The organism is Pseudomonas sp. GW822-FHT04C11 (assembly GCF_058800905.1).
On record NZ_JBXAMS010000020.1, the window covers coordinates 1 to 57,671 of the forward strand.

At 59.4% G+C, this 57,671-nt stretch carries 48 protein-coding genes (1 of these 48 running past the window's edge); 30 read left to right on the forward strand and 18 right to left on the reverse strand.

From position 1 onward, the window contains the following. Positions 1-62 precede the first annotated feature (62 nt). From AC1RJ3_RS25655 to AC1RJ3_RS25665, 3 genes are read left to right on the forward strand one after another with little or no spacing between them, the layout of a single operon-like run. A complete protein-coding gene (locus tag AC1RJ3_RS25655) occupies positions 63-437 on the forward strand; it encodes a septal ring lytic transglycosylase RlpA family protein (protein WP_103315770.1) in 375 nt (124 codons plus the stop codon). A gap of 50 nt (positions 438-487) precedes the next feature. Next, positions 488-1,558, forward strand: a complete 1,071-nt coding sequence (locus tag AC1RJ3_RS25660; protein ID WP_493081237.1) for a calcium/sodium antiporter — start codon at positions 488-490, stop codon at positions 1,556-1,558. Continuing rightward, positions 1,555-1,947, forward strand: a complete 393-nt coding sequence (locus AC1RJ3_RS25665; protein ID WP_493081239.1) for a carboxymuconolactone decarboxylase family protein — start codon at positions 1,555-1,557, stop codon at positions 1,945-1,947. The genes AC1RJ3_RS25660 and AC1RJ3_RS25665 overlap by 4 nt, the downstream gene beginning before the upstream one ends. Before the next feature lie 120 nt (positions 1,948-2,067). On the opposite strand, the gene AC1RJ3_RS25670 is transcribed toward AC1RJ3_RS25665, so the two are convergent. The 5 genes from AC1RJ3_RS25670 to kdgD form a co-directional block, all read right to left on the reverse strand. Continuing rightward, on the reverse strand, positions 2,068-3,009 hold the full coding sequence (locus AC1RJ3_RS25670) for an AEC family transporter (RefSeq protein ID WP_103315772.1): 942 nt from the start codon (positions 3,007-3,009) through the stop codon (positions 2,068-2,070). Between the two features lie 177 nt (positions 3,010-3,186). Then, a complete protein-coding gene (gene garD / locus AC1RJ3_RS25675) occupies positions 3,187-4,740 on the reverse strand; it encodes a galactarate dehydratase (protein ID WP_493081241.1) in 1,554 nt (517 codons plus the stop codon). Positions 4,741-4,751: 11 nt separating this feature from the next. Then, complete coding sequence (locus tag AC1RJ3_RS25680; protein WP_493081243.1) at positions 4,752-6,113, reverse strand: MFS transporter; 1,362 nt, start codon at positions 6,111-6,113, stop codon at positions 4,752-4,754. 103 nt (positions 6,114-6,216) lie between these two features. Beyond that, positions 6,217-7,662, reverse strand: a complete 1,446-nt coding sequence (locus AC1RJ3_RS25685; protein WP_493081245.1) for an aldehyde dehydrogenase family protein — start codon at positions 7,660-7,662, stop codon at positions 6,217-6,219. A 74-nt stretch (positions 7,663-7,736) separates the two neighbouring features. Continuing rightward, a complete protein-coding gene (gene kdgD, locus AC1RJ3_RS25690; RefSeq protein WP_216742395.1) occupies positions 7,737-8,648 on the reverse strand; it encodes a 5-dehydro-4-deoxyglucarate dehydratase in 912 nt (303 codons plus the stop codon). Between the two features lie 236 nt (positions 8,649-8,884). Here kdgD and AC1RJ3_RS25695 point away from each other — a divergent pair, with 236 nt between their 5' ends. The 3 genes from AC1RJ3_RS25695 to AC1RJ3_RS25705 all read left to right on the forward strand — a co-directional run bounded on the left by AC1RJ3_RS25695 (position 8,885) and on the right by AC1RJ3_RS25705 (position 11,406). After that, positions 8,885-10,504, forward strand: a complete 1,620-nt coding sequence (locus AC1RJ3_RS25695) for a phospholipase (protein ID WP_493081247.1) — start codon at positions 8,885-8,887, stop codon at positions 10,502-10,504. A gap of 14 nt (positions 10,505-10,518) precedes the next feature. Then, positions 10,519-10,710, forward strand: a complete 192-nt coding sequence (locus AC1RJ3_RS25700; protein WP_054594017.1) for a hypothetical protein — start codon at positions 10,519-10,521, stop codon at positions 10,708-10,710. A gap of 345 nt (positions 10,711-11,055) precedes the next feature. After that, complete coding sequence (locus AC1RJ3_RS25705) at positions 11,056-11,406, forward strand: hypothetical protein (protein WP_493081249.1); 351 nt, start codon at positions 11,056-11,058, stop codon at positions 11,404-11,406. An 11-nt stretch (positions 11,407-11,417) separates the two neighbouring features. Here AC1RJ3_RS25705 and AC1RJ3_RS25710 read toward each other — a convergent pair whose 3' ends face one another. The 4 genes from AC1RJ3_RS25710 to AC1RJ3_RS25725 all read right to left on the reverse strand — a co-directional run bounded on the left by AC1RJ3_RS25710 (position 11,418) and on the right by AC1RJ3_RS25725 (position 15,978). Next, positions 11,418-12,164, reverse strand: coding sequence for a FadR/GntR family transcriptional regulator (locus tag AC1RJ3_RS25710; RefSeq protein WP_054598177.1), 747 nt, complete (start codon positions 12,162-12,164; stop codon positions 11,418-11,420). A gap of 174 nt (positions 12,165-12,338) precedes the next feature. Further along, positions 12,339-14,066 carry an ABC transporter ATP-binding protein/permease gene (locus AC1RJ3_RS25715; RefSeq protein ID WP_493081251.1) on the reverse strand — a complete coding sequence of 576 codons (1,728 nt, stop codon included), beginning with the start codon at positions 14,064-14,066 and terminating at the stop codon, positions 12,339-12,341. 96 nt (positions 14,067-14,162) lie between these two features. Continuing rightward, positions 14,163-14,723 carry a response regulator transcription factor gene (locus AC1RJ3_RS25720; protein ID WP_054594020.1) on the reverse strand — a complete coding sequence of 187 codons (561 nt, stop codon included), beginning with the start codon at positions 14,721-14,723 and terminating at the stop codon, positions 14,163-14,165. Next, positions 14,716-15,978 (reverse strand): ATP-binding protein, encoded by a 1,263-nt coding sequence (locus tag AC1RJ3_RS25725; protein WP_347927996.1) that lies wholly within the window; start codon positions 15,976-15,978, stop codon positions 14,716-14,718. The genes AC1RJ3_RS25720 and AC1RJ3_RS25725 overlap by 8 nt, the downstream gene beginning before the upstream one ends. A 379-nt stretch (positions 15,979-16,357) precedes the next feature. Between AC1RJ3_RS25725 and AC1RJ3_RS25730 the strand changes: the two genes are divergently transcribed. After that, positions 16,358-17,074 carry an SIMPL domain-containing protein gene (locus AC1RJ3_RS25730; RefSeq protein WP_347927997.1) on the forward strand — a complete coding sequence of 239 codons (717 nt, stop codon included), beginning with the start codon at positions 16,358-16,360 and terminating at the stop codon, positions 17,072-17,074. Between the two features lie 46 nt (positions 17,075-17,120). Here the strand turns inward: AC1RJ3_RS25730 and AC1RJ3_RS25735 are convergent, their stop codons facing one another. Next, complete coding sequence (locus tag AC1RJ3_RS25735; protein WP_347927998.1) at positions 17,121-17,507, reverse strand: DUF6124 family protein; 387 nt, start codon at positions 17,505-17,507, stop codon at positions 17,121-17,123. A 470-nt stretch (positions 17,508-17,977) separates the two neighbouring features. On the opposite strand from AC1RJ3_RS25735, the gene AC1RJ3_RS25740 reads away from it, so the two are divergent. The 13 genes from AC1RJ3_RS25740 to AC1RJ3_RS25800 all read left to right on the forward strand — a co-directional run bounded on the left by AC1RJ3_RS25740 (position 17,978) and on the right by AC1RJ3_RS25800 (position 33,632). After that, a complete protein-coding gene (locus AC1RJ3_RS25740) occupies positions 17,978-19,318 on the forward strand; it encodes a hypothetical protein (RefSeq protein WP_493081254.1) in 1,341 nt (446 codons plus the stop codon). Then, positions 19,315-19,686 (forward strand): hypothetical protein, encoded by a 372-nt coding sequence (locus AC1RJ3_RS25745; protein ID WP_347928002.1) that lies wholly within the window; start codon positions 19,315-19,317, stop codon positions 19,684-19,686. Before AC1RJ3_RS25740 ends, AC1RJ3_RS25745 begins: the two co-directional genes overlap by 4 nt. A 47-nt stretch (positions 19,687-19,733) precedes the next feature. Next, complete coding sequence (locus AC1RJ3_RS25750; protein WP_493081256.1) at positions 19,734-20,111, forward strand: hypothetical protein; 378 nt, start codon at positions 19,734-19,736, stop codon at positions 20,109-20,111. After that, a complete protein-coding gene (locus tag AC1RJ3_RS25755) occupies positions 20,108-20,902 on the forward strand; it encodes a hypothetical protein (RefSeq protein WP_493081258.1) in 795 nt (264 codons plus the stop codon). The genes AC1RJ3_RS25750 and AC1RJ3_RS25755 overlap by 4 nt, the downstream gene beginning before the upstream one ends. Before the next feature lie 143 nt (positions 20,903-21,045). After that, positions 21,046-22,647 carry an ABC transporter substrate-binding protein gene (locus tag AC1RJ3_RS25760; protein WP_493081260.1) on the forward strand — a complete coding sequence of 534 codons (1,602 nt, stop codon included), beginning with the start codon at positions 21,046-21,048 and terminating at the stop codon, positions 22,645-22,647. Between the two features lie 258 nt (positions 22,648-22,905). Further along, on the forward strand, positions 22,906-24,531 hold the full coding sequence (locus AC1RJ3_RS25765; protein ID WP_054594027.1) for an ABC transporter substrate-binding protein: 1,626 nt from the start codon (positions 22,906-22,908) through the stop codon (positions 24,529-24,531). A gap of 303 nt (positions 24,532-24,834) precedes the next feature. Then, positions 24,835-26,436 carry an ABC transporter substrate-binding protein gene (locus AC1RJ3_RS25770; RefSeq protein WP_054594028.1) on the forward strand — a complete coding sequence of 534 codons (1,602 nt, stop codon included), beginning with the start codon at positions 24,835-24,837 and terminating at the stop codon, positions 26,434-26,436. Between the two features lie 170 nt (positions 26,437-26,606). After that, positions 26,607-28,001 carry an OprD family porin gene (locus tag AC1RJ3_RS25775; RefSeq protein WP_054594029.1) on the forward strand — a complete coding sequence of 465 codons (1,395 nt, stop codon included), beginning with the start codon at positions 26,607-26,609 and terminating at the stop codon, positions 27,999-28,001. A 78-nt stretch (positions 28,002-28,079) separates the two neighbouring features. Then, on the forward strand, positions 28,080-29,675 hold the full coding sequence (locus AC1RJ3_RS25780) for an ABC transporter substrate-binding protein (protein WP_493081263.1): 1,596 nt from the start codon (positions 28,080-28,082) through the stop codon (positions 29,673-29,675). A gap of 74 nt (positions 29,676-29,749) precedes the next feature. Then, positions 29,750-30,760 carry an ABC transporter permease subunit gene (locus AC1RJ3_RS25785; RefSeq protein ID WP_054594031.1) on the forward strand — a complete coding sequence of 337 codons (1,011 nt, stop codon included), beginning with the start codon at positions 29,750-29,752 and terminating at the stop codon, positions 30,758-30,760. A 10-nt stretch (positions 30,761-30,770) separates the two neighbouring features. Further along, entirely contained in the window at positions 30,771-31,682 is a 912-nt protein-coding gene (locus AC1RJ3_RS25790) for an ABC transporter permease subunit (RefSeq protein ID WP_054594032.1), read from the forward strand. Between the two features lie 10 nt (positions 31,683-31,692). Further along, positions 31,693-32,661: an ABC transporter ATP-binding protein gene (locus AC1RJ3_RS25795; RefSeq protein ID WP_054594033.1), complete on the forward strand. Its 969-nt coding sequence runs from the start codon at positions 31,693-31,695 to the stop codon at positions 32,659-32,661. Beyond that, positions 32,661-33,632 (forward strand): peptide ABC transporter ATP-binding protein, encoded by a 972-nt coding sequence (locus tag AC1RJ3_RS25800; RefSeq protein WP_054594034.1) that lies wholly within the window; start codon positions 32,661-32,663, stop codon positions 33,630-33,632. Before AC1RJ3_RS25795 ends, AC1RJ3_RS25800 begins: the two co-directional genes overlap by 1 nt. Before the next feature lie 120 nt (positions 33,633-33,752). Here the strand turns inward: AC1RJ3_RS25800 and AC1RJ3_RS25805 are convergent, their stop codons facing one another. Together AC1RJ3_RS25805 and AC1RJ3_RS25810 are read right to left on the reverse strand one after the other, a co-directional pair. Beyond that, a complete protein-coding gene (locus AC1RJ3_RS25805) occupies positions 33,753-33,995 on the reverse strand; it encodes a hypothetical protein (protein WP_371919124.1) in 243 nt (80 codons plus the stop codon). A gap of 327 nt (positions 33,996-34,322) precedes the next feature. Beyond that, positions 34,323-35,906, reverse strand: a complete 1,584-nt coding sequence (locus tag AC1RJ3_RS25810; protein ID WP_103315796.1) for a peptide chain release factor 3 — start codon at positions 35,904-35,906, stop codon at positions 34,323-34,325. Positions 35,907-36,391: 485 nt separating this feature from the next. Between AC1RJ3_RS25810 and AC1RJ3_RS25815 the strand changes: the two genes are divergently transcribed. From AC1RJ3_RS25815 to AC1RJ3_RS25835, 5 genes are all read left to right on the forward strand, one after another. Further along, complete coding sequence (locus AC1RJ3_RS25815) at positions 36,392-37,108, forward strand: ABC transporter permease (RefSeq protein WP_493081267.1); 717 nt, start codon at positions 36,392-36,394, stop codon at positions 37,106-37,108. 24 nt (positions 37,109-37,132) lie between these two features. Further along, positions 37,133-38,026 (forward strand): glycine betaine ABC transporter substrate-binding protein, encoded by an 894-nt coding sequence (locus AC1RJ3_RS25820; protein ID WP_054594038.1) that lies wholly within the window; start codon positions 37,133-37,135, stop codon positions 38,024-38,026. Between the two features lie 12 nt (positions 38,027-38,038). Further along, positions 38,039-38,692: an ABC transporter permease gene (locus AC1RJ3_RS25825; RefSeq protein ID WP_054594039.1), complete on the forward strand. Its 654-nt coding sequence runs from the start codon at positions 38,039-38,041 to the stop codon at positions 38,690-38,692. Further along, positions 38,689-39,846 carry an osmoprotectant ABC transporter ATP-binding protein OsmV gene (locus tag AC1RJ3_RS25830; protein WP_347928011.1) on the forward strand — a complete coding sequence of 386 codons (1,158 nt, stop codon included), beginning with the start codon at positions 38,689-38,691 and terminating at the stop codon, positions 39,844-39,846. Before AC1RJ3_RS25825 ends, AC1RJ3_RS25830 begins: the two co-directional genes overlap by 4 nt. Positions 39,847-40,299: 453 nt before the next feature. After that, on the forward strand, positions 40,300-41,463 hold the full coding sequence (locus AC1RJ3_RS25835) for a type III PLP-dependent enzyme (RefSeq protein WP_427542685.1): 1,164 nt from the start codon (positions 40,300-40,302) through the stop codon (positions 41,461-41,463). Between the two features lie 79 nt (positions 41,464-41,542). Here AC1RJ3_RS25835 and AC1RJ3_RS25840 read toward each other — a convergent pair whose 3' ends face one another. Next, complete coding sequence (locus AC1RJ3_RS25840) at positions 41,543-42,301, reverse strand: tetratricopeptide repeat protein (RefSeq protein WP_493081272.1); 759 nt, start codon at positions 42,299-42,301, stop codon at positions 41,543-41,545. A 2-nt stretch (positions 42,302-42,303) separates the two neighbouring features. After that, on the reverse strand, positions 42,304-42,984 hold the full coding sequence (locus tag AC1RJ3_RS25845) for a Fe2+-dependent dioxygenase (protein WP_054594043.1): 681 nt from the start codon (positions 42,982-42,984) through the stop codon (positions 42,304-42,306). Between the two features lie 206 nt (positions 42,985-43,190). On the opposite strand from AC1RJ3_RS25845, the gene AC1RJ3_RS25850 reads away from it, so the two are divergent. The 3 genes from AC1RJ3_RS25850 to AC1RJ3_RS25860 all read left to right on the forward strand — a co-directional run bounded on the left by AC1RJ3_RS25850 (position 43,191) and on the right by AC1RJ3_RS25860 (position 48,796). Continuing rightward, the gene (locus tag AC1RJ3_RS25850; RefSeq protein ID WP_347928013.1) at positions 43,191-45,521 is read left to right on the forward strand and encodes a TonB-dependent receptor; all 2,331 of its coding nucleotides are present in this window, start codon (positions 43,191-43,193) and stop codon (positions 45,519-45,521) included. A gap of 146 nt (positions 45,522-45,667) precedes the next feature. After that, positions 45,668-48,199, forward strand: coding sequence for a PepSY domain-containing protein (locus AC1RJ3_RS25855; protein WP_493081275.1), 2,532 nt, complete (start codon positions 45,668-45,670; stop codon positions 48,197-48,199). Positions 48,200-48,430: 231 nt separating this feature from the next. Continuing rightward, positions 48,431-48,796, forward strand: coding sequence for an endonuclease domain-containing protein (locus AC1RJ3_RS25860; protein WP_347928016.1), 366 nt, complete (start codon positions 48,431-48,433; stop codon positions 48,794-48,796). Between the two features lie 206 nt (positions 48,797-49,002). Here the strand turns inward: AC1RJ3_RS25860 and AC1RJ3_RS25865 are convergent, their stop codons facing one another. From AC1RJ3_RS25865 to ptsP, 4 genes are all read right to left on the reverse strand, one after another. Beyond that, positions 49,003-50,544 (reverse strand): alkaline phosphatase D family protein, encoded by a 1,542-nt coding sequence (locus AC1RJ3_RS25865; protein WP_493081277.1) that lies wholly within the window; start codon positions 50,542-50,544, stop codon positions 49,003-49,005. Between the two features lie 163 nt (positions 50,545-50,707). Next, on the reverse strand, positions 50,708-52,447 hold the full coding sequence (locus AC1RJ3_RS25870; protein WP_493081279.1) for a PTS fructose-like transporter subunit IIB: 1,740 nt from the start codon (positions 52,445-52,447) through the stop codon (positions 50,708-50,710). 11 nt (positions 52,448-52,458) lie between these two features. Beyond that, positions 52,459-53,400 carry a 1-phosphofructokinase gene (gene pfkB, locus AC1RJ3_RS25875; protein ID WP_054594048.1) on the reverse strand — a complete coding sequence of 314 codons (942 nt, stop codon included), beginning with the start codon at positions 53,398-53,400 and terminating at the stop codon, positions 52,459-52,461. After that, positions 53,400-56,261, reverse strand: coding sequence for a phosphoenolpyruvate--protein phosphotransferase (gene ptsP / locus AC1RJ3_RS25880; RefSeq protein ID WP_493081281.1), 2,862 nt, complete (start codon positions 56,259-56,261; stop codon positions 53,400-53,402). Before ptsP ends, pfkB begins: the two co-directional genes overlap by 1 nt. Positions 56,262-56,568: 307 nt before the next feature. Here ptsP and cra point away from each other — a divergent pair, with 307 nt between their 5' ends. Both cra and AC1RJ3_RS25890 read left to right on the forward strand, forming a co-directional pair. Further along, positions 56,569-57,564, forward strand: a complete 996-nt coding sequence (gene cra, locus AC1RJ3_RS25885; protein ID WP_103318625.1) for a catabolite repressor/activator — start codon at positions 56,569-56,571, stop codon at positions 57,562-57,564. Between the two features lie 3 nt (positions 57,565-57,567). Further along, positions 57,568-57,671 carry the 5' end (the start) of a TatD family hydrolase gene (locus tag AC1RJ3_RS25890; protein WP_493081283.1) on the forward strand. It continues 673 nt past the right edge of the window, so 104 of the gene's 777 nt are visible here — the first part of the coding sequence; it begins with the start codon at positions 57,568-57,570; its stop codon lies off the right edge, out of view.

The window sequence follows — 57,671 nt, forward strand, 5'->3', positions numbered from 1 at the left end:
GAGGGGGCTTGCCCCCTCGCCACAACAAGCCTGCTCCCACATTTGTTTTGGGGACACCGTTTATGAAACGTCTACTTGGCGCGTGCGCCCTGCTCTCTCTGCTGGCCGGTTGCGCCAGCACGGATGTCATCGATCCACACGGCTACGACAAGACCGGCGTGGCCTCGTACTACGGCGCCAAACACCAGGGTAAACGCACCGCCAGTGGCGAGCGTTTCAACGCCAATTCCCTGACCGCTGCCCATCGCCAATTACCCTTTGGCACCCGGGTGAAGGTCACTAACCTCAACAACGATAAATCTTGTGTCGTACGTATCAACGATCGCGGACCACACACCCGTGGGCGCCTGATCGATCTGTCTCGCGAAGCGGCCCAGCGGTTGGGCATGCTGGGTAGTGGCACTGCGCAAGTTCGCGTGCAATCCCTCGACAACTGACAGACGGAGCCCAGGCCATTTTCGGACTTGCCGATTTACCACTGCTCAGCGTGCTGCAACTGTTCAGTGGCCTGGTACTGCTGATCGCCGGCGCCGAGTTACTGGTCCGCGCCGCCGTGCGCCTGGCCGCACGCTTGAAGGTGCGACCGCTGATCATCGGCCTGAGCGTCGTAGCCCTGGGCAGCAGCGCACCGCAAATGGCAATCAGCCTGCAAGCGACGCTGATGCAAAACACCGACATCGCCGTCGGTAGCGTGATTGGCAGCAACATCTTCAACATCCTGGTCACCCTCGGACTCTCGGCGCTGATCATCCCGTTGCGGGTCTCCCGGCAATTGGTGCGCCTGGATATCCCGGTGATGATCGGCGCCAGCCTGCTGGTGTTCGCTCTTGCCTGGAATGAACGACTGACACCGCTCGACGGCACGATTCTGTTAGCCGCGCTGGTGCTGTACCTCGGGTTGTTGCTGCATCAGTCACGGCACTCGGTGCGCCCGCACACCACTCCGGCAGACAGCAACAACGCATCCGGCGCGCCGTGGTTGAGCAGCCTGTTGCTGATGCTCTCGGGGCTGGCGTTGCTGGTGTTTGCCGGGCATCTGTTGCTCAGCGCAGCGGTCGAGGTGGCGACCGACCTCGGCCTGTCAGAACGCATTATCGGTTTGACCATCATTGCCGTCAGCACGTCGCTGCCGGAACTGGCCACCTCGCTGATCGCCGCCCTGCGTGGTCAGCGCGACATCGCAGTGGGCAACGTGATCGGCAGCAATCTGTTCAACCTGCTGGGCGTGCTGGGCGTCACCGCCCTGGTCGCGCCGACGCCGCTGTCGGTCTCGCCCAACGCACTGGACTTCGACTTGCCGGTGCTGCTGGCGGTCAGCGTGCTGTGTTTACCTATGTTCTATTCAGGCTATCGAATCACCCGCGCCGAAGGCCTGCTGTTTCTGGCCTTGTACCTGGCGTATGGACTGCATGTCGTGTCGTTTACCACGGGCATGCCACTGGCCGGCAAGCTTGAACACCTGATGCTGTTTTTCGTCCTGCCGGCGCTGGTGGCGTTTTCGCTGTTTACGTCACTGCGCGCCTGGCACCGCCAACACCACAAGAGGGAATCGCCATGACCGACAAACCCGGCTCCAGCCAACCGACCGGCATTGAAGTACGGCGCCAGGTCATGGGCGACGCCTTCGTCGACCGTTCCATGGACAATGCCACCGAGCTGACCCGACCGTTTCAGGAGTTCGTCAACGAACACGCCTGGGGCGCGGTATGGAACCGCGGTGGTCTGGAATTGAAGACCCGCAGCCTGATCACCCTCGCGGCCCTGACCTCACTCAAGTGCCCGCAAGAACTCAAAGGCCACGTGCGTGGCGCGCTGAACAACGGCTGCACGGTCGACGAGATCCGCGAAACGCTGATGCACTGCGCGGTCTACGCCGGCGTGCCAGCAGCGATGGAAGCGTTTCGGGCAGCGCAGGAAGTGATCGACGCGTATCAGCAATCGGAATAAATAGTCGGAGATCGCCATCGCGGGCAAGAACTAGGCGTCCCCCCGCTCCTACAGAGTTCACATCCCGTAGGAGCAAGGCTTGCCCGCGATTGGGCCTGAAGGGCAATAAGGATCTATCGGCTAAATCCACCCGCCCCACTGCAACACAAAGATCCCGAGGTTGGTGGTGACCGCCGCCATCAACGTGGTGATGACGATGATCGCCGCCGCCAGTTCATGGTTGCCATTGGCCGCCCGGGCCATGACAAAACTGGCGGCGGCCGTCGGACTGCCGAAGTACAGGAACAAAATCCCCAACTCGGGACCACGAAAACCCCAGAGCCAGGCCCCCAGCGTGGCCAAAATCGGCAAGCCGATCATCTTCACCAGACTTGAACTCAACGCCAGGTCACCGCTCTTGCGCAACGCCGCCAGCGACAGCGTGCCGCCAATGCAGATCAACGCCAGCGGCAAGGTCATCTGCGCCAGGTAGTTGCCGGACGTTTCCAGCCAGCCAGGCAAGCCGATTTTGAAATAGGCGAACGGTGCAGCGGATATCACACTGATGATCAGCGGATTGCTGAGCACGCTTTTGCAGATGCTCCAGGGATCGGACTTGATCACCGGGCTGTACACCGCCAGCACGATGGTCGACAGCGTGTTGTAAAACAGGATCACCAGCGCGGCAAGAATCGCCCCGAGGGAAATTCCGTAGTCGCCGTACATGCTCGCCGCCAGCGCCAGGCCGATGACTCCGTTATTGCCGCGAAACGCACCCTGGGTGTAGATCCCGCGATCCTCGCGCGGGCAACGCCAGATCGCCCAGCCCCAGGCAATGGCGAAACACGCCAGGGTCGCCAGGGCGAAATAGATCAGCAGCGCCGGCTTCAAGGCCGCGTGCAGGTCGGCGTGCACAATCCCGAGAAACAGCAGTGCCGGCATGGTGACGTTGAACACCAATGCCGAGGCGGTGTGGATAAAGTCGTCGTTGATCCAGTTGATGCGCTTGAGCAGAACGCCCAAAAACAACATGGCAAAGACTGGCGCGGTGATGGTCAGCGTTTCGAGAAAGATTGCCAGCATGCCGGGTGAACCTTGAGGGGCGTCGTTAGGGGGCTAATGATAAGCCACTGAAGACGCTGGCGTCTGGTAGACCGCCATCGCGGGCAAGCCTTGCTCCTACAATATTTTTGCCGGGCACAAAACGACGCTACAAAACTTGTAGGAGCAAGGCTTGCCCGCGATTGAGGTGACTCGGTCTCAGGTGATGGGCGCCGGGTTGAACAAGGTAATGTCGTTGTGCAGTTTGTGCTGCTCCGCCCAGGTCTGCTTCCTGCCACTGGCCACGTCCAGATAGAAGTGGAACAACTCCCAGCCCAATTCCTCGATGGATGCGCGCCCCGTGGCAATCCGCCCCGCATCAATGTCGATCAGATCCGGCCAACGCTGGGCCAGCTCGGTTCGGGTCGAGACCTTGACCACCGGCGCCATCGCCAGGCCATAAGGCGTGCCGCGCCCGGTGGTGAACACGTGCAGGTTCATCCCGGCCGCCAGTTGCAAGGTGCCGCAGACAAAATCACTGGCTGGGGTTGCGCAGAAAATCAGCCCTTTGCGCTTGAACCGTTCGCCCGGGCCGAGCACGCCGTTGATCGCGCTGTTGCCGGATTTGACGATCGAGCCCAGGGATTTCTCGACAATGTTCGACAACCCGCCCTTCTTGTTACCCGGCGTGGTGTTGGCGCTGCGATCCGCTTCGCCCTTGGCCAGGTAACGGTCGTACCAGTCCATTTCGCGCACCAGCTCTTGTGCGACTTCCTTGGTTTCTGCCCGCGAAGTCAGCAGATAGATCGCGTCGCGCACTTCAGTGACTTCGGAAAACATCACCGTCGCCCCGGCCCTTAGCAACAAGTCCGAGGCATAACCCAGCGCCGGGTTGGCGGTGATCCCGGAAAACGCATCACTGCCACCGCACTGCATGCCGAGGATCAACTCGGACGCCGGTACGGTTTCGCGGCGACGCAGGTCGAGTTTCTTCAGACGGACTTCGGCCAGCGCCATGATCTGCTCGATCATCTCGCCAAAACCGTGACTGGAGTCCTGCAAGCGATACAACCACGGCTCGCTGAGGTCCACCGAGCTGTCGTTCTCGTGCATCACCTGCCCGGCCTGCAACTTCTCGCAGCCCAGACTGATCACCAACGCTTCGCCGCCCAGGTTCGGGTTGCGTGCCAGGTTGCGCACGGTGCGAATCGGGATGTAGGCGTCGGTGGCGGTAATCGCCACGCCGCAGCCGTAACTATGGGTCAATGCGATCACATCATCGACGTGCGGGTACTTGGGCAGCAACTCGTCCTTGATGCGCTTGACCGCATGGTCGAGCACCCCGGTGACGCATTGCACGGTAGTGGTGATCCCGAGAATGTTGCGCGTACCGACGGTGCCGTCAGCATTGCGATAACCCTCGAAGGTGAAGCCTTCCAGCGGCGCTTGTGCGGCCGGCACCTCGGTGGACAGCGGCAGGCTGTCCAGCGGCGGTGCGGTGGGCATGCGCAGTTGATCTTCCTTGACCCAACTGCCACGCGGGATCGGCTGCAAGGCGTAACCGATGGTCTGGCCGTAACGGATCACCTGGCCGCCCTCGGGGATATCCTCCAGCGTCACCTTGTGGCTCTGCGGCACGAACTCCACGGTCACCAAGCCGTCCGGGAATTCAGTGCCGGCCGGTACGCCCTGGTCATTGACCACGATCACCACGTTGTCGCGCTCGTGCAGCCGGATGTAGCGCGGCGAGTCGGAATGTTCAATCAACTGCATGACGCCGCTCCTCAGGAATGCGCTTGAGACAATTTGTTAGTCAGTTGGGAGCCATTGGCGGGTGGCTCTTTGAGTACCACGCGCTTGATCGGGCCGACGATCACCAGATAGCTGAACACCGCGACCAGCGCGTTGCAGCCGACAAACACCAGCGCCCATTTGAAGGAGCCGGTGGTACTGATGATGTAGCCAATCACGATCGGTGTAGTGATCGACGCGATATTGCCGAACATGTTGAACAGCCCGCCACTCAAGCCTGCGATCTGTTTTGGCGAGGTATCGGAAACCACCGCCCAACCCAATGCGCCCACACCTTTGCCGAAGAAGGCCAGGGCCATGAAGCCCACGACGATCCACTCAATGTTCACGTAGTTGCAGGCCACAATGCTGGTCGACAGCAACAGCCCACCGATGATCGGCGCCTTGCGGGCGAAGGTCAGCGAGTGGCCCTTGCGCAGCAGATAGTCGGAAATGAGTCCGCCCAGCACCCCACCGATAAACCCGCAGATCGCCGGCAGTGAGGCAATGAAACCGGCTTTGAGAATGGTCATGCCGCGCTCCTGCACCAGGTACACCGGGAACCAGGTCAGGAAGAAATAGGTGATGCCATTGATGCAGTACTGGCCCAGGTACACGCCAAGCATCATGCGGTTGCTCAGCAGTTGGCGCACGTAATCCCACTTCGGCCCGTCGCTGCGCTTGCCCCGGTCCTGATCCATGTCGACCAGGCCGCCGTTGTCGGCGATGTGTTTGAACTCGGCGTCATTGATCATCGGGTGCTGGCGCGGGCTGTGGATAATTTTCAACCAGATCAGCGAGAACACGATGCCGATCCCGCCCATCACCATAAACACGTGCTGCCAGCCAAAGCTGTAGACGATCCAGCCCATCAGCGGCGCGAAGATCACCGTGGCGAAGTATTGCGCGGAGTTGAAGATCGCCGAGGCGGTCCCGCGTTCGGCGGTTGGAAACCAGGCCGCAACGATGCGTGCATTACCGGGGAAGGATGGCGCTTCGGCCAGGCCCACCAGAAAGCGCAACATGAACAGCGCGACGATGGCGGTGGAGACACCAAACTCACCGACATAGCCTTGCAGCACGGTGAACAGCGACCAGGTGAAGATGCTCAGCGCATAGACTTTTTTCGAACCGAAGCGGTCGAGCAGCCAGCCGCCGGGGATCTGACCGGCGACGTAGGCCCAACCGAATGCAGAGAATATGTAGCCGAGGGTGACGGCGTCGATGCCCAGGTCTTTTTGCAGGCTGGAGCCGGCAATGGCGATGGTGGCACGGTCGGCGTAGTTGATCGTGGTCACCAGAAACAGCATGAGCAGGATTAAATAGCGGACGTGGGTCGGCTTGGTCGCTTGCATGTAGATGTACTCCCACTAATTATTTTTTTTGCGGGTAATCGTTTTGTTTTTTGCTTTCTGTGGGAGCGAGCAAGCTCGCTTCCACAGAGAGCGGTGTTGCGTGTTACGAACCGATATAGGAAGTCTTCACCACGGTGTAGAACTCCTGCGCGTAGCGACCTTGCTCCCGCGATCCATAGGATGAACCTTTTCGGCCACCAAAAGGCACGTGGTAATCCACGCCGGCAGTCGGCAGATTGACCATCACCATCCCGGCCTGGGAGTGGCGCTTGAAGTGGTTGGCATACTTCAACGAGGTGGTGGCGATACCCGCCGACAAACCGAACTCGGTGTCGTTGGCCATCGCCAGCGCCGCGTCGTAATCGGCCACCCGAACGATGTTCGCCACCGGGCCGAAGATCTCTTCGCGGCTGATACGCATCGCCGCCTCACTGTCGGCAAACAGCGTTGGCGCCAGGTAATAGCCTTCGGTGTCACAGGTCACCAGGCCACCACCGCTGACCAGTCGCGCACCTTCGGACTGGCCAATGTCGATGTACTTCAAGTCCTGTTCCAGTTGTGCTTGCGAGACCACCGGGCCGATATCGGTGCCGCTCTTCAAGGCATGCCCGACCTTGATCGACCTCATCCGCTCAGCCATGGCCTCGACGAATTTGTCGTGAATCCCGGCGGTGACGATCAAGCGGCTCGAGGCCGTGCAACGCTGGCCAGTGGAATAAAACGCGCTCTGCACCGACAGTTCGACAGCTTGCTTGAGGTCGGCATCGTCGAGAATGATCTGCGGGTTCTTGCCGCCCATTTCCAACTGCACCTTGGCCTGACGCGACACACAGTTGACCGCGATCTGCCGGCCTACGCCCACCGAGCCGGTGAAGCTGATGCCATCGACTCTCGGGCTGTTGACCATGGCATCGCCAATCACTCGACCGCTGCCCATCACCAGGTTGAACACCCCGACCGGGAAACCGGCACGGGAAATGATTTCAGCCAGCGCCCAGGCGCAACCGGGCACCAGTTCTGCCGGCTTGAGCACCACGCAGTTGCCGTAGGCCAAGGCCGGGGCGATTTTCCACGCCGGGATCGCAATCGGGAAGTTCCACGGCGTGATCAAACCCACCACGCCAAGGGCTTCGCGGGTGACTTCGACGTTGACGCCAGGACGCACCGACGGCAGGTAATCGCCGGACAAGCGCAGGCACTCACCCGCAAAGAACTTGAAGATGTTGCCGGCACGAGACACCTCGCCGATGGCTTCGGGCAGGGTCTTGCCCTCCTCCCGCGCCAGCAAGGTGCCGAGTTCTTCGCGACGCGCGAGGATTTCGCTGCCGACTTTATCCAGCGCATCGCTACGGGCCTGAATGCCAGAGATCGACCAGGCCGGGAATGCAGCACGAGCGGCGTCGATGGCGGCGTTCACCTGAGCCAGGTCAGCCTTGGCGTATTCGCCAATGACATCGGTCAACTCGGACGGGTTGATATTGGTCGAGTACTCGGCACCCGCGACCCATTGGCCGCCAATGAAGTTGTCGAATCGTTTTACGTCTGCCACAGCGCTTTCCCCTTAACAGAAGTTCTTACACAAAAAGCCGCCGATTGCTCAGCGGCCCTGGTTGATTCAGCGGGTTATTGCGCGCCTTGCTTGTCCATCAACGCCGCGAGCATTTCGAACTCTTCCGGCGTCAGGTCAGTCAGCGGGGTACGTACGGGACCGGCATCGTAGCCGGCGATTTTCGCGCCCGCTTTGACGATGCTCACCGCGTAACCGGCCTTGCGGTTACGGATGTCCAGGTAAGGCAGGAAGAAGTCATCGATCAGTTTGCCGACGGTAGCGTGATCGTCGCGGGCGATGGCGTGGTAGAAATCCATCGCCATTTTCGGCAGGAAGTTGAACACCGCCGAGGAATAGACCGGAACGCCCAGCGCCTTATAAGCCGCGGCATAGACTTCGGCAGTCGGCAGACCACCCAGGTAGCTGAAGCGATCACCGAGACGGCGACGGATCGACACCATCAACTCGATATCACCCAGACCATCCTTGTAGCCGATCAGGTTCGGGCAGCGTTCAGCCAGGCGTTCCAGCAGCGGCGCGGTCAGGCGGCAGACGTTACGGTTGTAGACGATTACACCGATCTTGACCGATTTGCACACGGCTTCAACGTGAGCGGCAACGCCGTCCTGACTGGCTTCAGTCAAGTAGTGCGGCAGCAGCAGCAAGCCTTTGGCGCCCAGGCGCTCGGCTTCTTGAGCGTATTCGATGGCCTGACGGGTAGAACCACCGACACCGGCCAGAATCGGCACGCTGCTGGCGCAGGTGTCTACAGCCGTCTTGATCACATCGGAATATTCGCTGGCCGCCAGGGAGAAGAACTCACCGGTGCCGCCTGCGGCGAACAAGGCCGAAGCGCCGTATGGGGCCAGCCATTCGAGACGTTTGATATAGCCCGCGCGATGGAAATCGCCCTGAGCATTGAAATCGGTAACCGGGAAGGACAGCAAACCGGAGGAGAGGATGGACTTCAGTTCTTGTGGATTCATTATTCGAACACCCTGGACGCACGTTGTGATGAGAAAACCTGCTCAGCTCTCGCCGAAGTTGTAAGTCATCGTACAACTTAAAATACGACCGTCAACTGCATTTCATCGCCAGATGGAAAATCCGGGTAAGAAAAAGCACTTCCTTGACGTAGGAGATTTTGCAGCTATGCTCGACAACAACTGTATATACATACAGCTATTAGAGACGCAACCTACGACATATCAAGGAGCTAGAAATGTCAGGTCTACACACCCAATCGCAGGAAAACCTCAATCATGACGACCGGATCATTGCCGATCTGGATCAGCTGTTCAGCGAACGTGGCATTGCCATTTCCGGTGACGGCGATCACCTGATACTGCTGACTCACAGTCAACACAGCCCCAAACATCACACACCAGGTCTGGCTGGAAAATCGCTGAACACCGAGCCTGCACCTCGCTTCGAAGGCGGCGAACACACCGCCATCGGCGATGCCACCCTGCTGCGCTTCGTCAAGGACGCACCGGCCATTGCGGCCTGGCAAGTGCCATTGCACCTGCCCAATGGACTGGCACTGAGCTACGGCCAAATCGTTTCGCTAGGCGGTGATTTCTACGGCATTCCCGACCAGCCAATCTGCGATGGCGCGACCCCGGTTGATCGCATCCAGCGTTTTACTGCCGCGTTCAACTCACTGGCCGTACTGCCGGCGTCACGAGCAGAAGCCGGGTTGATTCTCGGCGTGATGCAGAAGGAAATCGCTGCCGCCAATCAGGCGATCAGGGACGGCAAACAACCCCACGAGGCCTACGACGCACTCGGTGATACGTTGTCCGAAGAGTGGAACAAAATCACCGGCGGCGGCAGTTTCGTTTCAGCACTGTTCCCCTTGGGGCGCTATCTGAAACTGGCGGCGAACAACGCCGACCACTTCGGTGAATGGGCGTTGCTGGCGTACATCGCCGGGCACACCGCCGCCCTGCAACAGGCCGTTCTGGCCCACAACAGTGGCGATGAAAAGCAGTTGGAACTGGCCTACGCAATGAACGCATTTGCCGACCATTACCTGACCGACCTGTTCTCTGCCGGCCATCTGCGAATCCCGCGCAGACAACTGGCAGCAGCGGTTACGCCGAGTGATCTGGGTTCGCTGATCACCCGTTTCATGCACGACGAAGACAGCAAATACGGCCTCAACGTGAACAACGCCAACGGTGATCAGTGGCATGCCTACGGCGACAAACGCTACTTCGACTCGGTCGACAGCGCCAACCGCAAACAGGTCAAACTCGCGGTTCAGCGCTCGGCCGACGAAGTCTTCGGGACCTTCCTCAGCGGTTCACTGCCCGCGCCTTCCAGCTACGTTGCGCTGAAGTATCTGCCTGACCTCAACGCCGTGAAAAAACCGGCGGGCAACTTCTCCGGGTTATTTGTTCTGGATGGCAACAAGGTGCTGCGTCGCAGCGACGTCAACAACCTCAACGACAGCAGCAAGATCGACAACTGGTGGGGCTGGAGCACCTACTTGCTGCTCAAGGACTACACACCGAACAAACCGGCCGGCTACCTGGAATCCCCAGCCACAGCGCCGACGATCCAGGCTGACGGCTGGCAGAGCCAAACGCCCGGCGAACCCAACTGGTTGCCAGGCAATGCCGTGCGTTACGCCTTCAGCTACACCAACGGCTTGAATGAGTCCTACATCGGCCCTTGGTCGAATTACGCGGAGTTGAGCGAACGCTTTCAGCCAACGCTGAACGTGCCGGGCAACGGCGCCTCACGCAACATTTTCCGCCAGTTTCGCGGCGGCTCACCCGAGCTGATCGGCTCGATCGACGCGCACACCAGCACCTTCATTGACCGTAACGCCTGATAAGGAAATCACCGATGACTATCAACCTGACACTCGAACTGGCCTCGGGCCAATCCCTCAACGGCGCACCGCTGGAACTGCTGGCCAATGGCGTGCCGGTTGCCCGGGCGACTGTGGATGACAAGGGCCACGTGGCGTTTGATGCCAAGCCCGGAGCCGGGACACTGGCGGTGAGGGTGGATCGTTCGATCCTCAAGACTGGCTGAAGTTATAGCGAGATGGCTGCCGGCCCTTTCGCAAGCAGCGAACGTCGCCCGGCCCTTCCCATATTTGATCGTTGTCGTACACAGCATCTGAGTACGACTTCAATCCAGTGTGAGAAGGGCCGGGCGACGTTCGTTTGCTCGTGAATGCAGTCTGCCGGACGACACCCTTCTTGCAGCTGGACCTCTGAAGACCGACCACTCGTCGAACCTGTAATTTCTGACAGTAGGCGGACTTGAGCGGCTGTGACCTAAATAGCTCCGGAGTTAACAGACCGGCTCCTTCAGCACAGCGTTCAAAGCGGCGCTTATCAAACGGTTTGAAATATCGCTAAAGGGATTTTGATCATGACTGCACAGCAGAAGGTTCTGCCCGCTCCCACCCTTGAAGAAGCGGTCGACGATATTCTTTACGTCCACAAACTAAAAGACGCAGCCCATGGCGTGGTTCCGCCGAACACCGGCATGAAGGTAGGCGCAATCGTCACGTTTAAGGTTCAGCCATCTCATAGCAATGCATGGAGTAGTGAGCGGCACGTCGTAACTGATTCAAGCAAACCCATCACTTTCGCAATTCCGAAGCACGTGTTTGAAAAGAACCTGTTCCCCGACGCCACGGCAAAACTTCATTACAGCGTCGAAGATCAGCCCGGCAATGTGGTCGTATCCCCAGTCTTGACCATCAAAGTCGAAAAATAACCCGTCCCGCCTCAGCGCTGCGCTTCTGCCTCTTCATGGGCATGGCGCAGTCGTTCGCGGCTGTTGGTCAGGTGTAGGCGCATGGCCGCTCGGGCCGCGTCCGAATCCTGGCGGGCGATGGCGTCGTAGATTTCTTCGTGCTCACGCGCCAGGCGATTCATGTAGTGCTGCTGGTCATCGTGGGCCAGCCGCGCAGAATTGAGCCGGGTACGCGGAATGATGCTGGTGCCCAGGTGGGTCATGATGTCGGTGAAGTAGCGGTTGCCGGTGGCCAGGGCAATCTGCAAATGGAACTGGAAGTCCGATGCCACCGCATCGCCGGCGTGGGCCGCGCTTTCGTTGAGGGCATCCAGAGCTGCGCGCATCAAGGCCAACTGTTCGGGGCTGCGGCGTTGCGCGGCCAAACCTGCGGACTCCACTTCCAGGCTTATGCGCAACTCCAGGATCGCCAGCACATCGCGCAACGTCACCACGGTCGCCGGATCGATGCGAAAGCCGCTTGGGCTCGGCGTGTCGAGCACAAACGTGCCGATGCCATGACGGGTTTCAACCTGCCCCGCCGCCTGCAAACGCGATATCGCTTCACGCACCACGGTGCGGCTGACGCCATGGGCCTCCATGATCGCCGACTCGGTGGGCAACTTGTCGCCACGCTTGAGCATGCCGTCGCGAATCTGCTCGGACAGCACCGTAACCAATTCCTGCGCGAGGCTGCGGCGCTTGCGCGGAAGACGGGGGGCGTCGATCGGGTTTTCCATGGTGAACATCAGTCTCAGGCAAACGGTGGTGAACGCATCATAGCGCAGCGCAGTTGTACGATCACTGCCGGTGAACTTCGCCCCGTAGAAGCAAGGCTTGCCCGCGATGAACGATGATGCGGTTTATCAGAGAGACCGCATCAAGACCATCGCGGGCAAGCCTTGCTCCTACACTTACGCGGTAACGGTCTGCTCCAGCAGATGCCCGCTGTCGATCCGCACATGCCGTGGATGGAAACGTTTCAGGCTGCTGCGATGGCCGACGCTGACGATGCTCAGGCCTGGCAAGTGATCGATCAGTGCCTGATACAGCGACGCTTCATCTTCTTCGTCCATCGCCGAAGTCGCTTCATCCATGTACAGCCATTGCGGCGCGTAGAGCAGCGCTCGGGCAAACGCCAGACGTTGCTGCTCACCCGGTGAGAGCATTCGCTGCCAGTGATTGGCTTCGTCGAGACGGGAAACCAGATGCGGCAAACGGCAGGTTTCCAGCACACGCGCGTAGTGCTCGTGCGTGTAGGTGTCGCCGGCCTGTGGATAACTCAGGGCGTCACGCAGGCTGCCAATCGGCAGATACGGCTTTTGCGGGAGGAACAGATAGCGCGCAGCCGGCAGTCGGATATTGCCGTGGCCTGCAGGCCAAAGGTGCCCCATCGCCCGCAGCAAGGTGGATTTGCCACTGCCGGAACGACCGCTGAGCATGACGCGCTCGCCCGCCTCTACCGTCATGTCGGCATTGGTCAGCAAGTGACGACCGTCGGCCAGGTCCAGCCCCAGGTTGTGGATTTTCAGTTCCGAGCCCTGATTCTGCACGTCGATGGCCGGCTGGCGCTCTTCGTTTTCGCTCATGGCCTGACGGAAACTCAGCAAACGGTCGCAGGTGGCGCGCCACGAGGCGAGTTCCTGGTATGCACTGATGAACCAGCTGAAACTCTCCTGCACGTTGCCGAAGGCCGAACTGATTTGCATCAGTTCACCGAGTTCGATCTTGCCGGCAAAGTAGCGCGGCGCGGCGACCATGAACGGGAAGATAATCGCGATCTGGCTGTAGCCGGAGGTAAAGAAGGTCAGGCGCTTGGACACTTTCATGATGTCCCAGAAGTTGTGCCAGACCCTGCCAAACCGTGTGCTCAAGCGCTGATGTTCGTTCGGTTCGCCGTTGTACAGGGCGATACTCTCGGCGTTTTCACGCACCCGGACCATGGAAAAACGCAGGTCGGCTTCGAAGCGTTGTTGTTGGTTATTCAGACCGATCAAGCGGCGACCGATCAAATGCGTCAGCCAGCTGCCAACCGCCGCATAGACCAGCACGCACCAGAACATGTAGCCAGGAATGGTAAAGCCAAACACCTCGATACTGCCCGACACGCCCCACAGGATGATCGAGAACGATACCAGGTTGACGACATTGCGGATCAGGCCCAGCCCCAAAGCCAGGGTGTTCGACGTGAAGTTGTTAAGGTCTTCGGAAATCCGCTGGTCCGGGTTATCGGTGTAACCGCCCTGCTCCAGCTGGTAATAATTCTTGTCGCCGAGCCAACGGGCGAAGTGCTTCTCGGTGAGCCAGGCCCGCCAGCGAATGGTCAGCATCTGGGTCAGGTAAAGCCGGTACACCGCACCGACAATCGCCACCGCGGCAATTGCGCTGAAATACAGAATCAACTGCCAGAACGCCGCTTCGTCCTTCTTTTGCAGGGCGTTGTAGAAGTCCTTGTACCAGGTGTTGAACCACACCGAGATCCCCACGCTGATCAGCGACAGCACGATCACCGCGATCAGCAGTGCCCAGGCCGTACCCTTCTCTTCACTGCGCCAGTACGGCGTGATCATCTGCCAGATACGGCGAAAAAACTGCCCGCGCACACTGTCGTTGACCGCGGAATATTCAGCGTTCTGATTCATGGTTCAGACTCGATAAAGAAAAGAACAGGCACGAGCCGATCATAGATGATCGGCTCGGGTTGTCGCGAGGCCTGGCGATAACCGTTCAGCGCCGGTTCAGCGACGAACGGGACGCTTCTGCAGTTTGCGCTGCAGGGTGCGCCGGTGCATGCCCAGGGCGCGGGCAGTGGCGGAGATGTTGCCTTCATGCTCGGTCAGCACGCGCTGGATGTGCTCCCATTGCAGGCGGTCCACCGACATCGGGTTTTCCGGCACCAGGGTATCAAGGTCGGCGTGTTCTGAGAGCAAAGCGGCCAGCACGTCATCGGCGTCGGCCGGTTTGCACAGGTAGTTGCAGGCACCGCGTTTGATCGCCTCGACGGCAGTAGCAATGCTCGAGTAACCGGTGAGGATCACCACGCGCATTTCCGGGTCGAGTTCGAGCAGCTTGGGCAGCAGCACCAGGCCCGAATCGCCATCCATTTTCAGGTCCAGCGCGGCAAAATCAGGCAGATCGGCCTGAGCGATGGTCAGGCCTTCTTCGGCAGAGCCTGCGGTGCTGACCCGAAAGCCACGGCGGCTCATGGCGCGGGCCATGACACGGGTGAATGTTGCGTCGTCGTCTACCAGCAACAAATGCGGCAGCTCTTCGCCTTCGACTTGGATCTCGTCACTCATGTTCGTCTCCTCGGGCGACACGGGGCAGGCGCAGCTCGGTGAGCGTACCGCCTTCCTCATGACTGTAGAGTTTCACTGAGCCGCCAGCGCGTGTCACGCTGGCCTTGCTCAAAAACAGGCCCAGGCCGAAACCTTTGCCCTTGGTGGTAAAAAACGGTTTGCCGATCTGTTCGGCAATCGCCAGCGGCACACCGGCGCCATGGTCGCGAATACTGATGGTCAGCTCGACGGAATCCCAGTTCAGCGTCACTTCCAGCCCTTCGGGGCAGGCATCGGCGGCGTTGTTCAGTAAGTTCAGCAAGGCTTGGGTCAAGTCTGGCGGCGGCGCCAGACGCGGCTCATCGCCAAGTCCCAGGCGCCGCAAGCGGTAGGTTGCTTCGGGACGCATCAGGTGCCAGCGGTTAAGCGCTTCATCGAGCCAGACGCTGACGCCCTGCACCTCCACCGCCAGCCGACGATTGGCTTCGGCGGCGCGAACCAGCTGTTGCAAAGTCTCCTTACACAGCTTCACCTGATCCTGAAGCACCCTCAAGTCATCTTGCAGCAACGGGTCGTGATGATCCTGCTGCATTTCCTTGAGCAGCACGCTCATGGTCGCCAGCGGCGTGCCCAATTCGTGAGCGGCGCCAGCGGCCTGGGTCGCCACGGCCAGCAATTGTTGATCGCGCAGACCTTCTTCCCGGCGAATCGCCCGCAGTTCTTCCTGGCGGCGCAACTCTTCGGCCATCCGCGCAGCAAAGAAGGTAATCACCGCAGCGGCCAAGGCAAAACTCAGCCACATGCCGTAGATCTGCATCTTTTCCCGGTACATCGGGAATGTTTCCAGCGGGTAAAACTGCGCCAGTAACAAGGTGTACATCGCCAGCGCGATGCCCGAGAGAATCACCGAATAACGCCACGGCAGCGTCACGGCGGCGATGGTCAGCGGCACCAGGTAATAGGAAACGAACGGGTTGGTCGAACCACCGGAGAAATACAGCAGCGCACTGTGGATAAATAGGTCGCAGGCCAGTTGCACGGCGTATTCGAGCTCGGTGACCGGCCACGAAGTGCGCAAGCGGATCGCGGTAAAGGCACACAACAGCATCGAGCAACCGAGGGTCGCCGCCAGTTGAAACCACGGCAGCGGCAACAGGTTGAACCAGTAGGCGAGCCCCACCGAACCGGCCTGAGCGGCCAGCACCAGGGTGCGGATGAACGTCAGTCGCCAGAGGTTCTGGCGAGTCGCGGAAAGCAGTTGTACGGGGGCGAGCATGAGCTCTCCTGATGAGCGCTCCAGGCGGATCGCGTCGAGTATAACCAAGCGAGGGCCCCGACAGGCAAAAGTGCGGCAAAGCGCCACAGGACATTGAAGATCCATTGTGGTGAGTGGGCTTGCCCCCGATGGACTGCGAAGCAGGCCCAAAACCTGTCGACTGGGTATATCTGGGGAACCGCGTACACAGGATTACGACTGCTTCGCAGCCGAGCGGGAGCAAGCTCCCTCGCCACAAAAGCTCTTCTGCCAAGGGGAACGGTAGGCGGTCAGATCTGTATAGAAGTTGTAATCGGGTGAACCCGACAATAAAAGCTACAGTCTGATGGTTTCACGCAGGCTTGGACCCTTACCCCTGCGCACCGCCCAAGGAGACTTCATGAACACATTGCGCCGCAGCGCCGCCCTTCTCGCCCTCAGTGTCGGCACCGTTGCCAGCCTGCCGGCATTGGCCGCCGACGAACTTCACTACAACCAGATTTCCCTGCGCGCCGAAGTCAGTCAGGAAGTGGCCCGCGACCTGATGATCGTGACCCTCTACACCGAAGAACAAAACACCGACCCGGCGAAACTCGCCGCCGACGTCAGTACCACCATGAACAAGGCGCTGGCCCAGGCCAAACAGGTCAAGGACATCACCCTGCGCCAGGGCAGCCGTCACAGCTACCCGATCTACGACACCAAGGGCCAGAAGATCACTGGCTGGCGTGAACGTGCCGAACTGCGCCTGGAAAGCTCGAACTTCGCGGCGCTGTCCAAGCTCACCGGCGAACTGCTGACCGACCTGAAAATGGGCGGCATGGACTTCGCCATCGCCACCCCGACCCGCAAGGCCAGCGAAGATGCGCTGCTCAAGGAAGCCGTCACCGCCTTCAAGGCCCGCGCCCAACTGGCCACCGATGCACTGGGCGGCAAGGGTTACAAAATCGTCAACCTGAACCTCAACAGCAACGGTTATCCACAGCCTTACCTGCGTGCGCCGATGATGATGAAAGCCGCGGGCATGGACTCGGCACCGGTGACCCCGGATGTCGAAGCCGGCACCAGCCAGGTCAACATGACCGCCGATGGCTCGATTGAAGTGTTGATGCCTTGAAGTTGAGGTGGGTCAGCCAGCCTTCCGCTGACTGACCCACTGCGCCCTACTTGACCTGGTACTCCGCTGGCTCCGACACATCGAAATCATCCAGTGCCCTGTCCACCAGCAACTGCACGCCATCCACCAGCCGACAAATCGCCAGCGCCACATGGCGCCGCGAACCTTCGATCTCGAACGCCAGGTCGGCGGCCATGACTTTCACCGACGCCAGGTCTTCCGAGGCATTGGCCAACAGGCTTTCAGTGCCCACCTCAGGGGCGACACTGAATAACCGGTCGGAACGCAAATCGCTGAAGCGCAGTTTGGCGAGCGTCGGTTTCAGGTAGTGATCCAGTGCCCGGTGGGCAGCGTCGTGGAGCTTTTTGGAATCGAGGGATTCGTACGGGGAAACGTCGTCGGGTGCGGGGGGATCGGGGATTAACTTGTCCATGTGAATACTCCACTCATTTTGGGAGCCATCTCTTGCCGATCTCACTCGGCGAAGGGGTGGCAGCTGTGTGCGGTGTGAGATTACCGGGAGTAGAACCGGCCAGACCGAAGTCTGCCCGCACACAGTCGCCATAAAGCATTGCGAACAGCGGATAAGCTGGCGGCAATTATGGTAGTACTGGCACTCGATTCATACTCTTTGCCGGGATCTCACACCCGTTCGCTGAGTTTTCAGCGACAGCAAAAGGTTAGGCGCAGCCCCAAACCCAGCGCAACCGCCACAACTCGTCGGAACAATCGCCCTCATGCCTTCGGCTGACAGCGCTTTTTGTAGGAGTCGCTGGTGTTGTAAACGTTAATGTCGGCATGCCAACGAATCGGATCATCCCTACATCCGTCACCGAATCGCCCGGCATCATTTTCTGAGTCCACTCGCCACAGTCGCCCGTTTCCACGGAACGGGACACGGGCGTGACCAAACTCATCCCCAAAAGCCAACTCGCCGGCCAGCGCGGCCAGGTGCTCGACAGCAGCCAGGCGGCCTACGACCTGCGCCAGGCCCTGAGTTCTCCAGACAATCTGCAAGGCTTCGACGACCTGCTGAGCTCCGTCGGCGCCCATCGCTCCAACTACATGCAGGCGGTCCATCAGAAAAAACTCATCGACGCTGTCAGCAGCGGAGACTGGGTGATGGTGGCACCACGCGTCGCCCCCGATAACGGCGGCGCCTCGTGGAACGCCTTCAAGCCCAAACCCGAACCGCCACCAGCACAGCACCTGGTCGAGGACCACGCATTCACCCTGCCGCAGCCGGCCGAGTCCGGGTTTCACATCATCCAGCGGCCTATGAGTCTCGAAACACTGGAACGCTCGCTGTACGAAAACCCGCCCAGCGATGCCTTGCGCAAAGTGTTCCGCTCGCTCAACCGCCATCTCGGCGAACAGGTGAAGCCCGGGCAAATGGTGATCTTCAGCGATTCCAGGCATTACATGTGTCGCCGGGAGGAGGCGCAATTGATGATCGCTGCAGATAAGGTCAACGAAGCGCTCAAGGACCTGAGCGATGAAGAAGCTTCGTTCATGGTTGAGCATCATGAAGTGATAGAACCGTTTTTAGGTGTCGCCTCAGGAGCGCTGGGTGTAGCGTCCTTCATGGTTGGCCAGCATCTGGAAACGTTGCGAAACACCCTCACCGAGCTTGAGCGTTTACATCAGGAACAGTACCGGCAATACGGCCACCTGAAATCCCCCGGCTTTTTTGCGCAGCGTAAGCGACTCATGGCGAAACTGGATGCCAGTTTGGGACCTTTGATGCGTAAGGCTACGGGCATCCCGGATCACCCCAAACTCAAACGTGCGTTAGGACTATCCACTCGTCGAACGGTTCATCATTGGAGCAAAGCTGGCGCACCGACTCAGTTGCCAGGTTATGCCACTCATATCGAGGGTGTTGCGCGAGCCTCGAAGTACATGAAAGCGGGTGGTTATGTGGCGATTGGTTTGGGTGCTAGTGCTGCGGCGATGAAAATTCATGAAACGTGTCGTACAGGAAGAGAGGACCAGTGCAGGCAGGTTCGGTTTGTGGAAGGTGGGAAACTTGCTGGCAATATTGCGGGTGGCGCTCTCGCGAGTGCTATTGCTCCCGCTGTAGCCAAGGGGACATGTTTAGCCATTGGCGTTGGTACAGGTGGGGTCGGCGGCGTTGGCTGTATGTTGCTGGTAAGTGGGTTTCTCGCAGCAGGACTAGGGGATCTTGGCGCAGCGAGTGGCGAGCGTTTGGGTGAAGCTATGTATGAGAGGACCGAACCATGACACTTGATCTGCTGATAGTTTTTTCCGCAGGGCCACTTTTTATATTGACAATACTCAACTATGCATTCTGCGCTTATGTAGCCACTCACAAACTTGAGGAAATGGAGAGCCACTTCGAGCATTCCATATTTGTCTCCCGCTATCACAGCAATTCCTACCGCTCAATCATCCGCCGAGTCGGCTGTTTGGGAACAGTTTGGGCGGTGCTTGTATTCAAACATCTGCGAAATCTCGACCCTGGCTCAATCGAAGGGGTTAACCACTTCCCCAAGCATTTGCGAGCTTGGGTCATTATTCCTGGCCACATCAACGCGTTTTGCACGATCTGGCTGGTGGCAATCGGGGCATGGAGCAGGTTTATACTGTAGTCACTACTCAAAACTTGTTTTGCGATGAATGATATAAGGTTTGAATTATGGAACTTAACCAAATAGTAGACCTATCTGGCTTTCCGCTTTTCGCACTGTTTTTTCTGAACTACACATTTATGGTGTATGTCGCGACCTACAAGCTCAAAGAGATGCAAAGTCACTTTAAATACTCCCGCTTTGCCGCAGCTCACCGAGGTGACGCCAGTACTCCAATCATCCTAAGAACCGGAAATCTAGTGTTGATATGGTCACTATTGGTGTTCAAATTTTTCCGCAAAATGGACCCAGACTCAATCGAGGAAGTAAAGCGCTTCCCAAGAAGCCTGCGGCCCTGGGTCATTATTCCTGGTCACATCAATGCGTGTTGCATCGCCTGGGGAGTTGGAGTTTCAGTTTGGATCAACATTAAGGGCTACTTGTGATAGCTCTGCCCATTGATCACATTCAACTCACTTTATGGACAATTGTTTTTCTTCTGATTTTTCTCAGCCAGGCAATCATATTGTTTGCCGCCTGCTTCAAGCTCGATCACATTGAAAAACACTTCATCGCGTCTCATCTCGTGAGCATCAATCGAAACAGTGTAGGCAACGGTCTGTTTGGACGGATGAACAGACTAAGACTGATAGGCGCGTTAACAGGCAGTTTCTATCAGCATCAGATGTTGGACCCCTATGCATTTATGGAAGCTGAAATCCTGCCAAGGCGTCTAAGAAAATGGGCAGAGATTCCAAAAAACCTGATACGCATTGCGATGACCAGCGCTGGACTCCTCTTGCTCTGGGACGGCTTGCTGTATATGCGCACAACAATTGCCAGCCCAATGGGCGAGCTGAAATTGCTCTACACAGCCATATTGAGTGCCTTTCTTGCCTTGACTCTGATGATTTTATTGCTGCGGGTATACATCAGCTTTTTCAAACTGGAAGAACTTGAATCACACCTCAGCAACTCCTACTTCGTAGGCCGCAATCTCCGAGTAATGGGTAATGGGGTGTACGGCCGTAGCTACCGCCTGAGCCACCTCTCGATAATGCTGCACGCGCAAGATTCATTTCTGCTGAGAAGCGACCCGCACTCTATCGATGACATCAAGCGCTTTCCCCCGCACCTACGACGTTGGGTCGTTATTTCCCATCGAATGGTTGCCTATTCATTCTTCGGCTTTTTTGCCCTATGGGGATGGGGGAAGTACTCCGGACTGCTGGGCTGAGCCGCGGACCACACACGTCTAAGGCCAACAACCCGCCGTGTATGCCATAACAGAGGGGTCACCCTAACAAACGGATATTTCCGCGGCCCCCGTCAACAACGCTACTCTCCAGAAAAAGCCGCCGCCAAACCCTCGGGGACTCCATGGATAGAACCACCGTCAAACCGCTCCTGCTTGCCCTCACCCTCGCCACCATCGCCCCATTCGCCCAGGCCGCGACGACCCTGGTCTACTGCTCCGAAGCCAGTCCTGCCGGGTTCGACCCGAGCCAGTACACCAGCGGCACGGATTTTGATGCCTCGGCGGAAACAGTCTTCAACCGCCTGACGCAGTTCAAACGCGGTGGCACCGAAGTCGAGCCAGGGTTGGCAACAAGTTGGGAGGTCGCCAAAGACGGCCTGACCTACACCTTCCACCTGCGTGACGGGGTGAAGTTTCATACCACCGACTACTTCACGCCGAGCCGCGATTTCAATGCGGACGATGTGCTGTTCACCTTCCAGCGCTTGCTCGACCCCGCCAACCCATTTCGCAAGGCCTACCCCGCCGAGTCGCCGTACTTCACCGACATGGGCCTGAACACCACGATCAAGAGTGTCGACAAGGTCGACGAACACACCGTGCGCTTCAGCCTGAACAACATCGACGCCGCGTTTGTGCAGAACCTGGCGATGAGCTTCGCGTCGATCCAGTCCGCCGAGTACGCCGAGCAGTTACTCAAGGAAGGCAAAGCCGCCGACCTCAACCAGAAGCCAGTTGGCACCGGGCCCTTTGTGTTCAAGCGTTATCAGAAGGACTCGCAGATCCGCTACAGCGCCAACCGCGCCTACTGGAAACCCGAGGATGTGAAACTCGACAACCTGATTTTCTCGATCACCCCGGACGCCGCCGTGCGCCTGCAAAAGCTCAAGACCGGCGAGTGCCAGGTCAGCGGTTATCCGCGACCGGCCGACATCGAGGTGATGGAGCAGGACCCGAATCTGCGGGTGCTCAAGCAAGCCGGTTTCAACCTTGGCTTCCTGGCCTACAACGTATCCCACCCGCCACTGGATCAACTCAAGGTTCGCCAGGCGCTGGACATGGCCATCGATAAGCCGGCGATCATCAAGGCCGTCTATCAAAGTGCCGGGCAGTTGGCGCAGAACGCCCTGCCGCCAGCGCAATGGTCGTATGACCCGACCATCAAGGACGCGCCCTACGACCCGACCAAGGCAAAGGCGCTACTAAAAGAAGCAGGGGTTGCACCCGGTACCACTATCAATTTATGGGCAATGACCGTGCAGCGGGCGTCCAACCCGAACGCGCGAATGTCGGCACAGATGATTCAGCAGGACTGGGCCAAGGTCGGCATCACGGCCAACATTGTCAGCTATGAATGGGGCGAGTACATCAAGCGCGCCAAGAACGGCGAGCACGACGCGATGATCTACGGCTGGACCGGCGACAACGGTGACCCGGACAACTGGCTCGGCGTGCTCTACAGCTGCGCCGCCGTAAAAGGTAGCAACTACGCCAAGTGGTGCGACCCGGCGTACGACAAGCTGGTTCAGCAGGCCAAGGTCTCCACTGACCGTGACGAGCGGGTCAAGCTCTATCAACAGGCACAAAAAATCCTTAAGCAACAAGTGCCTATCACACCGATCGCCAACTCGACGGTTTTTCAACCTCTGCGCAAGGAAGTTTCCGACTTCAAGATCAGCCCGTTCGGCCTCACACCCTTTTATGGCGTGGGTATAAATAAGTAACACCACGCTCCGGCCGGGTGCGCCAGGCGCCCTGGCCGCACCTCAATGGTGCGTCGTTTGCACCGAGAAATACGACCGCAAACGGTCAAATGCGTCAACTTTTATACATATGCGACATTTAGGTACGTTCGTGCCACTGTTTAAGGCTTGTAGCTCCCCGGCATCTTGCATTGGGTATGGGCCCTGCATAAGTATCGGCAGGTCGACTCACGAGGTCGTCCTCTAATTCCAAAAATGACAACAAATCATGAGGCCACCATGCTTAAACACGCGGTCATTCCGTTTTTAGTCGGCGCAAGCTTATTAGCTAGCGCACCTTTCGCCCAAGCGGCGACTAACCTGGTGTTTTGCTCCGAAGGGAGCCCGGCCGGTTTTGATCCTGGTCAGTACACCACCGGAACCGACTTCGACGCCTCAGCAGAAACCATGTTCAACCGTTTGAGCCAGTTCGAACGTGGCGGCACCGCCGTTGTTCCTGGCCTGGCCACCAGCTGGGACATTTCCCCCGATGGCCTGACTTACACCTTCCATCTGCGCGATGGGGTGAAGTTCCACACCACGCCGTATTTCACGCCGACCCGTAACTTCAACGCCGACGACGTGCTGTTCACCTTCAATCGTATGATTAACAAGGATGACCCGTTCCGTAAGGCGTACCCGACCGAATTCCCGTACTTCACCGACATGGGGATGGACACCAACATCACCAAGATCGATAAAGTCGACGATCACACCGTCAAGTTCACCCTCAAGGAAGTTGATGCCGCGTTCATCCAGAACATGGCCATGAGCTTCGCTTCGATCCAGTCCGCCGAGTACGCCGCCCAGCTGCTCAAGGAAGGCAAAGCCGCCGACATCAACCAGAAGCCGGTCGGCACTGGTCCGTTCGTGTTCAAGAGCTACCAGAAAGACTCCAACATCCGCTACACCGGGAACAAGGACTACTGGAAGCCTGACGACGTCAAGATCGACAACCTGATCTTCGCCATCACCACCGACCCGTCGGTACGTATTCAGAAGCTGAAAAAGAACGAGTGCCAGATCACCCTGTTCCCACGCCCGGCTGACCTGAAGGCGCTGAAAGAAGACAAGACCCTGAAGGTGCCTGACCAGGCTGGTTTCAACCTGGGTTACATCGCCTACAACGTGATGGACAAGATCAAGGGCAGCGATCAGCCGAACCCGATGGCTCAACTGAAAGTGCGTCAGGCACTGGACATGGCCGTCAACAAGCAGCAGATCATCGACTCGGTTTACCAGGGTGCGGGTCAACTGGCGGTCAACGCCATGCCGCCAACCCAGTGGTCCTACGACACCACCATCAAGGATGCGCCATACAACCCTGAGAAAGCCAAACAGCTGCTCAAGGAAGCCGGCATCAAGGAAGGCACCGAGATCAACCTGTGGGCGATGCCGGTGCAGCGTCCTTACAACCCGAACGCCAAGCTGATGGCTGAAATGCTGCAGTCCGACTGGGCCAAGATCGGTATCAAGGCCAAGATCGTGACCTATGAGTGGGGCGAGTACATCAAGCGCTCCAAAGGCGGCGAAAACGGCGCGATGCTGATTGGCTGGAGCGGCGACAACGGTGACCCGGACAACTGGCTGAACGTGCTGTTCGGCTGCGATTCACTGCAGGGCAACAACTTCTCAAAATGGTGTGACAAGAAGTTTGACGGCATCGTGAAAGAAGCCAAGCGCACCACCGATCAGGCCAAGCGCACCGAACTGTACAAACAGGCGCAACACGTCCTCAAAGACGCCGTTCCAATGACACCTATCGCTCACTCGACGGTGTTCCAACCCATGCGCGACAACGTGCAGGACTTCAAGATCAGCCCGTTTGGCTTGAACTCCTTCTACGGAGTCAGCGTCAGCAAATAAGGTTTTGCAACGGTGACGTCCCTGACGTCGCCGTTGCCTTATCTGCCAAGACAGCTGGAATTCGCCTACTTCCCAAACCACTGCGGACCACTGCAGCGGGCTTAGGACGTGTCGCCTTTTCCTACCTGTTTTTCAGGCCTTACGCATTTACCGCCTGACCTTCGACTCATACCGTCGGGGTACGGCCGTTTTTTCGCTGCGGCTGGCAACTGCTGACCCCCATGGCTTTGGATCAGTGATGTCTGCACGTCCCAGGACGGGACGACGACTCACTGTTTAACACCTAAAAAGAGAGGGAGCGTTATGCGCCATACCTTGGTTTTATCCGCATTACTGGGCACCGGTCTGTTGGCCGCCACGTCAATCAGCCAGGCCGCCAATAACAGCCTGGTGTTTTGCTCTGAAGGCAGCCCGGCGGGCTTCGACACCGCGCAGTACACCACTGCGACCGACAATGACGCCGCCGAACCGTTGTACAACCGGCTGGCCGAGTTCGAAAAAGGCTCCACCAATGTCGTACCGGGCCTGGCCACACGTTGGGATATTTCCGAGGATGGTCTCAAGTACACGTTCCACCTGCGCGAAGGGGTGAAATTTCACACCACCCAGTACTTCACACCGAGCCGCGACTTCAACGCCGACGATGTGTTGTTCACCTTTAATCGCATGCTCGATACCGAGCATCCATTCCGCAAGGCTTACCCGACCGAGTTTCCGTACTTCAACGGGATGAGCCTGAACAAGAACATCGCCAAGGTCGAGAAGACCGGGCCGTTGACCGTGGTCATGACCCTGAACTCGGTAGACGCCGCGTTCATTCAGAACATCGCCATGAGTTTTGCCGCGATTCTTTCCGCCGAATACGCCGACCAGTTGCTCGCGTCCGGCAAGCCGAGCGACATCAACCAGAAGCCGGTCGGCACCGGGCCGTTCGTGTTCAAGAGCTACCAGAAAGACTCCAACATCCGTTACACCGGCAACAAGCAGTACTGGGACCCGAGCCGGGTCAAGCTCGACCAGCTGATTTTCGCCATCAACACCGATGCGTCGGTGCGCGTGCAGAAGCTCAGGAAAAACGAGTGCCAGATCACCCTGCACCCACGTCCGGCCGATGTCGACGCGCTGAAAAACGACCCCAAGCTGCAACTGATCGAGAAGCCCGGTTTCAACCTTGGCTACATCGCCTACAACGTGCAGCACAAACCCTTCGACCAGCTCGAAGTACGCCAGGCATTGGACATGGCGGTGAACAAGCAGGGGATTCTCAAGGCGGTGTACCAGGGCGCCGGCCAACTGGCGGTCAACGCCATGCCACCGACCCAGTGGTCCTACGACGAAACCATCAAAGACGCCGCCTACAACCCGGAAAAAGCCAAGGAATTGCTCAAGGCTGCCGGGGTCAAGGAAGGCACCGAGATCACACTCTGGGCCATGCCGGTACAGCGTCCGTACAACCCGAACGCCAAGCTGATGGCTGAGATGCTGCAGTCGGACTGGGCGAAAATCGGCCTGAAAGTAAAGATCGTCAGCTACGAATGGGGCGAGTACATCAAGCGCACCAAGAATGGCGAACACGACATCAGCCTGATCGGTTGGACCGGCGACAACGGGGACCCGGACAACTGGCTGGGCACCCTCTACAGCTGCGACGCAATTGGCGGCAACAACTACTCCATGTGGTGTGACCCGCAATACGACAAGCTGATCAAGCAAGCCAAGATTGTCACCGACCGTGAGCAACGCACGGTGCTCTACAAACAGGCTCAGCAATTGCTCAAGCAGCAAGTGCCGATCACGCCTGTCGCCCACTCGACGGTCAACCAGCCGTTGAGCGCCAAAGTCGAAGGATTCAAGGTCAGCCCCTTCGGCCGTAACGTCTTCTCGGGTGTCAGCATCGACCAATAACTGATTAGCCAAAAACCTGAGGGCGATTTTCGCCCTCACGCAAAGGTGTTGCCTGAATTCGGCGAACACGCCAAATGCAAACGTTTGCGATACGTGAATGAGTTCAAAACCAAATAGCCGGATCACCAAAAAAGACCGGCATTAAAAAAAGAAAGAAAGGAGCTTCACCCATGAAACTGAGCAGCACCGCGATATTGGCCTTGGCCATCAGCAGCGTCACGGCTACCGCCTACGCTGAACCTGCAAGCCAGGATTTCGTTCCAACCGGCCTGAGCACCACCAATGCCCAGGCTGATACCAAGGGTTTTATCGAAGGTCAGAGCCTGTCGGGATCCACCCGCAACTGGTACGCAAACGAATTGAAGCGTCGTGATGACCGCTTCAAATATCAAAAAGATGGCGTACTCACCACGACTCCACGTCGTACAAACTGGGTTCAAGGCACGATTCTCAATTACACCTCGGGCTTTACCCAAGGCACGGTCGGTATCAGTACCGAGATCGCCGCGTATAACGCGATTGCTCTGGATCGCAGCCGTCACGACGTTGCCGCTGGCAGCGGTGGCGCAAGTGCAAACAACCGCACCCTGAGTGACAACAATGGCGATCCGGTAGATCAGTGGAGCAAGCTCGGCCTGGCGAACGTCAAGGCACGTATTTCCAACACCACCCTGACCGCCGGCCGTCAGAACTTCAGCACCCCGATTGTCGATGTCATCGGCAACCGTCCACTGCCTTCAAGCTTTGAAGGTGTGTCGATCCACAGCGAAGAGTTCAATAACCTGTCGTTCGATCTCGGCACGTTCGACCGCGTATCGCCACGGACCGAACAAAGCCTGTCGAAATTCCGCTCCGAATATAACAACAACAACGCCGAAACCGATCACGTGAACACCGCCGGTCTGAACTATCAGCCGTTTAAAAGCCTGAAGACCAGCCTGTACGTCGCGAATGTCGAAGACTTCTGGAATCAGTACTACTTCGGCGCCACCCACGAACTGGGCGATAGCTCGGTGCTGGGCCTGACCACCGGCCTGAACTACTACAAGACCCTCGACACCGGCAAAAAGGAAATGGGGAAAATCGACAACGATGCCTACTCCCTGTCGTTCGGCCTGACCCACCAGGCCCACAGCCTGACATTCTCCTGGCAGCAAATTGTCGGTGACGAGTACTTCGACTACCTGCACGAAACCAACGGCATCTACCTGGCTAACTCCCTGCTGTCGGACTTCAACGGTCCGAACGAGAAATCCTTCCAGATCGCCTACGGCCTGAACATGGCTGAATACGGCGTGCCCGGTTTGAAGTTCAACATCTACCAGGCTCGCGGCTGGGGCATCGACGGTACGCACTACACCGGGACTGCCTATGACGTGAAAAACCTGGATGGCGAACACCACTATGAATACGGCATCGGTACTTCCTACGCCGTACAAAGTGGCCCGCTGAAAGCCACCACCGTTCGCGCGACCTACACCACTCACCGTGCAAGCGCGAACCAGGGCGACGGCAACATCAACGAGTTCCGTCTCGTGACCACCATCCCGTTCAACATTCTGTAAAAGCGCTGCCAAACGGTTGACTCACGATGAGTCGGCCGTCTGGTTTTTTCCTGTTCAACCGATTGCAGAGGGCTCTTGATGAAAATGCTACCCCTACGTGCGGCCATCGCCGCCACGCTGCTGAGTGTCGCTATTGGCGCCTCGGCCAAACCCTTGGTGGTCTGTACCGAAGCCAGCCCGGAAGGCTTCGATATGGTCCAGTACACGACTGCAGTCACAGCCGATGCGGTGGCCGAAACCATCTTCAACCGTCTGGCGGACTTCAAGCCCGGCACCACTGAAGTGATTCCGGCACTGGCCGACTCCTGGGACATCAGCGAGGACGGTCTGACCTACACGTTCCACTTGCGCAAAGGCGTCAAGTTCCACACCACCGAATACTTCAAGCCAACCCGCGACATGAATGCCGACGACGTGGTCTGGAGTTTCCAGCGTCAGCTGGACCCGAACCACCCGTGGCACACCAAGTCGAGCGTGGGCTTCCCGTACTTTGAAAGCATGGGCTTCAAAGAGCTGCTCAAGAGTGTCGAGAAGGTTGACGACAATACGGTCAAATTCACCCTGACCCGCCGTGAAGCGCCGTTCCTGGCGGACATCGCCATGGCCTTCTCCTCGATCTACCCTGCCGAGTACGCCGATCAGTTGCTCAAGGCCGGCAAAACCGGTGACCTGAACAACAAACCGGTCGGTACCGGCCCGTTCATCTTCCAGCGTTATGCCAAGGATGCGCAGGTTCGCTTCAAGGCCAACCCGGAGTACTTCCGTGGCAAGCCACCGGCTGAAGCGCTGATCCTGGCCATCGCCACCGACAACAACGTGCGCCTGCAAAAGCTCAAGGCCAACGAGTGCCAGATCGCGCTGTATCCCAAGCCCGATGACATCCCGAGCATCAAGAAAGACGCCAACCTGAGCGTCGATGAACTCGACGCGATGACTGTTTCGTACATCGCCATGAACACCACCCACAAGTACATGAGCGACGTGCGGGTCCGCAAAGCCATCGATATCGCGTTCGACAAGGAAGCCTACGTCAACGCACTGTTCGGCAAAGGCAATGCCTCGGTGGCAGTGAACCCGTACCCACCGACCCTGCTGGGTTACAACAAGACCCTGCAAAACCCGAAACGTGACCTGGACAAGGCGCGCGCCCTGCTCAAGGAAGCCGGTGTTCCGGATGGTACCGTGTTCACCCTGTTCACCCGTAACGGTGGCGGCCCGACCAACCCGAACCCGATGCTCGGTGCGCAGATGATGCAGGCCGACCTGGCCAAGGTTGGAATCAAGCTCGACATTCGCGTCATGGAATGGGGCGAAATGCTCAAGCGCGCTAAAAACGGTGAACACGATATGGTGTCTGCCGGATGGGCGGGCGATAACGGCGACCCGGATAACTTCCTGACGCCTATGCTCAGTTGCGAGGCCGCCAAGAACGGCGAAAACTACGCCCGCTGGTGCAACGAGAAGTTCCAGACGCTGATCGATGAAGCCCGGGCTAAAGTAAACCCGACCGAACGTGCAGCGCTCTATGAACAGGCGCAGGCTATTTTCAATCAGGACCAGCCATGGATCAGCATGGCCCACACCCGAATGTTTACGGCCATGCGCAATAACGTCGAGGGTTATCACATTAGCCCCCTGACCACTAACAACTTCGCTACCACCCAAGTGAAGTAGATAAGAAAACGCCCGGCAACGTTGACCCCAACGCTGCCGGGAACGCCTAACCGGCTGATGAGGTACACCACAAGATGTTTAGTTTTATTGCCCGCCGATTGGGATTATTGATCCCCACGTTCTTCGGCATCACCTTGCTGACTTTCGCGTTGATTCGCATGATTCCCGGCGACCCCGTGGAAGTCATGATGGGCGAACGTCGGGTCGATCCCGAAATGCATGCTCAGGCAATGGAACGCCTTGGTCTGAACAAACCGCTGTATGCCCAGTATCTGGACTACATCGGCAAACTGGCCCACGGCGACCTGGGTGAATCCCTGCGGACCCGTGAAAGCGTATGGACTGAATTCACCTCGCTGTTCCCCGCCACCCTGGAACTGTCCATGGCGGCCCTGCTGTTCGCTGGCGTTCTCGGCCTGCTGGCCGGGGTGATCGCGGCGCTGAAGCGAGGGTCCCTGTTCGACCATGGGGTGATGGGCATCTCCCTTGCCGGGTATTCGATGCCGATTTTCTGGTGGGGCCTGATTCTCATCATGTTCTTCTCCGTATCCCTGGGCCTGACCCCGGTGTCCGGGCGGATCGACCTGCTGTATGACATCGAGCCAAGAACCGGCTTCATGCTCATCGACACCCTGCTGGCCAATGACACCGGCGCGTTCTTCGACGCCCTGCACCACCTGATTCTTCCGGCCATCGTGCTCGGCACCATCCCGCTGGCGGTGATCGCCCGGATGACCCGTTCCTCGATGCTCGAAGTCCTGCGCGAAGACTACATCCGCACCGCCCGGGCCAAAGGCCTGTCGCCGTCGCGCGTGGTGTTCGTTCACGGCCTGCGCAACGCCTTGATCCCGGTACTGACCGTGGTCGGCCTGCAAGTCGGCACATTGCTCGCCGGTGCGGTTCTGACCGAAACCATCTTCTCGTGGCCCGGCATCGGCAAATGGCTGATCGAAGCCATTGGCGCCCGGGATTACCCCGTGGTGCAAAACGGAATTCTGTTAATCGCCTGCCTGGTGATTCTGGTCAACTTTGTAGTGGATATTCTTTATGGCTTTGCAAACCCACGCATCCGTCACCAGCGCTGAGACCCTACGAATGAGTACTCCAACTACCGCCGTAGCAGTCGATCAAAGCCTGCTATATCCGTCGCCGTACAAAGAGTTCTGGCAAGCGTTCTCCAAGAACAAGGGCGCCGTCGCCGGCCTGTTGTTCATGCTGCTGGTTATTTTTTGCGCGATTTTCGCCCCATGGGTTGCTCCGCATAACCCGAGCGAGCAGTTCCGCGACTTCCTGCTGACCCCGCCGGCCTGGCTGGCAAATGGGCAGATGCAATTCCTGCTCGGCACCGATGAGCTGGGACGCGACCTGCTGTCGCGCCTGATCCATGGTTCGCGCCTGTCCTTGCTGATCGGCCTGTCGTCGGTGGTCATGTCGCTGATTCCGGGGATCCTGCTGGGTCTGTTCGCCGGGTTCTTCCCGCGCCTGCTGGGCCCGACCATCATGCGCCTGATGGACATCATGCTGGCCCTGCCGTCCTTGCTGCTGGCTGTGGCGATCGTCGCTATCCTCGGCCCTGGCCTGATCAACACCGTGATCGCCATCGCCGTGGTGTCCCTGCCGGCCTACGTTCGTCTGACCCGCGCTGCGGTCATGGGCGAACTGAACCGCGACTACGTGACCGCCGCGCGCCTGGCCGGTGCCGGTCTGCCGCGCCTGATGTTCATCACCGTGCTGCCCAACTGCATGGCGCCGCTGATCGTTCAGGCGACCCTGAGCTTCTCCTCGGCGATTCTCGATGCCGCAGCACTGGGCTTCCTCGGCCTTGGCGTACAACCGCCAACCCCTGAGTGGGGCACCATGCTGGCTTCGGCTCGCGACTACATCGAACGCGCCTGGTGGGTCGTCAGCCTGCCTGGCTTGACCATTTTGCTCAGCGTGCTGGCAATCAACCTGATGGGCGACGGGCTGCGCGATGCGCTGGACCCGAAACTCAAGAACGCCGCCTGAGGAGATTCAAATGTCACTGTTGGAAATCAAGAATCTCAACGTTCGCTTCGGCGACAAGAACGCCGTTCCGGTGGTCGACGGTCTCGACATTTCCGTGGACAAGGGCGAAGTCCTGGCCATCGTTGGCGAGTCGGGGTCCGGCAAGTCCGTGACCATGATGGCGCTGATGGGCCTGATCGAACATCCGGGGATCGTCACTGCTGACGCCCTGAATTTCGACGGCAAGAACATGCTCAAGCTCAGCAATCGTCAGCGTCGGCAAATCGTCGGCAAAGACCTGGCCATGGTCTTCCAGGACCCGATGACCGCGCTGAACCCGAGCTACACCGTCGGCTTTCAGATCGAAGAAGTGCTGCGCCTGCACCTGAAAATGTCCAGCAAGGACGCCCGCAAGCGCGCCATCGAGCTACTGGAAAAAGTCGAAATCCCGGGCGCCGCGAGCCGTATGGATGCCTACCCGCACCAACTCTCCGGCGGTATGAGCCAACGTGTGGCGATTGCCATGGCGATTGCCGGCGAGCCGAAACTGCTGATCGCCGACGAACCGACCACCGCACTGGACGTGACGATTCAGGCGCAGATCATGGACCTGCTGCTGGCGCTGCAAAAAGAGCAGAACATGGGCCTGGTGCTGATCACTCACGACCTCGCCGTGGTGGCCGAAACCGCCCAGCGCGTATGCGTGATGTATGCCGGCCAAGCGGTAGAAGTCGGTCAGGTGCCGCAGTTGTTCGACATCCCTGCGCACCCGTACAGCGAAGCGCTGCTCAAGGCTATTCCCGAGCACAGCCTGGGTTCCTCGCGCCTGTCCACCCTGCCGGGCATTGTTCCCGGTCGCTATGACCGTCCGCAAGGCTGCCTGCTGTCGCCGCGCTGCCCGTACGTGCAGGACAGCTGCCGTCAACAACGTCCAGGCCTGGACCCGAAAAGCAACAGCCTCGCCCGCTGCTTCTATCCTTTGAATCAGGAGGTGGCGTAATGGCCGTCGTTCTCACCGCCCGTGACCTGACCCGTCACTACGAAGTCTCCCGCGGCCTGTTCAAAGGCACCGCGCTGGTACGCGCACTCAATGGCGTGTCGTTCGAACTCGAAGCCGGCAAAACCCTCGCCGTGGTTGGCGAATCCGGCTGCGGCAAGTCGACCCTGGCCCGCGCCCTGACGCTGATCGAAGAGCCGTCTTCGGGCTCGTTGAAAATCGCCGGGCAGGAAGTCACCGGCGCCAACAAGGCCGAGCGCAAACAGCTGCGCAAAGACGTGCAGATGGTCTTTCAGAGCCCTTACGCGTCGTTGAACCCACGGCAGAAAATCGGCGATCAGCTTGCAGAGCCATTATTGATCAACACCAAGCTTTCCGCGGCCGAACGCCGTGAAAAAGTCCAGGCGATGATGAAGCAGGTCGGCTTGCGTCCTGAGCACTACCAGCGTTATCCGCACATGTTCTCGGGCGGCCAGCGCCAACGGATCGCCCTGGCGCGCGCCATGATGCTGCAACCCAAAGTGCTGGTCGCGGACGAACCGACCTCGGCGCTGGACGTGTCGATTCAGGCCCAGGTGCTGAACCTGTTCATGGACCTGCAGCAAGAGTTCAACACCGCCTATGTATTCATCTCCCACAACCTGGCGGTGGTGCGTCACGTCGCCGACCAGGTGCTGGTGATGTACCTCGGCCGGCCGGTGGAAATGGGCCCGAAAGAAGACATCTACACCCGTCCCCTGCACCCGTACACCCAGGCCCTGCTGTCGGCCACGCCGACGATCCATCCGGATCCGACCAAGCCGAAAATCAAGATCGTCGGCGAACTGCCGAACCCGCTGAACCCGCCGTCCGGCTGTGCGTTCCACAAGCGCTGCCCGTACGCCACCGAACTGTGCAGCAAAGAAGAGCCGGCCCTGCGCCAGCTCGACAGCCGCCAGGTGGCCTGCCATTACGCCGAGCAATTCGTCGTCTAGGCCGGGCATGAAAAAGCGCCCTCTCGGGGCGCTTTTTGAAACGCGTTGACCAACCCTCCTCCTGTCGGACTGCGCATCAGTCCGACAGGAGGAGGGTTCTTTTGTCTGAATCCTTAAGCCTTAACCCTGGGTATCGTCTTCGGAATCGTCGGAGGATGGGTCCTCATCGCCTTTAGTGTCACTTTGACTCTGATCACCGGTGGCAACCATCAAGCCACTGCCCTGCACACTTTTTGCTGCCCAAAAACCCTGGTCCTGCACCGCGCCGCTGCTCGCCCACGCTGCCGAAGTGCCCACCGACAGCAGCACCAGCACTTTGATCAGTAAAACCATGCGTTGAAAAATGCTCATAGCTGATTCCATCCTTTCGTAGGTGAATCACGAGTAGCTACGGATCGTATGTCCAACGAGCGTAGCGCTGTCTGAAATCTAGTCTGGATAGATCGGATTGACCAGATAGGACACTAACGATGGTCGCCAATTGCCGTTTGCCAAAAGACAGGTTTGGAATAATGGCTAGGTCGAATCGCTATTTAATTGCCACTGGGCACTGGTGGCGACTTGCCCAATAAAAAGCCCCGCAGCTTACGCAACGGGGCTTGGGATACAACCAATCAGCCTGTAGGAACTAAGCTTGCTCGCGATGGCAAATTCGAAATCGCCATCGCCGGCAAGCCGTGCTTCTACAAATTAATGATGCTCACGCGTCGCACGGAATTTCACGTCCGGCCAGCGCTCTTCCATCAGCGCCAGGTTGACTCGGGTCGGGGCCAGGTAAGTCAGGTGGCCGCCGCCGTCGAGGGCGAGGTTTTCCACAGCCTTGACGCTGAACTCTTCGAGCTTCTTCTTATCGCTGCAATCGATCCAGCGCGCGGACCACACGGTGATCGGCTCGTAGGCGCATTCGACCTTGTATTCCTCTTTCAGGCGGCTGGCGACCACATCGAACTGCAGCACACCGACGGCGCCAAGGATGATGTCGTTACTGCGTTCCGGGAAGAACACCTGGGTCGCGCCCTCTTCGGCCAGCTGCTGCAAGCCCTGGCGAAGTTGCTTGGATTTCAGCGGATCCTTCAGACGTACGCGACGGAACAGTTCCGGGGCGAAGTGCGGGATACCGGTGAAGCCCAGGGCTTCGCCTTCGGTGAAGGTGTCGCCGATCTGGATGGTGCCGTGGTTGTGCAGACCGATAATGTCGCCGGCAAACGCTTCTTCCAGCTGCTCACGCTCGGAGGAGAAGAAGGTCAGCGCGTCGCCGATCCGGACGTCCTTGCCGGTGCGCACATGGCGCATCTTCATGCCTTTTTCGTACTTGCCGGAGCAGATACGCATGAAGGCAATGCGGTCGCGGTGTTTAGGGTCCATGTTCGCCTGGATCTTGAACACGAAGCCGCTGAACTTCTCTTCTACCGGTTCCACCGTGCGCTCATTGGCGACACGGGCCAGCGGCTTCGGTGCCCAGTCGACCACGGCGTCGAGCACATGATCGACTCCGAAGTTACCCAACGCGGTACCGAAGAATACCGGGGTCAGTTGGCCGTCCAGGAATTCCTGTTGATTGAATTCGTGGCAGGCGCCCTGCACCAGTTCCAGCTGTTCGATGAAGCGCTCGTACTCGTCACCCAAGTGGGCGCGGGCTTCATCGGAGTCGAGCTTCTCGATGATTTTCACATCGGTCCGCTCGTGGCCATGGCCAGCGGTGTAGACAATGATGTAGTCGTCGGCGAGGTGATAGACGCCTTTGAAATCGCGGTAGCAACCGATCGGCCAGGTGATCGGCGCAGCCTTGATCTTCAGGACGGCTTCGATTTCGTCGAGCAGTTCGATCGGGTCACGAATGTCGCGGTCGAGTTTGTTGATGAAGCTGACGATCGGCGTGTCACGCAGACGGCAAACGTCCATCAGGGCGATGGTCCGTGGCTCTACACCCTTACCGCCGTCGAGGACCATCAATGCCGAGTCGACCGCCGTCAGGGTGCGGTAGGTGTCTTCGGAGAAGTCTTCGTGGCCCGGGGTGTCGAGCAGGTTGATCATGTGATCGCGATACGGGAACTGCATGACCGACGTGGTAATGGAAATACCACGCTGCTTTTCCATTTCCATCCAGTCGGAGGTGGCATGGCGGTCGGATTTGCGAGACTTCACCGTGCCGGCAACCGCAATCGCCTTGCCCATCAGCAAGAGCTTCTCGGTGATGGTGGTCTTACCCGCATCGGGGTGGGAAATAATGGCGAAAGTGCGGCGTTTCGCGACTTCGGCGGCCTGTTTGGTCATGGGAAATCGCCTGGCAGGTGATTCAAAAAAGGGCGGCGAGTATAGCTCAAAACGACATCTACGGACCACCATTCGCCCTGTAGCAGCTGCCGAGCTTGCGAGGCTGCGTTCGGCGGCGAAGCGGCCGTAAATCAAACAATGCGGTCTTTCAGGTATACCGTGTGTAACGGCTTTACGACGGCTTCGCCGCCGAACGCAGCCTCGCAGGCTCGGCAGTTGCTACGGAGTGAGAGGCGACCGGGGTGGCCAAATACTGTCTAACGTGGGAACCTTTTAAACCGTGGAGCCGTCCACTCCCCTGTTACGACCTGTCGTCAGGGGCTGAAATATCAGCAAGTCAGCCTGACGAGGCTGCGCTTATGGCTCGATCTCATGCCGCTTTGCCGGCATTGACGAGCTGCTTTTCGCGAACAGTGTCTTCGGCAGCCAAGTATGGCGTTGCCACACGAAGCGCTGTTCGCCGACTGAAATAAAGGAGTCCGCCTGTGGCTATTCGCTATGGCAAAGGGCTGATAGGAGGAGCGGTTGTCGTCGCCCTTCTGGCCCTGCTGATCCACTGGATCGGCATCAACACGATCGACCTGTACCGCGACGATTTGTTGTTTTACCTGCAAGCTCATCTGATTCTCGTCCTCGTTTCCATGCTGGCCGCCCTCGTTGTGGGCATCCCCGCCGGTATCTTCCTCAGCCGCCCGACCATGGTCGGACGCGCCGAACGCTTCATGCAGCTCTTCAACATCGGCAACACTGTCCCGCCTCTCGCCGTACTGGCCATCGCCCTGGGAATACTCGGGATCGGCAGCGGCCCCGCGATCTTTGCGCTGTTCCTCGCGTCCCTGTTGCCCATCGTGCGCAACACCTACGAAGGCCTGAAAAACGTTCAGGGCTCACTCAAGGAAGCGGCCATCGGCATCGGCATGACCCCGCGCCAAGTGCTCTGGCGGGTCGAACTGCCGAACGCGATGCCGATCATTATCGGCGGCGTGCGCGTCGCACTGGCGATCAACGTCGGCACTGCGCCGCTGGCGTTCCTGATCGGCGCCAATAGCCTGGGCAGCCTGATTTTCCCCGGCATTGCCTTGAACAATCAGCCGCAATTGATTCTCGGCGCAGCCTGCACCGCCCTGCTGGCGTTACTGCTCGACGGTCTGGTGACACTGGCCAGCCGACTTTGGCTGGAACGCGGTTTACCCCAGTCCTGAATCCGGCTGAGCGAAGGAATAATCATGAAGACATTTAGCTTATTACTAGGCTGCGTCCTGCTGTGCGCAGGATTTGCCCACGCCGCCGACAAACCGTTGATCCGCATCGGCGCCCGGGTGTTCACCGAACAAACCCTGCTCGCGGAAATCACCTCGCAATACCTGCGGACCAAGGGTTATGAGGTCCAGGTGACCGGCGGCCTGGGCAGCAGCCTGGCCCGCAGCGCCCATGAAAATGGCCAGCTCGACCTGATGTGGGAATACACCGGCGTGTCGCTGGTGGCTTACAACCATGTCACCGAGAAGCTCGACAGCGAACAGTCCTACGCGCGAGTCAAGGAACTCGACGCGAGAAAGGGTCTGGTCTGGCTCACCCCGTCGAAATTCAGCAACACCTACGCCCTCGCGTTGCCGAAGAACGTGGCTGACGAATACCCGCAGATCAACCGCATCAGCGACTTGAACAACGTGCTCGACGCTGAGGCAAAGGCCAACCACCTGGTGGCTCTGGACACCGAGTTCGCCAACCGTTCCGACGGCCTCAAAGGCATGGTCAAGCTCTACGACATGAACCTGACCCGCAACAATATCCGGCAGATGGACGCCGGACTGGTCTACACCGCGCTGCGCAATGGCCAGGTGTTTGCCGGTCTGGTCTACACCACTGACGGTCGCTTGAACGCTTTCAAATTGAAACTGCTGGAAGACGACAAGCATTACTTCCCGGACTACACCGCTGCGCCGGTTGTGCGTCAGGTGTACCTCGATGCCCATCCGCAACTGGCCGAACAACTCAAACCACTGGCCGAACTGTTCGACGACCAAACCATGCGTCAGCTCAATGCGCGGGTCGATGTCGATCATGAAAGTCCTTCCGCCGTGGCCGCAGATTTCTTGCGCCAGCACCCATTGAACTAAGGAGGAAAAGCCATGGAATTTCTCAACGCCTTTTCCCACCTGGACTGGCCACTCGTCCTGCACCTGACCTGGCAACACATCACCCTGGTCGGCATCGCCGTGACCCTGGCGATTGTGGTCGGCGTGCCGCTGGGCATTCTGATGACGCGCTTCCCGACGCTGGCCGGTCCCTTGCAAGCCAGCGCCACGGTGCTGTTGACCATCCCGTCGATTGCGCTGTTCGGTCTACTGCTGCCGTTCTACTCGAAATTCGGCCAGGGCCTGGGACCGATGCCAGCCATCACCGCGGTATTTCTGTATTCCCTGCTGCCAATCATGCGTAACACCTACCTGGCGCTGACCGGAGTCGAACCCGGCATTCGCGAAGCAGCCCGGGGCATCGGCATGACCTTCGGCCAACGCCTGCGCATGGTCGAGTTACCAATTGCGGTGCCGGTGATCCTCGCCGGCGTACGCACCGCCGTGGTCATGAACATTGGCGTGATGACCATCGCCGCTACCATCGGCGCCGGTGGTCTGGGCGTACTGATCCTCGCTGCCATCAGCCGCAGCGATATGTCGATGCTGATCGTCGGTGCGGTGTTGGTCAGTCTTCTGGCGATCTTCGCCGACCTGCTTCTGCAATGGCTGCAACGTTCGCTGACTCCAAAAGGATTACTCAAATGATCGAACTTCAAAACCTCAGCAAAACCTTTCACAGCAACGGCAAAGATGTGAAAGCCGTGGACTCGGTAAGCCTGATCGTCAACGAAGGCGAGATTTGCGTGTTCCTCGGCCCGTCGGGTTGCGGCAAAAGCACCACGTTGAAAATGATCAACCGCTTGATCAAGCCGACCTCGGGCAAAATCCTGATCAACGGCGAAGACACCACCGATCTTGACGCCGTTACCTTGCGCCGCAACATCGGTTATGTGATCCAGCAGATCGGCCTGTTCCCGAACATGACCATCGAGGAAAACATCACCATCGTGCCGCGCCTGCTCGGTTGGGACAAACAGCAATGCCACGATCGCGCCCGCGAATTGATGAACATGATCAAGCTCGAACCCAAGCAGTACTTGAGCCGCTACCCGCGTGAGCTGTCCGGTGGCCAGCAACAGCGGATCGGCGTGATCCGCGCCCTCGCCGCCGACGCCCCGTTGCTATTGATGGACGAACCGTTCGGCGCGGTCGACCCGATCAACCGCGAGATGATCCAGAACGAATTTTTCGAGATGCAGCGGGCGCTGGGCAAGACCGTAATCATGGTCAGCCACGACATCGACGAAGCGATCAAGCTCGGCGACAAGATCGCGATTTTCCGTGGCGGCAAGCTGATTCAGGTCGATCACCCGGACACCCTGCTCGCGCACCCGGCGGATGACTTTGTCAGCAACTTCGTCGGCCAGGACAGCACGCTCAAGCGCCTGCTGCTGGTCAAGGCCGAGGACGCGGCGGACAACGCGCCGTCAGTCAGCCCGGAAACGCCGGTGGCCGAAGCGCTGGAACTGATGGACGAACTCGACCGCCGCTACGTGGTGGTCACCTGCGCCGACAACAAGGCACTGGGCTACGTGCGCCGCCGCGATCTGCACCGTCAGGCCGGCACCTGCGTGCAATACCTGCGCGAATTCAACGCCACGGCAGCCTACGACGAGCACCTGCGAATCCTCTTGTCGCGCATGTACGAGTTCAACCGCTCGTGGCTGCCGGTGATGGACGCCGAGCGGGTGTTCCTCGGTGAAGTGACGCAGGAGTCGATTGCCGAATACCTGAGTTCCGGGCGCTCGCGGGGTGGCAAGACCAGCATTGTTTCGCCTGCAGAGACTGCGCTGGCCTGACGGATACTGTGGCGAGGGAGCTTGCTCCCGCTCGGTTGAGCAGCAACCGAAAATTGGGGGCAGCTTCGCAGCCCAGCGGGAGCAAGCTCCCTCGCCACAAAGACAATGAAAACCCTTCCAGAATGCCTCAATCGGGGAACATCAACCTGTCATCAGGGTCGGTTACACAAGTGTCTGACCGGGACCGCACGACGGATGCGTGCAAAAACGCGACATTTTTTGTTGATCTCAAGGCCCTCACGCCCTAAAGTTCGCGCCGAACGTCCATGCTGGAAACGATCCATCCGGCTCAAGTACTGACGACGAGACAGCAAGGCCAAGGGAATCTGCATTTCCCATGGCCTTTTTGCTTTCGGCGACATGCCTTGGGAAGTAGGCGAACCAAAGTGGGGATACGGAGGACGTTCATTTGCACCCATTGATAATTTCAGTTTGCCAGTAGGAGTTCCCAGCATGTCGATCAACGTCGAAGACTATTTTGCGCGCGAAACCTTTCAGAAAATGAAGGCCTTCGCTGACAAACAAGAAACCCCGTTCGTGGTGATCGACACTGCGATGATTGCCCAGGCCTATGACGACCTGCGTGCAGGTTTCGAATTTGCCAAGGTTTACTACGCGGTCAAGGCCAACCCGGCCGTCGAAATCATCGACCTGCTGAAAGAGAAAGGTTCGAGCTTCGATATCGCCTCGATCTACGAGCTGGACAAAGTGCTGGGCCGCGGCGTAACCCCGGACCGCATCAGCTATGGCAACACCATCAAGAAATCCAAGGACATTCGCTACTTCTACGAGAAGGGCGTGCGTCTGTATGCCACCGACTCCGAAGCCGACCTGCGCAACATCGCCAAGGCTGCACCGGGTTCGAAAGTCTATGTGCGCATCCTGACCGAAGGCTCGACCACCGCCGACTGGCCTTTGTCGCGCAAATTCGGCTGCCAGACCGACATGGCCATGGACCTGCTGATCCTCGCTCGCGACCTGGGCCTGGTGCCTTACGGCATCTCCTTCCACGTCGGCTCGCAGCAGCGTGACATCAGCGTCTGGGATGCGGCGATCGCCAAGGTCAAAGTGATCTTCGAACGTCTGAAAGAAGAAGACGGCATTAACCTCAAACTGATCAACATGGGCGGCGGCTTCCCGGCCAACTACATCACCCGCACCAACAGCCTGGAAACCTACGCCGAAGAAATCATCCGTTTCCTCAAGGAAGACTTCGGTGACGATCTGCCGGAAATCATCCTTGAGCCAGGCCGTTCGTTGATCGCCAACGCCGGTATCCTGGTCAGCGAAGTGGTGTTGGTCGCGCGTAAATCCCGCACCGCCGTCGAGCGTTGGGTATACACCGACGTGGGCAAGTTCTCCGGCCTGATCGAAACCATGGACGAAGCCATCAAGTTCCCGATCTGGACCGAGAAGAAAGGCGAGATGGAAGAAGTGGTCATCGCGGGCCCGACCTGCGACAGCGCCGACATCATGTACGAAAACTACAAGTACGGCCTGCCACTGAACCTGGCCATCGGTGACCGCCTGTACTGGCTGTCCACCGGCGCGTACACCACCAGCTACAGCGCCGTTGAGTTCAATGGCTTCCCGCCGCTGAAATCGTTCTACGTCTAAACGCAGCGGTTAAGGCTGTAGGAGCACGGCTTGCCGGCGATAGCGATCTCAGGAACGCCTTCGCCGGCAAGCCGTGCTCCTACAGGACCTGCGCCAGGCCAGCGGCCCGTCGCTGATAATCCGTGGCCAACGCCCGGATTTGTGGATCGCTCGCACTCAACAGCGCCGCGCCTGCCACTTTCAAGAACTTCAAATTCCCACCCGCCAATGCCTCGTGCAGCCAGCTCAGCGCAGCCTCGATCTGCCCTTGGTGGGCCAGCACTGCCGCATAACTGAACTGCCCCCGAAAGTCCCCACCCTCTGCCGAACGTCGATACCAATCCACTGCGGCCAGAGGATCCGCCGGGCAGAATCGCCCCTCTTCCAGATAGCGCCCCAGCAGGTTCATCGACTTGGCGTGGCCCAGTTCGGCGGCTCGGCGATAAAGATTCAGGGCTTGCGACTGATCCTCGACCACACCACGCCCGGTGGCCAGCAGGTTGGCGTAGTTGTACATCGCCCAGTCCAGTCCGGCTTCGGCGGCGAAGCGATAATGTCCCGCAGCGACTGTAGCGTCGGCATTACAGCCCCAACCATGTTCATGACAACGCCCGAGCATGTTGCGCGCCATCAGATGCCCGCCGTTGGCGGCGATCTTGAACCAGCGCAAGGCCAGTGCCTGGTCCTTGGCGATGCCCTGCCCTTCGAGCAGGATTTGACCGAGCAAGGCCTGGGCGTCGAGGATCCCGGTCTTCGCTGCAATAAGTATTGCCTGAGCGGCACGGGCCGGGCTCTCGGTGAGCATCACGCTGAGTTGATCGCCATCGAGGACTTCCTCGCGGCGCAGTCGATAGCTCACGGTTACACCTCGACCCAGCGGCGCAGCAGGTTGTGATAGGTGCCGGTCAGGCGAATCAGCGATGGGTGATCCGGCATGTCCCGGGTCAGTTGCTGGATCGCCTCGTCCATCTCGAACAACAAGGCGCGCTGGCTGTCTTCGCGAACCAGGCTTTGGGTCCAGAAGAATGAGGCATAGCGTGTGCCGCGAGTCACCGCGTTGACCTTGTGCAGGCTGGTGCCCGGATAGAGCACCAGGTCGCCGGCCGGCAACTTCACTCGCTGAGTGCCAAAGGTGTCCTGGATTTCCAATTCGCCACCGTCGTACTCGTCCGGGTCGCTGAAGAACAACGTCGACGACAGGTCGGTGCGAACGCGCTCGATGCTGCCCTTGGGCTGACGCACGGCGTTGTCGATATGAAAGTCGAAGCTGCCCCCCGCCGTGTAGCAGTTCAGCAGTGGTGGAAAGACTTTGTGCGGTAACGCCGCTGACATGAATCGCGGATGTTTCCACAACCGTTCAAGCATCGCTGCGCCAATTTCCTGCGCCAGCGGGTGACCTTCCGGCAGTTGCAGATTGTGCTTGGCCTTGGCCGACTGAAAGCCTGCGGTGATCTTGCCGTCCGCCCAGTCAGCCTGCTCCAGAGCCTCGCGAATGCGCTGCACCTCTTCGCGGGAGAACAAGCCGGGAATATGCAGCAGCATGGGGCGATACCTGAGGGCAAAGGGATGCCAATGGTATTGATTCTTATTGGCAATGTAAAATCGCGCTGACGGATGAGTCCGTAAAACCCGTAAGGAAAAACTGTAAAGAATGTAAATTCAGCGCAAATAGCAATATATCTCAATTGATACAAATACGTATTTACCCTATATTCCGCCGCCTCAAACCCTGGGGAGGGGAATTCACAATGTCACGCCAACTACCACAATCACCGGTCAGCTCACCGCGTCTACTCGCCTCTGCAATTGGCGTGGCGATCACTGCCAGCTCTGCAGCGCACATGGCTTACGCGGCAGAAAAGACCGACGATAAAGCGCCGCGCAATGCGATTGCCCTGGATGCCACCAGTGTCACCGGTGAAGCCCAGGACTCCACCTCCTACCAGGTCGAAAAAGCCTCTTCGCCCAAGTACACCGCGCCGCTGATTGATACCCCGCGTTCGGTGACCGTGATTCCACAGCAGGTCCTCAAGGACACTGGCGCCCTCAACATGCAGGATGCACTGCGCACCGTCCCGGGCATCACTTTCGGTGCTGGTGAAGGCGGCAACCCGCAGGGCGACCGTCCATTTATTCGTGGTTTCGACGCTCAGGGCGACACCTACCTCGACGGCGTACGTGACACCGGCTCCCAGAGCCGTGAAATCTTCGCCGTTGAGTCGATTGAAGTCAGCAAAGGCCCGAACTCCGCAATTGGCGGTCGTGGCGCAGCCGGTGGCAGCATCAACCTGGTGAGCAAAAAGGCGCACCTGGGCGACTCGTTCAATGGCGGTTTCACCTGGGGTTCGGACCAGACCCAGCGCTACACCCTGGACAGCAACTACCAGTTCAGCGATACCGCCGCTGGCCGCCTGAACCTGTTGAGCCACGAAAGCAACGTCGCTGGTCGTGACAAGGTCGACTACGACCGTTGGGGCATCGCGCCGTCGCTGGCCTTCGGCCTGGGCACCGACACCCGCGTCAACCTCGACTACTATCATCTGCAAAGCAACGACCTGCCGGACTCAGGTATTCCGTACACCGTACCGGCTTCGGGCAAGACCGCCGATCGCACCAAGAGCAGCCCGGACAAACCTTACGCGGGCGGTGACAGCAGCAACTTCTATGGCTTGACCGACCGCGACTTCCGCAAGACCCGTACTGACACTGCGACCTTCGCCATCGAGCACGACCTGAGCGATGCGCTGACCATCAAGAACACCCTGCGCCACGGCACCAGCATGCAGGATTACATCCTGACCCAGCCGGACGACAGCAAGGGCAACGTGAACAACGGCAGCGTTTGGCGTCGTGCCAACACCCGTGTCAGCAACGTAGCGACCACTACCAACCAGACCGATCTGTTTGGCAATTTCTACATCGCCGGCTTCAAGAACAGCTTCTCCACCGGTGTCGAGTTCACCCGTGAAGAAGGCGAAAAATCCTCGTACAACGTGAACACCGATACCACTCCAGGCTCGGGTCCAGCGGACAAACCAAGCAGCAACTGCACGCCATCGATGATCGGCGCGTCCAGCGGCTACAACTGCACCTCGCTGGCCAACCCGAACCCGAACGATCCGTGGAACGGTGCGATTTCGCGCAACTACGCGGGCACCGACACCACCGCCAACACACGTGCCCTGTACGTCTTCGACACGCTGGAACTGTCGCCGCAATGGCTGGTGAACATGGGCCTGCGCTACGACCACTTCGACACTAAGTACAAGACCTTCACCGCGGCGGGTGCCACCACGGCCAAAGGCGCTGACACCAGCGAGTTCGTCACCGGTCAGTTGGGTGTCGTTTACAAACCGGCTGAAAACGGCAGCATCTACGCCTCTTACGCGACCTCCGCCACACCACCGGGTAATACCCTGGGCGAAGGCATGGATGGCAACCCGCTGTCGGGCACCAAGGATCGCAACGGCAATCTGCTGAGCAGCGACATGGAGCCGGAAACCACCAAGAACTACGAAGTCGGCACCAAGTGGGACCTGCTCAACGATCGTCTGTCGTTGACCGCCGCCCTGTTCCGTACCGAGAAAGAGAACGCTCGTGTTCAGGTTGATACCACTTCCTACGCAAACGCCGGCAAAACCCGCGTTCAAGGGATCGAGCTGTCGGCCAACGGCAAGATTACCGACAAATGGCAAGTCTTCGCTGGCTACGCCTACATGGACAGCGAGCAAGTCGATGGCGGCCCGCTGAACCACGCCACCGATGGCAACCAATTGCCTAACACCCCGAAAAACAGCGCCAGCCTGTGGTCGACTTACAACGTCACGCCGAAGCTGACCTTGGGCGGCGGCGCGTTCTATGTCGATGACGTATTCGGCAGCGTGGCCAACACCACCATGGTCAACTCCTACGTTCGTTATGACGCGATGGCCAGCTACAAGTTGACCAAAAACGTCGACCTGCAACTGAACCTGCAGAACCTGACCGACGTGACCTACTACGACAAAGCCTTCGCCACCCACTTCGCCAATCAGGCGCCGGGCCGTACGGCATTGCTGAGCACCAACTTCCACTTCTGATAAAGAACGATGTCGCCAAGCCCCGCCCATCACGATGAGCGGGGCTTTTGCATGTAAAAAAGAATGTTTCTCGACAACTCACGGCATAATGCGCGCCGTGACGTTTCTTATTGAACAAACAGTTTTAGACGAACAAGGCGGTCGACGTGTTGAAGAAAACCCTGTTCCAGCTGCACTGGTTCTTCGGCATCAGCGCGGGTCTGGTACTGGCCTTGATGGGCATTACCGGTGCAGCGGTGTCGTTTCAGGATGAGATCCTGCGGGCACTGAACCCACAGGTCCTGCAGGTCGAGAAGCAGGTGGCCGGCGTTCTGCCGCCGGCAGATCTGGTGGCCAAGGTCGAGGCTGCCGAAGGCAAGAAAGTCGCGATGCTCTGGGTCGAAACCGAGAGCGGCTTTGCGGCGCGCGTGTTCTTCACCCCGCCGCCGGGCGAGCGCCGTGGCCAGATGCGCTACGTCGACCCGTACACCGGCGACTACATGGGCGATGCCGTCGGCCAGGATTTTTTTGGCCTGATGCTGCAACTGCACCGTTTCCTGGCGATGGGCGACACCGGCCGGCAAATCACCGGTGCCTGCACACTGATTCTGATTTTCTTCTGCCTGTCCGGGCTCTACTTGCGCTGGCCGCGTCAGGTGGCGAGCTGGCGTGCCTGGCTGACCCTCGACTGGGCGAAAAAAGGTCGCAGCTTCAACTGGGACCTGCACTCGGTCGCAGGCACCTGGTGCTTGCTGGTGTATTTGTTGGCCGCGCTGACCGGGCTGTCCTGGTCCTATGAGTGGTACAACAAGGGCCTGAGCAAACTGCTGTCCGATGCACCGCAAAACGAACGCATCAGACCAGGTCGTGGTACCCCGCCACCGGCCGGCCCCCTGCCGACCGCCGATTACAACGCGATCTGGAGCAGCATCTACAGCGCCGCGGGGCCGGGCCTGAGCGCCTATAACGTGCGCATGCCACCGGTGGCCGGACAACCGGCGACCGTGTTCTATCTGTTGAAAAACTCACCCCATGACCGGGCGCTGAACCAGATCACTCTCGACCCGGCCACCGGTGTTATCAGCCGTCATGATCGCTACGGCGACAAGAGCTTCAAGGCGCAACTGTTGACCAGCATTTACGCGCTGCATGTCGGCAGTTACTTCGGCCTCGTCGGGCGAATTGTGCTGACACTGGCCTCGCTGAGCATGCCGCTGTTCTTCATCACCGGCTGGTTGCTGTACCTGGACCGTCGACGCAAAAAACGCCAGATCAAAAACGCCCGTAAAGATCTGGAGCAAACCGCCAGCGATGTACCGGCATGGCTGATCGGCTTCGCCAGCCAGAGCGGTTTTGCCGAACAGTTGGCCTGGCAGACCGCCAGCCAGTTGCAAGCCGCCGGGTTGCCGGTAAAGGTCCAACCGCTGGCGGCTGTCAGCGAGCAGGACCTGCGCGAGTCGAGCAATGCGCTGTTCGTGGTCAGTACCTTTGGCGACGGCGAAGCGCCGGACAGCGCTCGTGGTTTCGAGCGCAAGGTGCTGGGTCGGGCGCTGAGCCTTTCGAGCCTGAACTACGCCGTGCTTGGCCTCGGTGATCGGCAGTATCAACACTTCTGCGGCTTTGCCAAACGCTTGCACAGCTGGCTTTCGGAACACGGTGGCACCACGTTGTTTGCCCCGGTGGAAGTCGACAGCGGCGACCCGTACGCCCTGCGCCATTGGCAGCAGCAACTCGGTCAACTGACCGGGCAGCCACCGGTCGATACCTGGAAAGCCCCGAGCTACAACAACTGGACCTTGAGCAAGCGCGAACTGCTCAACCCCGACAGCAGCGGCGCCGACGTTTACCTGCTGGGCCTGACGGCGCCCGACACCAGCAGTTGGCTGGCCGGCGACCTGGTTGAAGTGCTACCGCGCAACTGCCGGGGCGCGATTGAACAGTTCCTTGAAGGGCTGGGCATCGCCGGTAATACGCGAGTGCAACTCGATGGTTTGCACAAAACCCTTGAACAAGCCCTGGCCAGCCGTCAGTTGCCGGAGAACCGCGTGCATCTGGTCGGCCTGCACGCTCAGGCGCTGGTCGATGCGCTGGTGCCATTGGCCATGCGCGAATACTCGATCGCCTCGATTGCCGCCGACGGCGTGCTCGAACTGCTGGTGCGTCAGGAATGTCATGCGGATGGACGTCTGGGCATCGGCTCCGGCTGGCTGACCGAATACGCGCCATTGGGTTCTGCCATCAGCCTGCGGGTACGGCGCAACAGCGGTTTCCATCTCCCGGCAACGCCCGTGCCGATGATTCTGCTGGGCAACGGCACCGGGCTGGCTGGCCTGCGCAGCTTGCTCAAGGCACGGATTGCCGATGGCCAGACACGCAACTGGCTGCTGTTTGGCGAACGCAACCGCGAGCATGACTTCCTCTGTCGCGATGAGCTCGAGGGATGGTTGATCGAAGGCGATCTGGAGCGGCTGGACCTGGCGTTTTCGCGGGATCAGGCCGAGAAGATCTACGTTCAGGATCGCCTGCGCCAACGTGCCGTCGAGCTGAAAAAGTGGCTGGCGGACGGTGCATCGATCTACATCTGCGGCAGCCTGCAAGGGATGGCGACAGGCGTGGATCAAGTACTCAACGAAGTGCTCGGTGTTGATGAAGTCGAGCGGCTGATCGAGCAGGGCCGCTATCGCCGCGACGTCTACTGAAGCCCCCTCACCCTAACCCTCTCCCCAGGGGGCGAGGGGACTGACCGAGATGTCTTGCGCTGTCCATCGACCTGAAATGCCGAGTCGAACTCAGGTTTGAAAACGAAGAAGATTAGCTCCCTTTCCCCCTCTCCCCCCTGGGGAGAGGGTTGGGGTGAGGGGTGGTTCTAGAGCCGCAGTACAAAACCCGACTACAGTTAAACCTCCATTCCCTTCACACGGACGTGAAGCATGCCCAACCGCCCCACCCTCGACCAACGCCAATTCGCCCGCACACTTCGCGTCAACCAGACCGATTGCGAACGCCTGCTCTGGCAAAAACTCCGCAGCCGGCAAATTGCCAATCTGAAATTTCGACGCCAATTCCCCTGCCCGCCGTACATTCTGGATTTCTATTGTGCCGAGCTGAAACTGGCTATTGAACTTGATGGCGGTCAGCATTATGAAACGGCCGCCATAATCCATGATCGGCGTCGAACGCTCTACCTTCAGCAGCAAGGGATTGAGGTTGCGCGGTTCAGTAATCTGGAGGTCATTGAGCAGATGAGTGATGTTCTGGAGCAGGTTCTCAGGGTGGCGGCGGATCGAATGCCGTGATCCTGATCTGAAATCGTCCCCTCACCCTAGCCCTCCCGAAACGTCGGACTGCCCCAAGGGGCGAGGGGACTGACCGAGGTGTCTTGCGCTGTCCATCGACCTGAAATACCGAGTCGAACTCAGGTTTGAAAACGAAGAAGATTAGCTCCCTCTCCCCCTCGGGGAGAGGGCTGGGGTGAGGGGGTGGTTTTTGAAGATCCACACACTCAAACCGGCTGCAACCGCTGCTCAAACACCGCCACCCCATCCAGATCCCGCAGGATCACACTCATTTCGCCGGTCTGGCCATCGATATTCACCTCGCCGAAAAACTGAAACCCGGCAAACGGTGAGGTGTTCTGCGCCGGTGGGGCTTTCTCGAACACCACTTCGGGGCCGAAGGTTTTATCCAGCGGATTGGGGCCGAAGCTGCCGGCATTCAAGGGACCTGCGACGAACTCCCAGAACGGTTCGAAGTCCTGAAACGCTGCACGATCCGGGTGGTAATGGTGAGCGGCGCAGTAATGCACATCGGCCGTCAGCCAAACGTAATTGCGCACCTGCTGCGCCCGCAAGAAACCCAACAACTCAGCGATCTCCAGCTCGCGGCCCTGGGCCGGGCCTGGATCACCGTTGGCCACGGCTTCCCAGCGCGGCACGCCGGGGCTGACTTCGCCATCAGGCACGCCAAGACCAATCGGCATGTCCGCGGCGATGACTTTCCACTGCGCGCCGGAGTTTTTCAGTTCACGCTTGAGCCACTCCAGTTGCTCGCGTCCGAGGAAGGCTTTTTCGCCGCCGAGGTTGTCGTCGTTGACCCCGCGATAGCTGCGCATGTCCAGCACGAACACATCCAGCAGCGGCCCGTAACCGAGCTTGCGATAGATCCGTCCGCCGTTGTCGGCGGCCTGCAAGCGCATCGGCGCGTATTCGAGCCAGGCTTGCCGCGCACGGCCGACCAGGCTGTGGATATCCTTGCTTTGGTAGCGCTCGTCGAGCTGTTTGCCCGGCGACCAATTGTTCACCACTTCGTGGTCGTCCCACTGCCAGATCTGCGGCACTTCGGCATTGAAGCGGCGGATGTTTTCGTCCATCAGGTTGTAGCGGTAGTTGCCGCGATATTCGTCGAGGGTTTCCGCGACTTTGCTCTTGGCTTCGCTGGTGATGTTGCGCCACACCCGACCGTTTTCGGTGGTCAGTTGCGCCGGCACCGGGCCGTCGGCGTAGATGGTGTCGCCGCTGTGGATAAAGAAGTCCGGCAGGCGCAAGCGCATCGCTTCGTAAATGCGCATGCCGCCGATATCCGGGTTGATGCCGAAGCCCTGGCCTACGGTGTCGCCGCTCCAGACAAAACGGATGTCGCGACGGGTCTGCGGCACGCTACGCAGGTGACCGAACCACGGTTCGCTGGCCACACCGCTTTGGGCGTCTTCGAAGTACACGCGATAGAAGATCGCCTGATCGGCGGGCAGCCCGGTCAGCTCGACCCGGGCCGTGAAGTCGGTGCGGGCATCAGCCAACGGTGAGGCGAAACGCCGAGGATTGCTGAACAGGCTGCGAGTGTCCCATTCCACGACCATCCGCGCCGGGCGGTCGCTGCGGCTCCAGATCATCGCCCGGTCGCCCAGCAGATCACCGGATTGCACGCCATCGGTGAGCTGTGGGCGATCCTTGACCGAGGCGATCACCGCCGGAGCCAGGCCAGGTAACAACAAACCGGCACCGACAGCCTGCATCACTCGACGGCGTCCCAAGTCGAATTCGCTCATGGAGTTCTCCCTAAAAGGAAAACTTAAACATGGCTGTGTGAACGCGCGGTGACATTCACCCTCTGACCTGTAGGAGCAAGGCTTGCCCGCGATGAACGATAACGCGGTACATCAACCAGACCGCGTTGGCTTCATCGCGGGCAAGCCTTGCTCCTACGGAACCTCAGGCGTTGGCCGGTTCCAATGCCAACTCGGCGACTTCCGGGCGTTTGACCGCGGCGTAAACCACCGCCGTCAACAGGCTCCCGGCAACAATCGCCAGCAGGTACAGCAGCGCATGGTTGATCGCATTCGGGATCAGCATCACGAACAGTCCACCGTGCGGCGCCATCAGCTTGCAGCCGAAATACATCGACAGTGCACCGGCCAGTGCACCACCGGCGATGCTTGCCGGGATCACCCGCAATGGGTCCTTGGCAGCGAACGGAATCGCCCCTTCGGAGATAAAGCACAGCCCCAGCACCAAGGCGGCTTTACCGGCTTCGCGCTCGGTCTGGGCAAACTTGCGCCGGGCGATGAACGTGGCGATGCCCAGGCCAATCGGCGGCACCATGCCAGCGGCCATGGTCGCGGCCATCGGCGCATAACTTTGCGACGCCAGCAGCCCCACCGAGAACGCATAAGCGGCCTTGTTGATCGGCCCGCCGAGGTCGACGCACATCATGCCGCCGAGCAATACCCCCAGCAGAATCGCATTGGTGGTGCCCATGCTGTCGAGGAAATGCGTCAGGCTTTCCAGCAGTCCGGCGACCGGTTTACCGACCACATAGATCATCACCAGGCCGGTGAACAAACTCGCCAGCAACGGGATGATCAGAATCGGTTTCAGCGCTTCCAGACTTTGCGGCAGACGCGCATAACGGTTGATCGCCTGCGCCGCGTAGCCGGCAATGAATCCGGCAATGATCCCGCCGATAAAACCGGCGCCCAGGGTACTCGCCAACAGGCCACCAATCATCCCTGGCGCCAGGCCAGGACGGTCAGCAATCGAATAGGCGATGTAACCCGCCAGCAACGGCACCATCAACTTGAACGCGGTATCGCCACCGATCTGCATCAGTGCCGCCGCCAGCGTGCCCGGCTCCTTGAACGCGGTGATGCCGAAGACAAACGACAGCGCGATCATCAAGCCCCCGGCCACGACCATCGGCAGCATGAACGAGACGCCCGTCAGCAGGTGTTTGTAGACCCCGGTTTTCTCTTTCTTGGCCGGGCCTTGGGCGCCGCTCGATGCGGTTTCTTGCTTGCCTTCGGCCAGTGCTTTGTTGAGTGTGGCCTCGGCCTGCTTCAGGGCGATGCCAGTGCCGCAGCGGTATATTTTCTTGCCGGCGAAACGCTCGGTGGCGACTTCGATGTCTGCCGCCAACAGCACCACATCGGCATCAGCAATGGCTTGCGCGCTCAACGGATTACGGGCGCCGACCGAGCCCTGGGTTTCCACCTGCAAGTCATAACCCAGACGCTTGGCCGCCTGCTGCAAGGCTTCGGCCGCCATAAAGGTATGGGCGACACCGGTCGGGCACGCAGTGACCGCCACCAGACGCGGCGCGGTTTTGCTGACAGTTGCGGGTTCAACGACAGCTTGCGGGGCGACATAGATTTGGGCTTCTTCAGCACCACGGCGCAGCACTGCATCGACGTCTTGCAGGGCTTGGGACGGCGTGCTCTGGAACACCCGCTTGCCGACAAACCGCGACATATCCACAGTCCCGGTGCTGACCAGCAACACCCACTCGGCGTCTTCCAGGGTCGCGGCGGACAGTTGGCGCTCCGGGTGTGCGGCGTCATGCACTTCAACACTAGTGCTCCAGCCCTGACGCTGCGCGGCGGCATCGAGCAAACGCGCGCACAGCACACTGGTAACCATGCCATTCGGGCAGGCAGTAACAATGGCTAACTTCATGACCAACCCTCTTATTGTTCTGTCAGGAGGCGCACGCGCACCTCCTGTTCGAGCTGCGCCAGTTGCGCGGCGTCACCGATACCAAAACCGATCTGCGTAACGGCCATGGCGGCAATCGCCGTGGCGGTGCGCAAGGTTTGTTCTGGCGTATCGGCACTGAGCAAACCGTGGAGCATGCCCGCGAGCAATGAATCGCCGGCGCCCACCGTACTGACAACACTGACCCTGGGTGGTGTGGCGTGCATCGCCGAGCCGACACTGAACCAGTTAACGCCCTCGGCACCGTGGGAAATCACCACGTGTTCGATGCCATGAGCGTGCAAACGACTCGCCGCTTCGGCTTGTGCAGCCACCGAAATCGCCTCGCAGTCCAGCGCCTCGGACAGCTCTTCGGTGTTCGGTTTGATCAGCCACGGTCCCGCCGACAGCCCTGCGCGCAAGGCTTCGCCGCTGGTGTCGAGGGCGACTTTCAAACCCCGCGACTTGAGGCGCAACAGCAACCCGTGCAACCACTGTGCGCTGACGCCACGCGGCAAACTGCCGGCGACCACTACGGCGTCATGACCCAAGGTGATCTGATCCAGACGATCGAGCAACGCCTGCTGCGCAGCCGCACTGACCACCGGCCCTGGACCGTTGATGTCAGTGATGCGTCCGTCCGCTTCCGCCAGTTTGATGTTGCTGCGAGTCTCGCCGGGAACGCGGATGAAGGCGTCGACAAACCCGCGTTTGGCGAACAGCGCTTCGAACGCCTGCAGATTGTCCTCACCGAGAAAACCGCTGACCGTCAGCTGATGCCCGAGGTCTGCAAGCACCTGCGCCACGTTGATGCCCTTGCCGGCGGCGTGGGTGTGCATGGCGTCGCTGCGATTGACCTGACCAGGTTCCAGATGCGGCAACTGAACGGTGAGGTCCAGCGCCGGGTTGAGGGTCAGGGTTAGGATTTTGGCCATTACAGAGCCTCCACTAATGCGCGCACTTCATTCGCGCTGCCCACGGCCAGAGCCTGTTGGGCCAGATGTTTTACCTGCGCAAGACTCAGCTCACGAACCCGTGCCTTGACCTCGCCGATGCTGCGCGCCGAGACGCTCAACTCATCCACCCCCAGGCCGACCAACACCGGTACCGCCAGCGGGTCTGCCGCCAGTTCGCCACACACGCCGACCCATTTGCCGTGGGCATGGGCGGCACGCACCGTGATGTCGATCAGTTGCAACACCGCCGGGTGCAAGCCATCGGCCTGGGCCGACAGGGTCGGGTGACCGCGATCGATGGCCAGGGTGTATTGGGTCAGGTCATTGGTGCCGACGCTGAAAAAATCGACTTCCTTGGCCAGAACCGGCGCCAGCAAAGCCGCCGAAGGTACTTCGATCATGATCCCCAGTTGCAGGTCGGCCACCGGGATTTCCAGACGCAGGCGCTCGGTCATATCTCGCGCCTGACGCCATTCATCGACGCTGCCGACCATCGGGAACATGATCCGCAACGGTCGGTTGTCAGCGGCGCGCAGCAAGGCACGCAACTGCGCTTCCATGATCTGCGGACGTTGCAAGGTCAGGCGAATGCCACGCACGCCGAGGAACGGGTTTTCCTCCTTGGCAATCGGCCAATACGGCAACGGTTTGTCACCGCCAACGTCCAGGGTCCGCACCACCAGCGGCCGCCCGGCCAGACCATCGAGCACCCGACGGTATTCGACTTCTTGAGTGGCTTCGTCCGGCGCTTGCTGGTGGGCCATAAAAATCAGTTCGGTGCGCAGCAGACCAATCCCTTCAGCGCCCTGCTCCACCGCGCTGACCACACCTGCACTTTCGCCGATGTTGGCAAACACTTCGACCGCGTGGCCGTCAGTGGTCAGCGCCGGTTGGTGACGCTGGGCCGCAGCCGCTTGCAGGCGTTGCTCGCGGTTGTCACGTTCTTCGGCGGCACGCTGCAACGTCGCCGCATCGGCGTCGACATGCAGCCGACCGCGCTGGCCATCGAGCAGCAATGGCGTGCCCGACGCCAGCCGCAACACCGCCGCGCCAGCACCAACCAGCGCCGGAATGCCCAAGGCCCGAGCGACAATCGCGCTGTGGGCGGTGGCACCACCGCGCGCGGTGAGAATACCGGCAACCCGCGCCGGGTCCAGGCGTGCGACATCCGAAGGCCCGACTTCATCCATCACCAGGATGTACGGCTGATCCGGTTCGCTCGGGGTTTCGATGCCGCACAGTTGCGCGAGCACCCGTCGACCGATATCGCGCAAGTCCGCTGCTCGCTCGGCGAGCAAGGCATCCTGCAAGGATTCCTGTTGTCTGGCTGCCGCGTCGATCACCGCCATCCACGCCGCTTCAGCGCTTTCGCCTTGCTTGAGGCGAGTGTCGACTTCATCGGTCAGTTCCGGGTCGTCGAGCATTTCCTGGTGGGTGATGAAAATCTCTCGGATGGCCTTGGCCTTGCTGCGCTGGATCAGCCCTTCGATGTCGCGACGGACATCGGCCAGGGATGTTTTCAAACGCTCGCGCTCGATCGCCGTGGACTCGCCCCGCAACGGGTAATCGATCGCTTGTAGCACCTGAATATGTGCAGGACCAATGGCAATCCCTGGTGCAGCAGCGACAGCTTGAATCACGCAACCGGCGGCTGGAGCAACCACGACGTCAGTAATTTCGTCGATGACCTCGCTCTGTGCACTCACCGTCGGCAACGGTTCGATGTCTTCGCCCAGGCCTTCCTCGATAGCCGCCAGCAGCGCTGGTAACGCATCGGCGGCGATGCTCGGCTCGGCAATCAACTCCAGCACCTGGCCGCGACGAGCACCGAGGCTGAGCAGTTTGCTCAAGCTCTTCACCGACACCGCGCTGTCCTGACCGTCGACAATGCGGATGCGGATCTCGCCTTCAAAACTTTTCGCCAACTGCGCAAGGATCTTCGCCGGCCGCGCGTGCAAGCCATGGGCGTTGGCCAAGGCAATACGAGCGCTCGGCCAATCGGCCGGCAATTCACCGCCGAGCACTTCCAGCACCGCACGCCGGCTGGTGGCGCGACCGAGTTCGTGACCTCGGCCTTCAATCAGCAAGGCGCAAAGACGTTCGAGCAAGGCCTGATGCGCCTCGCCAAGGCTGGCCAGACAGAACAGCCCGCTCAGTGGCTGGCCGAGGTAACGAATCGGTTTGTCCGGGGTGACGAAGGCCAGGCCGGGGCGCTTGACCGTTTGTTCGCTGTGCAGCCACCACAGGCCATCACCCAACGGCAGCGCTTCGACCTGCTGCAATACCGCCGAAAAACCATTGCTCACGCAGTCGGCCTGACGCAACAACCGTGCGCCACGCCAGACCAGCTCTTCGAAGTCGTCGGCGGAGACGCCCAGGCCAATCATTTGTGCATCCAGCGCCAGCTCTTGCGGCGCGCCTTGCAGCAGTTTCAGCAAGGCTTCGGCGCTGCTGGCGCGGCGCAAGGCCTGGCCCAGATCGGTTTCACCGAGGGCGCGGGTCAGCAATTGCAGCAGGCGCAAATGCTCGTCAGATTTGGCCGCGATACCGATCGCCAGGTACACGATGTGCCCGTCGCCCCAATCCACCCCTTCGGGGAACTGCAGCAAACGCACGCCGGTGGTGTGCACCAGATCGCGGGTATCGGGGGTTCCGTGGGGGATCGCAATACCTTGGCCGAGAAAGGTCGAACCCTGGGCTTCACGCGCCTGCAAGCCGCTGAGGTAACCCTCGGCCACCAGGCCATCGTTAACCAGCGTGTCGGCCAGCAAATGCAATGCGGCGGCTTTATCCACAGCCGACTGGCCCATGGATATCTGCTCTATGGTGAGCTCGAGCATGCTTTCTCCTTTTTGGCGCGGGGTCGCGCCAGGTATTGTTTTGATTGAATCAGTTTAGGCTTTATTCAGAGCACTCTTTTTCAGAGCATCCTTTGTCGGTTTCACGGCAGAACCGGCAAAAAGAGCCAATAGCGCAGAAAATACGCTTGCTGAAACGTTTAATCTAGATGAGTTGGCACGTTACTCGATAATCTCCCAACCTTGAAGTCCAACTTGTCGGATGCGTTGCGACATTGGTCGCCTGCCGTAATCGGGTAGGATTGGACAAAATGTCGGGGCAAGCTCGAAAAAACAAGGAAATCCCGAGTTGAAACTCAGTGATATCGCCCAGTTGGCCGGTGTGTCTGTCACCACCGCCAGCTATGTCATCAATGGCAAGGCCGAACAGCAGCGCATCAGCAACGCCACCGTCGAGCGCGTGCGCGCGGTGGTCGAGCAACATGGCTTTACGCCTAATCCTCAAGCGGCCGGGTTGCGCAGTCGGCACACCCGCACCCTGGGTTTCATTCTGCCGGACCTGGAAAACCCCAGTTACGCGCGGATCGCCAAGCTCCTCGAACAGGGTGCCCGGGCGCGTGGCTATCAGTTGCTGATTGCCAGCTCCGACGATGCACCGGACAGCGAGCGCCAGTTGCTCAAGCTGTTTCGCGCACGGCGTTGCGATGCATTGATTGTCGCCAGCTGCCTGCCGGCCGGCGATGACAGCTATCGCCAGTTGCAGGCCAAGGGCTTGCCGATCATTGCGATTGACCGGGTCATGGAGCCTGAGCATTTCTGCTCGGTGATCAGCGATGATCGCGAAGCCAGCCTGAACCTCACCCGCAGCCTGTTGCAACCGCAGCCCAAGCAGATTGCGCTGATCGGTGCGCGACCCGAGCTGAGCATCAGCCAGGAACGTGCCGCCGGCTTCAAACAGGCTCTGATCGACTTCAAGGGCGAAGTCCTGATCGAACACGGCGAGGCGTTCAGCCGCGACTGCGGTCGACAACTGATGGAAGAATTACTGCAACGCCTCGGCCATTTGCCGGATGCGTTGGTGACGACGTCCTACGTGCTGCTTCAAGGCGTGTTCGATGCCTTGCATGACTTCCCGCTGAAAACCCGCCCGTTGCGCCTCGGCACGTTTGGTGACACGCAGTTGCTGGACTTCCTGCCGCTGCCGGTCAACGCCATGGCCCAACAGCATCAATTGATCGCCGATAAAGCCCTGCAGCTGGCGCTTGCGGCGATTGAAGAGGCCCATTACCAACCCGGCGTGCAAGCCATCGCGCGGACCTTCAAACAGCGTATTCGCCAGGACTGAAACGTGGAGCTGATCGACAGCCACACTCATCTGGACTTCCCGGACTTCGACCCGGACCGTCAGGCGCTGCTGGCTCAATGCCGCGCCTTGGGTGTGAAGCGGATGGT

Coding starts and splice junctions, on each gene's coding strand:
- AC1RJ3_RS25655 (WP_103315770.1), top strand. CDS start 63: ATGAAACGTCTACTTGGCGCGTGCGCCCTGCTCTCTCTGCTGGCCGGT.
- AC1RJ3_RS25665 (WP_493081239.1), top strand. CDS start 1,555: ATGACCGACAAACCCGGCTCCAGCCAACCGACCGGCATTGAAGTACGG.
- AC1RJ3_RS25670 (WP_103315772.1), bottom strand. CDS start 3,009: ATGCTGGCAATCTTTCTCGAAACGCTGACCATCACCGCGCCAGTCTTT.
- garD (WP_493081241.1), bottom strand. CDS start 4,740: ATGCAGTTGATTGAACATTCCGACTCGCCGCGCTACATCCGGCTGCAC.
- AC1RJ3_RS25680 (WP_493081243.1), bottom strand. CDS start 6,113: ATGCAAGCGACCAAGCCGACCCACGTCCGCTATTTAATCCTGCTCATG.
- kdgD (WP_216742395.1), bottom strand. CDS start 8,648: ATGAATCCACAAGAACTGAAGTCCATCCTCTCCTCCGGTTTGCTGTCC.
- AC1RJ3_RS25695 (WP_493081247.1), top strand. CDS start 8,885: ATGTCAGGTCTACACACCCAATCGCAGGAAAACCTCAATCATGACGAC.
- AC1RJ3_RS25700 (WP_054594017.1), top strand. CDS start 10,519: ATGACTATCAACCTGACACTCGAACTGGCCTCGGGCCAATCCCTCAAC.
- AC1RJ3_RS25705 (WP_493081249.1), top strand. CDS start 11,056: ATGACTGCACAGCAGAAGGTTCTGCCCGCTCCCACCCTTGAAGAAGCG.
- AC1RJ3_RS25710 (WP_054598177.1), bottom strand. CDS start 12,164: ATGGAAAACCCGATCGACGCCCCCCGTCTTCCGCGCAAGCGCCGCAGC.
- AC1RJ3_RS25715 (WP_493081251.1), bottom strand. CDS start 14,066: ATGAATCAGAACGCTGAATATTCCGCGGTCAACGACAGTGTGCGCGGG.
- AC1RJ3_RS25720 (WP_054594020.1), bottom strand. CDS start 14,723: ATGAGTGACGAGATCCAAGTCGAAGGCGAAGAGCTGCCGCATTTGTTG.
- AC1RJ3_RS25725 (WP_347927996.1), bottom strand. CDS start 15,978: ATGCTCGCCCCCGTACAACTGCTTTCCGCGACTCGCCAGAACCTCTGG.
- AC1RJ3_RS25730 (WP_347927997.1), top strand. CDS start 16,358: ATGAACACATTGCGCCGCAGCGCCGCCCTTCTCGCCCTCAGTGTCGGC.
- AC1RJ3_RS25735 (WP_347927998.1), bottom strand. CDS start 17,507: ATGGACAAGTTAATCCCCGATCCCCCCGCACCCGACGACGTTTCCCCG.
- AC1RJ3_RS25745 (WP_347928002.1), top strand. CDS start 19,315: ATGACACTTGATCTGCTGATAGTTTTTTCCGCAGGGCCACTTTTTATA.
- AC1RJ3_RS25750 (WP_493081256.1), top strand. CDS start 19,734: ATGGAACTTAACCAAATAGTAGACCTATCTGGCTTTCCGCTTTTCGCA.
- AC1RJ3_RS25760 (WP_493081260.1), top strand. CDS start 21,046: ATGGATAGAACCACCGTCAAACCGCTCCTGCTTGCCCTCACCCTCGCC.
- AC1RJ3_RS25765 (WP_054594027.1), top strand. CDS start 22,906: ATGCTTAAACACGCGGTCATTCCGTTTTTAGTCGGCGCAAGCTTATTA.
- AC1RJ3_RS25770 (WP_054594028.1), top strand. CDS start 24,835: ATGCGCCATACCTTGGTTTTATCCGCATTACTGGGCACCGGTCTGTTG.
- AC1RJ3_RS25775 (WP_054594029.1), top strand. CDS start 26,607: ATGAAACTGAGCAGCACCGCGATATTGGCCTTGGCCATCAGCAGCGTC.
- AC1RJ3_RS25780 (WP_493081263.1), top strand. CDS start 28,080: ATGAAAATGCTACCCCTACGTGCGGCCATCGCCGCCACGCTGCTGAGT.
- AC1RJ3_RS25785 (WP_054594031.1), top strand. CDS start 29,750: ATGTTTAGTTTTATTGCCCGCCGATTGGGATTATTGATCCCCACGTTC.
- AC1RJ3_RS25790 (WP_054594032.1), top strand. CDS start 30,771: ATGAGTACTCCAACTACCGCCGTAGCAGTCGATCAAAGCCTGCTATAT.
- AC1RJ3_RS25795 (WP_054594033.1), top strand. CDS start 31,693: ATGTCACTGTTGGAAATCAAGAATCTCAACGTTCGCTTCGGCGACAAG.
- AC1RJ3_RS25800 (WP_054594034.1), top strand. CDS start 32,661: ATGGCCGTCGTTCTCACCGCCCGTGACCTGACCCGTCACTACGAAGTC.
- AC1RJ3_RS25805 (WP_371919124.1), bottom strand. CDS start 33,995: ATGGAATCAGCTATGAGCATTTTTCAACGCATGGTTTTACTGATCAAA.
- AC1RJ3_RS25810 (WP_103315796.1), bottom strand. CDS start 35,906: ATGACCAAACAGGCCGCCGAAGTCGCGAAACGCCGCACTTTCGCCATT.
- AC1RJ3_RS25820 (WP_054594038.1), top strand. CDS start 37,133: ATGAAGACATTTAGCTTATTACTAGGCTGCGTCCTGCTGTGCGCAGGA.
- AC1RJ3_RS25825 (WP_054594039.1), top strand. CDS start 38,039: ATGGAATTTCTCAACGCCTTTTCCCACCTGGACTGGCCACTCGTCCTG.
- AC1RJ3_RS25830 (WP_347928011.1), top strand. CDS start 38,689: ATGATCGAACTTCAAAACCTCAGCAAAACCTTTCACAGCAACGGCAAA.
- AC1RJ3_RS25835 (WP_427542685.1), top strand. CDS start 40,300: ATGTCGATCAACGTCGAAGACTATTTTGCGCGCGAAACCTTTCAGAAA.
- AC1RJ3_RS25845 (WP_054594043.1), bottom strand. CDS start 42,984: ATGCTGCTGCATATTCCCGGCTTGTTCTCCCGCGAAGAGGTGCAGCGC.
- AC1RJ3_RS25850 (WP_347928013.1), top strand. CDS start 43,191: ATGTCACGCCAACTACCACAATCACCGGTCAGCTCACCGCGTCTACTC.
- AC1RJ3_RS25860 (WP_347928016.1), top strand. CDS start 48,431: ATGCCCAACCGCCCCACCCTCGACCAACGCCAATTCGCCCGCACACTT.
- AC1RJ3_RS25865 (WP_493081277.1), bottom strand. CDS start 50,544: ATGAGCGAATTCGACTTGGGACGCCGTCGAGTGATGCAGGCTGTCGGT.
- AC1RJ3_RS25870 (WP_493081279.1), bottom strand. CDS start 52,447: ATGAAGTTAGCCATTGTTACTGCCTGCCCGAATGGCATGGTTACCAGT.
- pfkB (WP_054594048.1), bottom strand. CDS start 53,400: ATGGCCAAAATCCTAACCCTGACCCTCAACCCGGCGCTGGACCTCACC.
- ptsP (WP_493081281.1), bottom strand. CDS start 56,261: ATGCTCGAGCTCACCATAGAGCAGATATCCATGGGCCAGTCGGCTGTG.